The 55565-nt window shown below is 71.1% G+C and carries 60 protein-coding genes (1 of these 60 running past the window's edge); 35 read left to right on the top strand and 25 right to left on the bottom strand.

Going from position 1 to position 55565, the window contains the following annotated elements; all coding sequences use genetic code 11:
- Positions 1 to 398 carry the 3' portion of a glycoside hydrolase family 76 protein gene (locus GEV28_RS06105; protein WP_291409515.1) on the top strand. Its footprint begins 700 nt before the window's first position, so only the last 398 of its 1098 coding nucleotides appear in the window; the start codon falls outside the window, past its left edge; its stop codon occupies positions 396 to 398.
- 70 nt (positions 399 to 468) lie between these two features.
- On the top strand, positions 469 to 1212 hold the full coding sequence (locus tag GEV28_RS06100) for an SDR family oxidoreductase (RefSeq protein WP_291409463.1): 744 nt from the start codon (positions 469 to 471) through the stop codon (positions 1210 to 1212).
- Between the two features lie 75 nt (positions 1213 to 1287).
- On the opposite strand, the gene GEV28_RS06095 is transcribed toward GEV28_RS06100, so the two are convergent.
- The 3 genes from GEV28_RS06095 to GEV28_RS06085 form a co-directional block, all read right to left on the bottom strand.
- Positions 1288 to 1695 carry a VOC family protein gene (locus tag GEV28_RS06095; RefSeq protein WP_291409461.1) on the bottom strand — a complete coding sequence of 136 codons (408 nt, stop codon included), beginning with the start codon at positions 1693 to 1695 and terminating at the stop codon, positions 1288 to 1290.
- 107 nt (positions 1696 to 1802) lie between these two features.
- Positions 1803 to 2480, bottom strand: a complete 678-nt coding sequence (locus GEV28_RS06090) for a DedA family protein (protein WP_291409459.1) — start codon at positions 2478 to 2480, stop codon at positions 1803 to 1805.
- Between the two features lie 192 nt (positions 2481 to 2672).
- Entirely contained in the window at positions 2673 to 3701 is a 1029-nt protein-coding gene (locus GEV28_RS06085) for an alpha/beta hydrolase (protein ID WP_291409457.1), read from the bottom strand.
- A 187-nt stretch (positions 3702 to 3888) separates the two neighbouring features.
- Between GEV28_RS06085 and GEV28_RS06080 the strand changes: the two genes are divergently transcribed.
- The gene (locus tag GEV28_RS06080) at positions 3889 to 5283 is read left to right on the top strand and encodes an FAD-linked oxidase C-terminal domain-containing protein (RefSeq protein WP_291409455.1); all 1395 of its coding nucleotides are present in this window, start codon (positions 3889 to 3891) and stop codon (positions 5281 to 5283) included.
- A gap of 4 nt (positions 5284 to 5287) precedes the next feature.
- On the opposite strand, the gene GEV28_RS06075 is transcribed toward GEV28_RS06080, so the two are convergent.
- From GEV28_RS06075 to GEV28_RS06055, 5 genes are all read right to left on the bottom strand, one after another.
- Positions 5288 to 5962: a VTT domain-containing protein gene (locus tag GEV28_RS06075; protein ID WP_291409454.1), complete on the bottom strand. Its 675-nt coding sequence runs from the start codon at positions 5960 to 5962 to the stop codon at positions 5288 to 5290.
- Positions 5963 to 5994: 32 nt separating this feature from the next.
- A complete protein-coding gene (locus GEV28_RS06070) occupies positions 5995 to 6297 on the bottom strand; it encodes a hypothetical protein (RefSeq protein WP_291409452.1) in 303 nt (100 codons plus the stop codon).
- Positions 6298 to 6307: 10 nt separating this feature from the next.
- Positions 6308 to 7450, bottom strand: a complete 1143-nt coding sequence (nagA, locus tag GEV28_RS06065) for an N-acetylglucosamine-6-phosphate deacetylase (protein WP_291409450.1) — start codon at positions 7448 to 7450, stop codon at positions 6308 to 6310.
- A gap of 115 nt (positions 7451 to 7565) precedes the next feature.
- A complete protein-coding gene (locus GEV28_RS06060; RefSeq protein WP_291409448.1) occupies positions 7566 to 7760 on the bottom strand; it encodes a hypothetical protein in 195 nt (64 codons plus the stop codon).
- A gap of 264 nt (positions 7761 to 8024) precedes the next feature.
- A complete protein-coding gene (locus GEV28_RS06055; protein WP_291409513.1) occupies positions 8025 to 8618 on the bottom strand; it encodes a SigE family RNA polymerase sigma factor in 594 nt (197 codons plus the stop codon).
- 82 nt (positions 8619 to 8700) lie between these two features.
- Between GEV28_RS06055 and GEV28_RS06050 the strand changes: the two genes are divergently transcribed.
- A complete protein-coding gene (locus tag GEV28_RS06050; RefSeq protein WP_291409446.1) occupies positions 8701 to 8982 on the top strand; it encodes a muconolactone Delta-isomerase family protein in 282 nt (93 codons plus the stop codon).
- On the opposite strand, the gene GEV28_RS06045 is transcribed toward GEV28_RS06050, so the two are convergent.
- Both GEV28_RS06045 and GEV28_RS06040 read right to left on the bottom strand, forming a co-directional pair.
- Positions 8976 to 9443 carry a pyridoxamine 5'-phosphate oxidase family protein gene (locus GEV28_RS06045; protein WP_291409444.1) on the bottom strand — a complete coding sequence of 156 codons (468 nt, stop codon included), beginning with the start codon at positions 9441 to 9443 and terminating at the stop codon, positions 8976 to 8978. The genes GEV28_RS06050 and GEV28_RS06045 overlap by 7 nt on opposite strands.
- Positions 9444 to 9473: 30 nt before the next feature.
- Complete coding sequence (locus GEV28_RS06040) at positions 9474 to 10379, bottom strand: short-chain dehydrogenase/reductase (RefSeq protein ID WP_291409442.1); 906 nt, start codon at positions 10377 to 10379, stop codon at positions 9474 to 9476.
- A gap of 216 nt (positions 10380 to 10595) precedes the next feature.
- Between GEV28_RS06040 and GEV28_RS06035 the strand changes: the two genes are divergently transcribed.
- The 5 genes from GEV28_RS06035 to GEV28_RS06015 all read left to right on the top strand — a co-directional run bounded on the left by GEV28_RS06035 (position 10596) and on the right by GEV28_RS06015 (position 15840).
- Entirely contained in the window at positions 10596 to 12137 is a 1542-nt protein-coding gene (locus GEV28_RS06035) for an alkaline phosphatase (protein WP_367115038.1), read from the top strand.
- A complete protein-coding gene (locus GEV28_RS06030) occupies positions 12137 to 13402 on the top strand; it encodes an alkaline phosphatase family protein (RefSeq protein ID WP_291409438.1) in 1266 nt (421 codons plus the stop codon). The genes GEV28_RS06035 and GEV28_RS06030 overlap by 1 nt, the downstream gene beginning before the upstream one ends.
- 57 nt (positions 13403 to 13459) lie before the next feature.
- The gene (locus tag GEV28_RS06025; protein ID WP_291409436.1) at positions 13460 to 14284 is read left to right on the top strand and encodes an LLM class F420-dependent oxidoreductase; all 825 of its coding nucleotides are present in this window, start codon (positions 13460 to 13462) and stop codon (positions 14282 to 14284) included.
- A gap of 66 nt (positions 14285 to 14350) precedes the next feature.
- Positions 14351 to 15385, top strand: coding sequence for a class II fructose-bisphosphate aldolase (gene fbaA / locus GEV28_RS06020; protein ID WP_291409434.1), 1035 nt, complete (start codon positions 14351 to 14353; stop codon positions 15383 to 15385).
- 35 nt (positions 15386 to 15420) lie between these two features.
- Complete coding sequence (locus tag GEV28_RS06015) at positions 15421 to 15840, top strand: DUF3151 domain-containing protein (protein ID WP_291409432.1); 420 nt, start codon at positions 15421 to 15423, stop codon at positions 15838 to 15840.
- Positions 15841 to 16001: 161 nt separating this feature from the next.
- On the opposite strand, the gene GEV28_RS06010 is transcribed toward GEV28_RS06015, so the two are convergent.
- From GEV28_RS06010 to GEV28_RS05990, 5 genes are all read right to left on the bottom strand, one after another.
- Entirely contained in the window at positions 16002 to 16256 is a 255-nt protein-coding gene (locus GEV28_RS06010) for a hypothetical protein (protein WP_291409430.1), read from the bottom strand.
- Positions 16250 to 16894: a DUF1524 domain-containing protein gene (locus GEV28_RS06005; protein ID WP_291409428.1), complete on the bottom strand. Its 645-nt coding sequence runs from the start codon at positions 16892 to 16894 to the stop codon at positions 16250 to 16252. The genes GEV28_RS06010 and GEV28_RS06005 overlap by 7 nt, the downstream gene beginning before the upstream one ends.
- A gap of 191 nt (positions 16895 to 17085) precedes the next feature.
- A complete protein-coding gene (locus tag GEV28_RS06000; protein ID WP_291409426.1) occupies positions 17086 to 17715 on the bottom strand; it encodes an HNH endonuclease family protein in 630 nt (209 codons plus the stop codon).
- 143 nt (positions 17716 to 17858) lie between these two features.
- Positions 17859 to 18713, bottom strand: coding sequence for a hypothetical protein (locus GEV28_RS05995; protein ID WP_291409423.1), 855 nt, complete (start codon positions 18711 to 18713; stop codon positions 17859 to 17861).
- 104 nt (positions 18714 to 18817) lie between these two features.
- Positions 18818 to 19345: a hypothetical protein gene (locus GEV28_RS05990; RefSeq protein WP_291409421.1), complete on the bottom strand. Its 528-nt coding sequence runs from the start codon at positions 19343 to 19345 to the stop codon at positions 18818 to 18820.
- Between the two features lie 208 nt (positions 19346 to 19553).
- Between GEV28_RS05990 and GEV28_RS05985 the strand changes: the two genes are divergently transcribed.
- A complete protein-coding gene (locus GEV28_RS05985; RefSeq protein WP_291409419.1) occupies positions 19554 to 20843 on the top strand; it encodes an adenylosuccinate synthase in 1290 nt (429 codons plus the stop codon).
- A gap of 213 nt (positions 20844 to 21056) precedes the next feature.
- Here the strand turns inward: GEV28_RS05985 and GEV28_RS05980 are convergent, their stop codons facing one another.
- The gene (locus GEV28_RS05980; RefSeq protein ID WP_291409511.1) at positions 21057 to 22163 is read right to left on the bottom strand and encodes a glycerophosphodiester phosphodiesterase; all 1107 of its coding nucleotides are present in this window, start codon (positions 22161 to 22163) and stop codon (positions 21057 to 21059) included.
- 243 nt (positions 22164 to 22406) lie between these two features.
- Here GEV28_RS05980 and GEV28_RS05975 point away from each other — a divergent pair, with 243 nt between their 5' ends.
- From GEV28_RS05975 to GEV28_RS05920, 12 genes are all read left to right on the top strand, one after another.
- Positions 22407 to 24470 carry a TRAP transporter fused permease subunit gene (locus tag GEV28_RS05975; RefSeq protein ID WP_291409509.1) on the top strand — a complete coding sequence of 688 codons (2064 nt, stop codon included), beginning with the start codon at positions 22407 to 22409 and terminating at the stop codon, positions 24468 to 24470.
- 3 nt (positions 24471 to 24473) lie between these two features.
- Positions 24474 to 25460 (top strand): TAXI family TRAP transporter solute-binding subunit, encoded by a 987-nt coding sequence (locus GEV28_RS05970; RefSeq protein WP_291409417.1) that lies wholly within the window; start codon positions 24474 to 24476, stop codon positions 25458 to 25460.
- Between the two features lie 48 nt (positions 25461 to 25508).
- Entirely contained in the window at positions 25509 to 26765 is a 1257-nt protein-coding gene (gene purD, locus GEV28_RS05965) for a phosphoribosylamine--glycine ligase (RefSeq protein ID WP_291409415.1), read from the top strand.
- A gap of 125 nt (positions 26766 to 26890) precedes the next feature.
- Complete coding sequence (locus GEV28_RS05960; protein WP_291409413.1) at positions 26891 to 27283, top strand: PE domain-containing protein; 393 nt, start codon at positions 26891 to 26893, stop codon at positions 27281 to 27283.
- A gap of 33 nt (positions 27284 to 27316) precedes the next feature.
- Positions 27317 to 27937, top strand: a complete 621-nt coding sequence (locus GEV28_RS05955; protein WP_291409507.1) for a DUF3558 domain-containing protein — start codon at positions 27317 to 27319, stop codon at positions 27935 to 27937.
- A gap of 7 nt (positions 27938 to 27944) precedes the next feature.
- Positions 27945 to 29165 carry a PPE domain-containing protein gene (locus tag GEV28_RS05950; RefSeq protein ID WP_291409411.1) on the top strand — a complete coding sequence of 407 codons (1221 nt, stop codon included), beginning with the start codon at positions 27945 to 27947 and terminating at the stop codon, positions 29163 to 29165.
- Between the two features lie 3 nt (positions 29166 to 29168).
- Complete coding sequence (locus GEV28_RS05945) at positions 29169 to 29939, top strand: ESX secretion-associated protein EspG (protein ID WP_291409409.1); 771 nt, start codon at positions 29169 to 29171, stop codon at positions 29937 to 29939.
- A gap of 84 nt (positions 29940 to 30023) precedes the next feature.
- A complete protein-coding gene (locus GEV28_RS05940; protein WP_291409407.1) occupies positions 30024 to 30326 on the top strand; it encodes a hypothetical protein in 303 nt (100 codons plus the stop codon).
- Between the two features lie 16 nt (positions 30327 to 30342).
- Positions 30343 to 31500: a transglycosylase SLT domain-containing protein gene (locus GEV28_RS05935; protein WP_291409405.1), complete on the top strand. Its 1158-nt coding sequence runs from the start codon at positions 30343 to 30345 to the stop codon at positions 31498 to 31500.
- A 54-nt stretch (positions 31501 to 31554) separates the two neighbouring features.
- Positions 31555 to 32034 carry a MarR family winged helix-turn-helix transcriptional regulator gene (locus GEV28_RS05930; protein ID WP_291409403.1) on the top strand — a complete coding sequence of 160 codons (480 nt, stop codon included), beginning with the start codon at positions 31555 to 31557 and terminating at the stop codon, positions 32032 to 32034.
- 79 nt (positions 32035 to 32113) lie between these two features.
- The gene (locus GEV28_RS05925; RefSeq protein WP_291409401.1) at positions 32114 to 33580 is read left to right on the top strand and encodes a DHA2 family efflux MFS transporter permease subunit; all 1467 of its coding nucleotides are present in this window, start codon (positions 32114 to 32116) and stop codon (positions 33578 to 33580) included.
- Between the two features lie 243 nt (positions 33581 to 33823).
- Positions 33824 to 33994: a hypothetical protein gene (locus tag GEV28_RS05920; protein WP_291409399.1), complete on the top strand. Its 171-nt coding sequence runs from the start codon at positions 33824 to 33826 to the stop codon at positions 33992 to 33994.
- Between the two features lie 71 nt (positions 33995 to 34065).
- Here the strand turns inward: GEV28_RS05920 and GEV28_RS05915 are convergent, their stop codons facing one another.
- Positions 34066 to 35088, bottom strand: coding sequence for a low specificity L-threonine aldolase (locus GEV28_RS05915; RefSeq protein WP_291409397.1), 1023 nt, complete (start codon positions 35086 to 35088; stop codon positions 34066 to 34068).
- Between the two features lie 150 nt (positions 35089 to 35238).
- Between GEV28_RS05915 and GEV28_RS05910 the strand changes: the two genes are divergently transcribed.
- The 5 genes from GEV28_RS05910 (at position 35239) to GEV28_RS05890 (ending at position 39642) form a co-directional block, all read left to right on the top strand.
- Entirely contained in the window at positions 35239 to 35769 is a 531-nt protein-coding gene (locus GEV28_RS05910) for a SigE family RNA polymerase sigma factor (protein WP_291409395.1), read from the top strand.
- A 42-nt stretch (positions 35770 to 35811) separates the two neighbouring features.
- Positions 35812 to 36576 (top strand): hypothetical protein, encoded by a 765-nt coding sequence (locus GEV28_RS05905; protein ID WP_291409393.1) that lies wholly within the window; start codon positions 35812 to 35814, stop codon positions 36574 to 36576.
- A gap of 36 nt (positions 36577 to 36612) precedes the next feature.
- On the top strand, positions 36613 to 37200 hold the full coding sequence (locus GEV28_RS05900) for a TetR/AcrR family transcriptional regulator (protein WP_291409391.1): 588 nt from the start codon (positions 36613 to 36615) through the stop codon (positions 37198 to 37200).
- A gap of 191 nt (positions 37201 to 37391) precedes the next feature.
- Positions 37392 to 38825 (top strand): adenylosuccinate lyase, encoded by a 1434-nt coding sequence (gene purB, locus GEV28_RS05895; protein ID WP_291409389.1) that lies wholly within the window; start codon positions 37392 to 37394, stop codon positions 38823 to 38825.
- A gap of 19 nt (positions 38826 to 38844) precedes the next feature.
- Positions 38845 to 39642 carry an MOSC N-terminal beta barrel domain-containing protein gene (locus tag GEV28_RS05890; protein WP_291409387.1) on the top strand — a complete coding sequence of 266 codons (798 nt, stop codon included), beginning with the start codon at positions 38845 to 38847 and terminating at the stop codon, positions 39640 to 39642.
- Positions 39643 to 39794: 152 nt separating this feature from the next.
- Here GEV28_RS05890 and GEV28_RS05885 read toward each other — a convergent pair whose 3' ends face one another.
- A complete protein-coding gene (locus GEV28_RS05885; protein WP_291409386.1) occupies positions 39795 to 40313 on the bottom strand; it encodes a hypothetical protein in 519 nt (172 codons plus the stop codon).
- Positions 40314 to 40354: 41 nt separating this feature from the next.
- Between GEV28_RS05885 and GEV28_RS05880 the strand changes: the two genes are divergently transcribed.
- Positions 40355 to 41167, top strand: coding sequence for an SAM-dependent chlorinase/fluorinase (locus GEV28_RS05880; protein ID WP_291409384.1), 813 nt, complete (start codon positions 40355 to 40357; stop codon positions 41165 to 41167).
- A 66-nt stretch (positions 41168 to 41233) separates the two neighbouring features.
- Positions 41234 to 41959 carry a DUF2334 domain-containing protein gene (locus tag GEV28_RS05875; RefSeq protein WP_291409382.1) on the top strand — a complete coding sequence of 242 codons (726 nt, stop codon included), beginning with the start codon at positions 41234 to 41236 and terminating at the stop codon, positions 41957 to 41959.
- On the opposite strand, the gene GEV28_RS05870 is transcribed toward GEV28_RS05875, so the two are convergent.
- Complete coding sequence (locus GEV28_RS05870; RefSeq protein ID WP_291409379.1) at positions 41931 to 42575, bottom strand: MBL fold metallo-hydrolase; 645 nt, start codon at positions 42573 to 42575, stop codon at positions 41931 to 41933. The genes GEV28_RS05875 and GEV28_RS05870 overlap by 29 nt on opposite strands.
- 84 nt (positions 42576 to 42659) lie before the next feature.
- Here GEV28_RS05870 and GEV28_RS05865 point away from each other — a divergent pair, with 84 nt between their 5' ends.
- Positions 42660 to 44174, top strand: coding sequence for an aldehyde dehydrogenase family protein (locus GEV28_RS05865; protein ID WP_291409378.1), 1515 nt, complete (start codon positions 42660 to 42662; stop codon positions 44172 to 44174).
- Positions 44175 to 44195: 21 nt separating this feature from the next.
- Here GEV28_RS05865 and GEV28_RS05860 read toward each other — a convergent pair whose 3' ends face one another.
- On the bottom strand, positions 44196 to 44996 hold the full coding sequence (locus GEV28_RS05860; RefSeq protein WP_291409375.1) for a DUF2690 domain-containing protein: 801 nt from the start codon (positions 44994 to 44996) through the stop codon (positions 44196 to 44198).
- Between the two features lie 158 nt (positions 44997 to 45154).
- Between GEV28_RS05860 and GEV28_RS05855 the strand changes: the two genes are divergently transcribed.
- Positions 45155 to 45571, top strand: a complete 417-nt coding sequence (locus GEV28_RS05855; protein WP_291409373.1) for a hypothetical protein — start codon at positions 45155 to 45157, stop codon at positions 45569 to 45571.
- Here GEV28_RS05855 and GEV28_RS05850 read toward each other — a convergent pair.
- The 3 genes from GEV28_RS05850 to GEV28_RS05840 form a co-directional block, all read right to left on the bottom strand.
- The gene (locus tag GEV28_RS05850; RefSeq protein ID WP_291409371.1) at positions 45510 to 47096 is read right to left on the bottom strand and encodes a GMC family oxidoreductase; all 1587 of its coding nucleotides are present in this window, start codon (positions 47094 to 47096) and stop codon (positions 45510 to 45512) included. The two genes, GEV28_RS05855 and GEV28_RS05850, sit on opposite strands and share 62 nt — an antisense overlap.
- 58 nt (positions 47097 to 47154) lie before the next feature.
- A complete protein-coding gene (locus GEV28_RS05845; RefSeq protein ID WP_291409369.1) occupies positions 47155 to 48168 on the bottom strand; it encodes an NAD-dependent epimerase/dehydratase family protein in 1014 nt (337 codons plus the stop codon).
- A 62-nt stretch (positions 48169 to 48230) separates the two neighbouring features.
- Entirely contained in the window at positions 48231 to 49166 is a 936-nt protein-coding gene (locus GEV28_RS05840) for an SMP-30/gluconolactonase/LRE family protein (protein ID WP_291409367.1), read from the bottom strand.
- Between the two features lie 147 nt (positions 49167 to 49313).
- Between GEV28_RS05840 and GEV28_RS05835 the strand changes: the two genes are divergently transcribed.
- The 4 genes from GEV28_RS05835 to purL are packed head-to-tail and all read left to right on the top strand — an operon-like array spanning position 49314 to position 53440.
- Positions 49314 to 50177, top strand: coding sequence for a helix-turn-helix transcriptional regulator (locus GEV28_RS05835; RefSeq protein ID WP_291409365.1), 864 nt, complete (start codon positions 49314 to 49316; stop codon positions 50175 to 50177).
- A 49-nt stretch (positions 50178 to 50226) separates the two neighbouring features.
- Positions 50227 to 50466, top strand: a complete 240-nt coding sequence (gene purS, locus GEV28_RS05830) for a phosphoribosylformylglycinamidine synthase subunit PurS (RefSeq protein ID WP_291409363.1) — start codon at positions 50227 to 50229, stop codon at positions 50464 to 50466.
- On the top strand, positions 50463 to 51137 hold the full coding sequence (gene purQ, locus GEV28_RS05825; protein ID WP_291409361.1) for a phosphoribosylformylglycinamidine synthase subunit PurQ: 675 nt from the start codon (positions 50463 to 50465) through the stop codon (positions 51135 to 51137). The genes purS and purQ overlap by 4 nt, the downstream gene beginning before the upstream one ends.
- Positions 51138 to 51145: 8 nt before the next feature.
- Positions 51146 to 53440 carry a phosphoribosylformylglycinamidine synthase subunit PurL gene (gene purL / locus GEV28_RS05820; protein ID WP_291409505.1) on the top strand — a complete coding sequence of 765 codons (2295 nt, stop codon included), beginning with the start codon at positions 51146 to 51148 and terminating at the stop codon, positions 53438 to 53440.
- Positions 53441 to 53455: 15 nt separating this feature from the next.
- Here purL and GEV28_RS05815 read toward each other — a convergent pair whose 3' ends face one another.
- Entirely contained in the window at positions 53456 to 53794 is a 339-nt protein-coding gene (locus GEV28_RS05815; RefSeq protein WP_291409359.1) for a hypothetical protein, read from the bottom strand.
- A gap of 326 nt (positions 53795 to 54120) precedes the next feature.
- The gene (locus tag GEV28_RS05810) at positions 54121 to 55179 is read right to left on the bottom strand and encodes a hypothetical protein (protein WP_291409357.1); all 1059 of its coding nucleotides are present in this window, start codon (positions 55177 to 55179) and stop codon (positions 54121 to 54123) included.
- Between the last annotated feature and the right edge of the window lie 386 nt (positions 55180 to 55565).

Here is a 55565-nt window from a genome sequence, read left to right as displayed (position 1 = left end):
CCGGCGTGTGGGTGTCCCGGGCCGAGCGGACGGTCACCGCGGTGGCCACCCACCTCGTCGACGACCGCGTGGTGCGTGGCCGCGGCGGCGGGGACGGCGGGCTGTTCGCCGGGATCCTGGCTCGCTACCTGGCGCTGGCCGCGGTCCGGCTGCGTTCCTTCGGCTCGCCGGCGGGTGACCCGGCGGCGCGGATCGTGGTGGCCTCGGCGGAGGCGGCCTGGCGCAACCGGGCGCTGGCCAGGGGCGGGCCGGTGTTCGGGCCGGAGTGGTCGCAGCCGGCGCAGGCGCCGCGGTCGTCGGGACACCGGCGGGTGGAGCGGGACCTGTCCGTGCAGCTGTCCGGCTGGATGGCACTCGAGGCGGCGGCGATGTTGGAACGGCTAGATTTCCTCGGGTGAGCGAGCTTGCGCGCGAACAAGTGTCACAGGGCGGCCGTGAGCGGCAGCGCCGAGCCTGCGGGGCGGTGTCGTGAGGGTGCTGGTTGTGACCGGGGGCGGCCGGGGGATCGGGGCCGCGGTGTGCCGGCTGGCCGCAGGGCAGGGCTACCGCGTGGTGATCAACTACGCGTCGGACGACGCCGCGGCCGAGGGTGTGCGGGCCGGCATCGAGGCGGCCGGCGGCGCGGCGGTCACCGTGGCTGGTGACGTGGCCGACGAGGCCGACGTGCGGCGGCTGTTCGACGTGGCGTCCGGGCTGGGCGAGCTCGCCGGCCTGGTCAGCAACGCGGGCATCACCGGCAACACACCTGGCCGGCTCGACGAGCAGGACGCCGCGGTGGTGCGCCGGGTGCTCGACGTCAACGTGCTCGGCGTGTTCCTGTGCAACCGCGAGGCGGTGCGCCGGATGTCCACCCGGTACGGCGGGCGCGGCGGGGCGATCGTCAACGTGTCGTCGACCGCGGCCGGTCGCGGCTCACCGGGTGAGTGGGTGCACTACGCGGCCAGCAAGGCGGCGGTCGACTCGCTGACCCACGGGCTCGCGATCGAGGTGGGGGCCGAGGGCATCCGGGTCAACGCGGTCGCGCCCGGTCTGGTCGAGACGGGCCTGCACGCCGCCGCCGGCATGCCGGACCGGCTGGCGAAACGGGCGCCGCTCATCCCGATGTTGCGGGCCGGTCGGCCGGAGGAGGTCGCCGAGGGCATCGTGTGGCTGCTCTCCCCGGCCGCGTCCTTCGTGACCGGCGCGGTGCTGCCGATCAGCGGCGGGCATTAGGCCATGTCTCGTGGATCTTGGATCGTGGTACGAATCCCATCGACCAAGATCCACGAGACACGACCGTCTAGGCCGCTAGACCTCGCGTGCCCACAGGACGAGCTGGATGCCGTCCGGGTCGCGCAGCGCGATCACCTTGGTTCCTGGCGCGGACTGCTCCTCCGTTATCGGCGAGAACGTCACGCCGTGCTCGGTGAGCCGGTCGGTCCATTCCCGCAGGCACGCGTTGTTGGGCACGCTGAACGACAGGTGGTCGAGCCCCGGGCGCCGCTCGTCGAACAGTGACCGGTCCGCGTCGGGGTGCTGGACCAGGGTCAACGTGATCCCGAAGCCGGGACCGCGCAGGAAGACCTTGCGCCGGCCGGTCTCCGCGTCGTCCCGGCCGATCGTCTCGAACCCCAGCACGCGCTCGTACCACGGGACGCTCCGGTCCACGTCGGTCACGGTGAGCGCGACATGGTGAACACCGGTCAACGTGGGCATCAGAGTCCTTTCCGGCTCGTTCGGGGGCGAGCCGACTCAGCCATACTGCCCGAGCGAGATGACGAAACGGCGGCCGTTACTGGATCTTTTGCAGGCCGAGACCGGACTCAGTCGCCGGACTTGGCGCCGACCGGCTCGGTCTCCACCGGCCGGTGCATCTCCTGTCGGTAGCGGAGGATCCCCCACACCGTGCCGACGACGAAGAACGCGATGCTCGCCCAGAGCGCGACCGCCTTGAGCCACGGGAGATCGTCGATCAGCCCGGCGGCGTAGTAGCCGACGAGGACGAGCGTGGGCACCCAGGCGAGACCGCCGAGCGAGGTGGCGAACAGGAACCGGCGCCGGTCCATGTTGGCGGCGCCCGCGATGAGCGGGGCGAACGTGCGGATCCACGGCAGCCAGCGGGCCAGCACGATCGCCCAGAAGCCGCGCCGGTCGAGGAAGTCCCGGGCGCGGGCGAGGTTGTCGAAGTTGAGCACCTTGCCGCCGCGTCGCGCGATCAGCGCGTTGCCGGTCTTGTGCCCGATGTAGTAGCCGAGCATGTTGCCGATGACGGCGGTGGCCGTCGCGGTGATCGACAGCGCCCAGGCGTGCACCTCGTTGTCGTGCTGCGCGAGTACCACGCCGGCGGCGAAGAGCAGTGAGTCGCCCGGCAGGAAGAGGCCCACGATGAAGGCACACTCGGTGAACACGAAGCCGAGCACGATGACCCAGACCATGACCGGTCCGGCGGATGCGAGCACGCCGGAGGCCAGCACGCTCGCATCGGCCAGGACAGAGGACACGACAGGTAGCGTACGTGTCTTCGCTGAGGGGCATCGCGGGAACCGAGGCTTGTTCGCCCACCCTCAACGTGGCTGTCAACTCGATGACGGTAGGGCAACGGACTGACCGCGGCGCAACATCGCAAATCGCCCACTCGGGCATTACTTGCCGCCACGTATGGCACAGGTCACACTTTGGGTCACTGTGGACGGTCAGGCGGCGGCGGTGACCGCCGAGGTGCCGCGGAGGAACTCGCCGACGTAGCGGATGGCCGCGCGGCCCTCGGGGAGCACCGGGTAGAACGCCGGGAACACGTGCACCTGGCCCGGCCAAACCTGAAGCTCGCAGTGTCCCCCTGCGGCACGGATGCTCTCCGCCATCCGCTCGGAGTCGCCGAGCAGGCATTCGGTGTCGCCGACCTGGATGAGTACCGGCGGCCAGCGGCGCTTGGGCGCCCGGAGCACGTTCAGCCGCCGACCGTCGAGCGCGTGCTCGCCCGCGTAGGTCCGGCCGCACTCCCGGGCCCGCCGCGGCGGCACGAACGGGTCGCGCCGCACCGCGTCCCGGTCGTCGAGCTCCGCGCAGGTGAGGTCGAGGAACGGGGGGAACAAGACCGCCGCGGCGGGCATCGGCAGCCGGCGCCGGGACAGGTCGGCGAGCAGGCCCGCGGTGAGGTGCCCACCGGCCGAGTCGCCGAGGACGGTGATCTGGTCGGCGCGGTAGCCGGACGCGAGCAGCCAGCGGTAGGCCGCGACGGCGTCGTCCGCGGCGGCCGGGAACGGGTGCTCGGGCGCGCGTCGGTAGTCGACCAGGAACGCCGGCCGGCCGCTGGCGGCCGAGAGCGCGGCGACGAAGTGCCGATGGGTCCGCCGCGAGCCGAACACGAAGCCGCCGCCGTGCAGGTACAGCAGGACGCCGTTGCCGTCGTCGCGCGTTGCCCGCGCGGCGCCGCGGCCGGTGATCCACACGCCCCGAACGTCACCGTCGGTGACCGAGCGAAGCTCCGTGCCGCGCGGGAGCGGGGTGAAGCCGACCGCGTCGAAGGCATCTCGGACCATCTGCAGCGCGGGGTTGCGGGTGATGTGCAGCCGGTCGCCGATCGGTCGAAGCCCGGTCATGAGCAGTTGCGCCAGCGCGCGGCTCTGGACGCTCGGGGTGGTCGGCACCGGGCTCGCCGGTGCGTTGACCAGGAGCTCGGCGGGCGCGGCGATGCTGGCGGCGATGCTGGCGGGATGGGCCACGGCGCACCACCTCCAGCCCGTCATCGTTGATCAGACACCTTTGACTGTAAATCATCGACATGTCAGGACGAGCCCCCGAAAGTCGTGGACACGATTTCGGTTCGGCACCGGTTCCCGCACGTACTCGTGACTCAAGTGTCGGTACAGGGACTCGAAATACACTCGAAGAGGCGGTTACGGTTCAACTGTGACCACGCGCAACGATCTGCTGCACACCCTGACCGCAGCGCTGGGGAAGGGCACGGTGCTCGTCGATCCGGACGTCACCGACAGCTACCGGCGCGACATGATGCCGCTCGCCCCGCACGGCAACCCACTGGCCGTCGTGCTCCCGGGCGACGCGGGTCAGGTGCGGGCGGTGGTGCGGGCCTGCGCGGCGGCCGGCGTGCCGATCGTGCCGCGTGGTGCGGGCAGCGGGCTCTCCGGAGCGGCCAACGCGATCGACGGCTGTGTCGTGTTGGTGACCACCCGGATGAACGAGATCATCGAGGTCGACCCGGACAACCGGCTCGCCGTCGTGCAGCCGGGGGTGGTGAACCTCGACCTCCGCGGCGCGGTCGAGAAGCACGGCCTCTTCTATCCGCCGGACCCGTCGAGCTATGACTGGTGCACGATCGGCGGCAACCTGTCCACCAACGCGGGCGGGCTGTGCTGCGTGAAGTACGGCGTCACCACCGACTCCGTGCTGGGCCTGGAGGTCGTGCTCGCGGACGGCGAGCTGCTGAGGACCGGCCGGCGCACGGTCAAGGGCGTGGCCGGCTACGACCTCACGAAGCTGTTCATCGGCAGCGAGGGCACCCTCGGCGTGATCACCCAGGCGACGCTCGCGCTGCGGCCGCTGCCCCAGGCGCCGGGCACGATGGTCGCCGCGTTCTCGACGGTCGCCGCCGCCGGTGCCGCGGTGAGCCGGATCGTTCGCGAGGGCATCGTCCCGTCGCTCATGGAGATCATGGACTCGACCTCGATCGAGGCCGTCGAGACGCACCTGAAGACCGAGCTCGGCGCCGGCAAGGGCTGCGCGGCGCTGCTGCTGTGCCAGTCCGACTCCGGCGGCGAGGCGGCGCGGCAGGAGCTGCGCGCGATCGAGCAGGTCTGCCATGACGTGGGCGCGGACCTGGTGCACTCGACGTTCGACCCGGCCGAGGGACAGCTGCTCCTCGCCGCCCGGCGTGCGGTGCTGATGGCGCTGGAGGTCTACGGCGCCTGGATGACCGACGACGTGTGCGTGCCGCGGACCAAGATCGCGGACCTCATCTCGGCGTGCGAGCGGATCAGCGCCGAGGTCGACCTGCGGGTCCCGGTCGTCGGCCACGCGGGCGACGGCAACATGCATCCGACGATCGTCTACGACCCGACGTCGGAGTCGGAGTTCGAGCGGGCGAACCAGGCGTTCAACGACATCCTCGCCGTGGGCCTCTCGCTCGGCGGCACTGTCACCGGCGAGCACGGCATCGGCAAGATCAAGCGCGAGTGGCTGGAGCGCGAGATCGGCCCGGTCGGCCTGCGCGTGCACCGGTCCATCAAGGCCGCACTCGACCCGGGCAACCTGTTCAACCCGGGGTCGATGTTCGCGATGTCCTGAGGGCTCAGGGGCTTTCGGTCGCCACGTGCTTCTTCTGCCGGCGCGCCCGGATGACCTCGATGACGATCGGGATGAGCGAGACCAGCACGATCAGGACCAGCATGGCCTCGATGTTCTCGTGCACGAACGAGATCTGGCCGAGGAAGTAGCCGAGCACGGTGACGCCGGTGGCCCACCCGACGCCCCCGATGGCCGAGTAGACGAAGTAGCGCTTCGGGTCCATCCGACCGACACCCGCCATCGCCGTGATGAACGTGCGCACGATCGGCACGAACCGCGCCATGACGATGGCCCGCGTGCCGTACTTCTCGAAGAACTCGTGCGTCTTGTCGACGTACTCCTTCTTGAACAGCTTCGAGTCCGGCTTGCTGAACATGGCCGGTCCGGCCTTGGCGCCGATCCAGTAGCCGCAGACGTTGCCGACGAACGCGCACACCGTGACCAGCACGCACACCAGCCACAGCGGGTGGTCGACGGCGCCGCTCGCCACGAACAACCCGGCGGTGAACAGAAGCGAGTCGCCCGGCAGGAAGAACCCGACCAGCAGCCCGCACTCCGCGAAGATGATCAGGCACAGCACCGCGAGTGCCCAGCCGCCCATCCCGCGGAGGATGACCTCGGGGTCCAGCCATGACGGCAGGATCGACATCGAGTGCACGGTGGCGCTGGCAAGGGTCACGCGGACCAAGGTACCCAAAGCCCTATATATGCCTATAGAAGGGTGAGCAGCCCGACGACCGCACCCGTGGCCAGGCCCAGGAGCAGCGCCAGCAGGATGACCCAGCCGACCGCGACCCGGCTCTCGGGCTCCAGCCGGGTGGTCCGGTCGGCCACGGGGAGCCTGCGCACGGTGGGCGGGTCGGCCGCCGGCAGGGTCACGCCACTGCCGGACAGCAGGCCGTAGCTGCCGAGGACCGGGCTGGTCAGGTCGACGTGCGCGGGTTCCGGTAGCGGCGTGCGTGCCGCGTGCGCCCGCAGCGCCTCGGCGACCAGCCGTTCCGGATCGTCGGTCACACCGCTGACGCTATACCCAGCCGCCGCGGTGCATGACCGCACTCGGGTGCAGGGTCTCGTCGAGCAGGACCAGGTCGGCGGCGTACTCGGCGGCGATCCGGCCGGTGACGGTACCGAGGCCCAGCAGCTCGGCGGGCCGGGTCGACGCGGCGGCGACGGCCTCCAGCACACCTAGCCCACAGCCCTGCACGAGGTTGCGGAACGCGGCGTCCATCGTGAGCGTGCTGCCGGCGAGCGACCCGCCGCCGGCGAGCGTCGGGATGCCGTCGGTGACCGTGACCTCGAGCCCGCCGATGTCGTACACGCCGTCGCCCGCGGCCGCGGCCGAGATCGCGTCGGTGATCAGCACCGTTCGCCCGGCACCCGCGTGCCGGGCGGCCAGCCGCACGACGGTCGGGTGCAGGTGGACGAGGTCGCAGATCAGCTCGACGGTGACCCGCTCGTCGTCGAGGAGCGTGCCGATCGGGCCGGGCTCGCGGTGGTGGAGCGGGCGCATGCCGTTGAAGAGGTGGGTGGCGACGCTGGCGCCGGCGTCGACCGCGGGGACCACGTCCTCGGCCAGGGCGTCGGTGTGACCCACCGCGGCGAGCACCCCGGCGTCGACTAATCGCTTCACCGCGGGCACCGCGCCGTCGAGCTCGGGCGCGATGGTGACCATGCGGATGGCGCCCTTGCCGGCGCTGAGCAGCGTGTCGACGGAGGTGGCGTCCGGCGGCCGGAGGACCGCGGGGTCGTGCGCCCCGCAGCGGGCGGCGGAGAGGAACGGGCCTTCGAGGTGGATGCCGGCGATGAGCCTGTCGGCGACGAGCTCCCGCAGCGAGGCGACCTGCTCGACCAGCTCCGGAACCGGCCGGGAGACGAGGCTGGCGAGCATCGTGGTGGTGCCGTGCCTGCGGTGCGCGTCGACCGCGTGCCGGACCTGCGCGGGATCGGTGCTGGTGAACGCCGCGCCGCCGCCGCCGTGGCAGTGGAGGTCGACGAACCCGGGGACCACCCATGCCCCCTTGGCGTCGGTTGTCCTGGCGTCGGGCCGGTCGGGCGGGTCGCCGGCGCCGACCGCGCTGATCGCGCCGTCCTCGACGAGCACCCATCCGGGATCGACCACGCCGTCCGGCGTAGCCACCCTGGCCCGGGCGATGAGCTGCGCAGCCATGCCACTCCCCTTGAACCGCCGACTCACGACTATTGGTCTATACCATAGCGGTACTTGACCGGGTGGGGACTATTCACAAGATACCAATGAGATTGGTTCGCGGGTAACGGTCAGCTCACGTTCTGCGCCGTGCCACCGTGCCGAACACCAAACCGCAGAGCACGCCACCGGGACCGATGAGCCCGGTCACCCACGGTGAGGCCCAGTCGAAGAGCAACGCCACCACGACGACGACCACGTAAGCGGCCGCCATCTCGGCGACCAGCAGCCCGGCTTCCCGAACCCACCGGGGCCTCGCACCACTGTCCACAACCCACCCACTTATCCACAGTCGAGATCGACAACGCTGGCCCGGTCACCCCCACCGATAGAATGGAGCCATCGGGGTGCCCCGGAGAGGGCGGGGGCTGCATCGCGCACGCGCGCGAGGTCGCCTTTGGGGGTCCACGTCGGGAGTTTGCGCCGTTCGTGCGCCGCTCACATCATCCGCCTGCCGGGACGGCTGGCGAGGCGGCGTATCGCGACGCCGCGGGCATGGGTGAGTTGCCGCCGAGTGCTCGTGGGTCCGAGCCGGTCAGCTCGGCGAGCCCATGATCTTCTGCAGGGCGTCCAACGCGCGGCTCGCCGTGGACTTCACGGTGCCCTTCGAGATGCCGGCCGCGTCGGCGATCTCCGCTTCCGAGAGGTCGCCGTAGTAACGCAGCACCAGCACCTCCCGCTGCCGCGGCGGCAGCTGCGACAGCGCCCGCACCACCGACTGGTGCTCCGCCGTCAGCATCGCCAGGCTCTCCGCCGACCTCGCGTTCACCTGGTGCGGCGGGGTGTACTCGCGCGCGGTCTTGCGGCGCCGCAGGACGCTCCGGGAGCCGTTGACCACCGCCGTGCGCAGGTAGCCCAGGGCCGCGGCCGCGTCGCGGAGGTTGCCCCAGTTGCGGTGCAGGCCGGTGAAGGCCTCCTGCACCACGTCCTCGGCGGTCGCCGGCTCGTCGACCAGCAGCACCGCGAGGCGGACCAGGCGCATGCGATGCGTCCGGTACAGGTCCTCGAGGGTGAGCGGTGGCGGCTCCTTGCCGGGCACCGCGAAACTTCCGGTGTCGATGGCCCGCAGATGCCCGAGCGTGCGCTCGACAGTCCGCTCGGTGCTGCCGCCCTGACCGTCCCCTGCCACGCGGAAACCGTACCGGTCCACGTCAGCCGCGGACAGCGCCAGTAGCGTGCGGTCAGCGCCACCGACCCCGGGGAGCCCGCCGATGGTCTGGTTCACCGTCGAGACCACCTACGTGGCGGACCGCGACAAGCTCGCCGCCGCGCGACCGCGGCACCGCGAGTACCTGCGGCGGCTCGCCGACGAGGGCCGGGTCACCGCCGCCGGGCCGTGGTCCGACGACTCCGCCGGGTTCGCGATCTACCGGGTCGAGGACCGCACCGAGCTCGACACGCTCCTCGACGAGGACCCGTACTCCACCGAAGCCGTCGCTGCGGCGCGAACCGTGCACGAGTGGAAGCTCGTGCTCGGGAAGTGGGCTCAGTAGGTCCCACCCAGCTTGCGGTGGTCCCAGCTGACCACCTTCGTCGGCGTCAGGACCAGGCCGACCCGCTTCACCGCCTGCACCCGCACGAACTGGGTCGCCGCCGTGGCCACCTCGGGTTCCCCGCTGTTGTACCGGCGCATCAGCTCGGTGCCGATCAGCGCGACCTTCTCGGTGTCGCCGACCAGCTCGACGTCGCACTCCATCGACACGCCGCGCAGCTGGTCGTAGGTGTCCCCGGTCTCGACCAGCACCGTCGCCTGCGCGAGCCTGCGCAGGTTCGCCGCCTTCTGCGAGCTGGCGTAGGTCCACGTCGCGATGCCGTCGCCGCGCGGGACGTACCACAGGGCCACCAGGTGCGGCCGCCCGTTCGGGCCGATCGTCGCGATGTTCGCGACCTTCCCGTCGGCGAGGAAGTCCTTGATCTCCTCCGGGGTCATGACGATCTGTGCCCGTCGCGACATCCGCGCCTCCAGCCTGCCGGTGAGCCTCGGTTATAGCGCACCGTGGCTACGGGCCGCAGCTCTCGCTCCCGGGCCGACCAGGCTCGACTCCTCGGCGCCGCGCTCCGCGATGTCCGCCAGCGCCGCCTTGTCCGCGGCCGGCACGATCTTGCGGGCGGCCAGCTCGACGACCCGCGGCACCAGGGCGCGGACCAGCTTGACCACGCCGACCCAGCCCTGCACGTGCACCACCCGCGCCCGCGCGGCGATGCCCGCGCTGATCAGGTCGACGGCCACCGACAGCGGGTAGATCTTGCTCGCGAACCCCTTGTTGGCCGCGCGCAGCGGGCCGAACACCGGGTGCTGGTCGGCGTTGTCGACCATGTCGGTCGCGATCCAGGTCGGATGCGCCACGCCGATGCCCACGCCGAGATGCCGGACCTCCGCGCGCAGCGAGTTCGCGAACGCCTCGACACCCGCCTTCGCCGCCGAGTACGCCGCGTTGCCCGGGATGTGCACGATCGCCGCGGCCGAGGACACCAGCAGCGCGTACCCGCGGCTCTCGATCAGGTGCGGCAGCGTCACCCGAACCGTGCGCCACACGCCGAGCAGGTCCACGTCGATCACCCGCTCGAACGCCTTGCGGTCGATGGACCGGGTGAACCCGGTGGCCGCGATGCCCGCGTTCGCCAGCACCACGTCGATCCGCCCGTACCGCTCGACCACCGCGGCGACCGCGCGCTCGAGGTCCTCCCACCTGGTCACGTCGGCCTCCCACGAGCCGGCGTCCGGTCCGCAGTCCGCGGCGACCTTCGCGAGCTCGTCCGCCTCCAGGCCGACCAGAGCCAGCTTGGCGCCGCGGGAGGCGAGCTCCCTGGCCACGCCGGCGCCGATGCCCCGCGCCGCCCCGGTGATCAGCACGACCTTTCCGCGCACGCTGCGTTCCCTGCCGAACATGTCGCCTCCTCGCGGGTTGCCTGCGCTCGAACTTACCATCAGTAACCTACTTCGAGTAGATGGCAACTGTGTACCAAATGTTTACGCAAGACGGCTGTATGTCACAGGGGGTGGTTTCCGCCAGGATCCGAAGACATGGATCACCTCCTCGACCGTCGGTCGGTCTTACGGGCATCTGGCGCGGCAACCGTCGGGGTGGTGATCGGCGGGGCGGCAGTGACCGCCGGTGCCACAGCCGCGAACGCCGCCGAGCCGGCGTTCGCGCACGGGGTGGCCTCCGGCGACCCGCTGCCCGACGCGGTCCTGCTGTGGACCCGTGTCACCCCGACCCCCGAGTCCACGCCCGGCTCCGGACGGGGCCCGACGGTCGACGTGCGCTGGGAGATCGCCACCGACCCGGCGTTCGGTGCGGTCGTCGGCTCCGGCACCGCGAGCACCGGCCCGGACCGGGACCACACGGTGAAGGTCGACGCGACCGGTCTCGCCCCGGCGACCACCTACCACTACCGCTTCCACCTCGGCGGCGCGGTCTCCGCCGTCGGCACCACCCGCACGGCGCCCGCCGCGACCGCGGCCGTAGCCCGGCTGCGGTTCGGCGTGGTGTCCTGCTCGAACCTGCCGCAGGGCCACTTCGCCGCCTACCGCTACCTCGCCGAGCGCGGCGACCTCGACGCCGTGCTGCACCTCGGTGACTACATCTACGAGGGCGGCGGCGGGGGCGTGCGCGCCCACGAGCCCGCGCACGAGATCCTCACGCTCGCCGACTACCGGCAGCGGCACGCGCAGTACAAGACCGACGAGCACCTGTCCCGCCTGCACGCGACCATCCCGGTCATCGCGACCTGGGACGACCACGAGGTCGCCAACGACGCGTGGTCCGGCGGCGCCGAGAACCACCAGCCGGACACCGAGGGCGACTACGCGGCGCGCAAGGCCGCGGCGCACCAGGCGTACTTCGAGTGGATGCCGGTGCGCAACGAGGCCGGCCGGCTCTACCGGCGGCTGCGGTTCGGCCTGCTCGCCGAGGTCTCGATGCTCGACCTGCGCAGCTACCGCTCCCAGCAGGTCCCGCCGTTCGACGACGGCACCGACGACCCGAACCGGTCGATCACCGGGGCCGAGCAGATGGCGTGGCTGCAGGACGGCCTGGTCACCAGCGGCGCGCAGTGGAAGCTCGTCGGCAACTCGGTGATGGTCGCGCCGGTGCTCGTGCCGCCGCTGCCGGGCGACCTGCTCGGCCCGCTGCTCGAGTTGCTCGGCCTGCCGCGCGACGGCGGCGTGATCAACCCCGACCAGTGGGACGGCTACGCCGCGGACCGCCGCCGGCTGCTCGACACGCTCGCCGACAACGGCGTGCGGGACACCGTGTTCCTCACCGGCGACATCCACTCCTCGTGGGCCAGCGACGTGCCGCGCAGTGCCGCGCTGTACCCGCTGTCGCCGTCGGTGGCGGTCGAGTTCGTCGCCACCTCGGTCACCTCGGACAATATCGACGACATCGCCGGCGTGCCGCCGCGGACCGTCGGCCCGGTCATCGAGGGCGCGCTGACCACGCTGAACCGGCACATCAAGTGGGTCGAGGTCGACTCGCACGGCGCCTCGGTGCTCGAGGTGACCCCGGCCGGCGCGCAGATGGACTGGTACTTCCTCGCCACCAAGGCCGACCCGGCGAGCGCGCTGTCCTACGCGAGGTCCTACCGGGTCCGGGCCGGCACCCAGAAGGTGCAGCGGGTCGGCTCGCCGATCGGCGGCGCCTGATGACGGGCACGCTGTCGCGCCGGACCCTGCTGGGCGGCGCGGCGGGAGCGGTCGCGCTGACCGCGTTCGCGTCCTCCGCCGCCCGCGCCGCCACCGGCCTGCGGGTCTACGTCCTGGTCGTGGACGGCTGCCGGCCGGACGAGGCGGCCGGCGCATACCTGCCGACGCTGCGCTCGCTCGCCGCGCAGGGCACGTCGTTCGCCGCGGCGAGGTCGATCACCGTGGCCGAGACGATCCCGAACCACGTGGCGATGATGACCGGCGTCTACCCGAACCGGTCCGGCGTGCCGGCCAACTCCGTGTGGGACCCGGCGCTCGGCGAGGTGCGTGACCTCGGCCTGCCGACCGACCTGCGGACGTCGACGTTGCTCGAGCGGCTGCCCGCCGAGCTGGGCCTCGCCACCGCAGGCGTGCTGTCGAAGGACTACCTGTACGGCGTGTTCGGCGAGCGGGCCTCGCACCGGTGGACGCCCGAGCCGATGCTCCCGATCACCAACCACGCGCCGGACGTGTTCACGATGGGCGCGGTGCTCGACGCGATCGACGACCACGACCCGGCCCTGCTGTTCGCCAACCTCGGCGACGTCGACCGGTTCGGCCACGCGGACCTCACCGGCTGGTCGATCCGGCTGCTGCGCACGCTCGCGCTGATCGACACCGACGCGCAGCTGGCCCGCTTCGTCGCGCACCTGCGGCGCAGCGGCCTGTGGGAGAGCTCGGTCGTGATCGTGCTGGCCGACCACTCGATGGACTGGTCGCTGCCGCTCTCGCTGGTCAACCTGGCCGGCCGGCTCGACGACGACCCGCTGCTCGACGGCAACGTCCAGGTCGCCCAGAACGGCGGCGCGGACCTCCTCTACTGGACCGGTCCGCCGGACACCCGCGCCGAGGCGGTCGCCCGCATGCGGCAGGTCGCGCTGGCCGCGCCCGGCGTGCTGTCCGCGCACGACCCGGCCGAGCTGCGGCTGGGTACGAACGCCGGTGACCTGGTCGTCTACTGCAAGGCGGGCTGGCGGTTCACCGACCCGACGGTCATCTCGAACCCGATCCCGGGCAACCACGGGCACCCCGCCACCGAGCAGATCCCGTTCGTGGTCTCCGGCGGCCACCCGACGGTGCGGCGTGGTCAGGTGTCCTCGGTGCCGGTCCGGACCCTGGACGTGGCGCCGACCGTGGCATCGCTGTTCGGACTGCCCGCGCCGGCCGGCGGCTGGGACGGGCAGGCCCGCACGGAGGCGTTCACGGGAGCGCTCGTCGGGAATTGACGCCGGCCGCCTCCTGTTGTCTTCGATGACCGTCGAAGACAACCGGAGGTAGCGCGCATGGACATCGGCAGGCTTGGACTGTGGCAAGGCGGCACCTGGGCGGAGTTCCGGAAGCCGGAGGTGCTGGCCGAGCTGGAGGAGCTGGGCATCGGCGCGGTGTGGCTCGGCGGCTCGCCGCCGGCCGACCTGAAGATCCCTGAGCGCCTGCTGAGCACGTCGTCGAAGCTGGTCGTGGCCACCGGCATCGTGAACGTCTGGGACGCGCCACCCGAGGTCGCCGCGGCGTCCTACGCGCGGCTCTCCGCGTACTCCGACCGGCTGATCCTCGGCATCGGCGCAGGTCACCGCTCGATGGTTGGCGACGCCTACACCAAGCCCTACGAGAAGCTCGTGAGCTACCTCGACGGCCTGGACGCGGGTGGCGTCCCGGTGGCCGGCCGGGCCCTCGCCGCGCTCGGCCCGAAGGTGCTCAGGCTCGCCGCCGACCGGACCGCCGGTGCGCACCCGTACCTCGTCACGCCCGAGCACACCGCCCAGGCGCGCGAGATCCTCGGCTCCGACACGCTGCTGATGCCGGAGCAGAAGGTGGTGCTGAGCACCGACCCGGACACCGCGCGGGCGCTCGCCCGCAAGCGCTTGCACACCTACCTGACGCTGCCGAACTACACGAACAACTGGCTGCGCCTCGGTTTCACCGACGACGACCTGGCCGGTGGGGGCAGCGACCGGCTCGTCGACAGCATGGTGGCCTGGGGCGACGAGGACGCGATCCGCACCCGGATCGAGGCGCATCGCGCGGCCGGCGCCGACCACGTCGCCCTGCAGGTACTGAATCGTGACAAGCTGGGGGCACTGCGGAAATTGGCGCCCGCCCTGACCTGACGCGACGGGGGGTGGGACTCGTAGGATCACCCCGACGGCCCAGCCCAGCCTGAGGAGGACGTTCCGATGCCCATCGCCACACCCGAGGTCTACGCCGAGATGCTGGACCGGGCGAAGGCGAACGAGTTCGCATTTCCCGCCATCAACGTGACCTCTTCCGAGACGCTGAACGCCGCGCTGCGGGGCTTCGCCGAGGCCGAGAGCGACGGCATCGTCCAGGTCTCGACCGGGGGTTCGGAGTTCGCCTCCGGCACCAAGGTCAAGGACATGGTCACCGGGTCGGTCGCGCTCGCCGAGTTCGCCCACGTCGTCGCCGCCAAGTACCCGGTCAACATCGCCCTGCACACCGACCACTGCCCCAAGGACAAGCTCGACGGCTTCGTCCGGCCGCTGATCGCGATCAGCCAGGAGCGGGTGGCCGTCGGCAAGGAGCCGCTCTTCCAGTCGCACATGTGGGACGGCTCGGCCATCGACCTCGACGAGAACCTCGAGATCGCCGCGGGGCTGCTCGACGGCGCGGCCAAGGCCAAGATCATCCTCGAGGTCGAGATCGGCGTCGTCGGCGGCGAGGAGGACGGCGTCGCCCAGGAGATCAACGAGAAGCTCTACACCACCGACGGCGACTTCCTGAAGACCGTCGACGCGCTCGGCTCCGGTGAGAAGGGCCGATACCTGCTGGCCGCGACCTTCGGCAACGTGCACGGCGTGTACAAGCCGGGCAACGTGAAGCTCCGCCCGGAGGTGCTCAAGCGGGGCCAGGAGGTGGCCGGCGAGAAGCTCGGCCTGCCGGCCGGGTCCAAGCCGTTCGAGCTCGTGTTCCACGGCGGGTCCGGCTCGCTGCTGGAGGAGATCCACGAGGCGCTGTCCTACGGCGTCGTGAAGATGAACATCGACACCGACACCCAGTACGCGTTCACCCGCCCGGTGGTCGCGCACATGTTCTCGAACTACGACGGCGTGCTGAAGGTCGACGGCGAGGTCGGCAACAAGAAGGCCTACGACCCGCGCAGCTACCTCAAGGCCGCGGAGCAGGGCATGGCCGCCCGGGTCACCCAGGCCTGCGAGCACCTGAAGTCGACCGGCCGGATGCTGGCCGGCTGAGCGGTCCCGGTGGGGCCGTCGGGCAGGATGGCGGCATGACGCTGCAAGAGAACCTGTTCGGCGGCCCGCCCGCGACGCAGCTGCCGGACCGCCCCGAGGCGCAGGCCGCGCTCGAGTCGGGCACCGAGCCGGCCAAGGTGGTCACGAGGTGGCCCGACTTCAGCGAGGGCTGGGCGGCGCTCGCCGAGCTGGCCCTGACCGAGAACAACCCGGTCGCCGCGTACGCCTACGCCCGCACCGGCTACCACCGCGGCCTCGACCAGCTGCGCCGCGCCGGCTGGAAGGGCCACGGCCCGATCCCGTGGTCGCACCGCCCGAACCGCGGTTTCCTGCGCGCGCTCGCGGCGCTCGCCCGCGCCGCGGAGGCCATCGGCGAGACCGAGGAGTACGAGCGCTGCTCCCAGTTCCTGGCCGACTCCGACCCGAAGGCACCGGCCCAGCTCGGGCTCGGCTAGGCCATGTCTCGTGGATCTTGGATCGTGGTATTCGCGCCCAGCTGTCCCCTGGCCGCGTTGTCGGAAGGCCCGAATACAACCCGGTATGCGCGACCTACCTCCGCCTTGCCAGGAGACATCTGGATCACGAATCCCATCGACCAAGATCCACGAGGCACGACCTAACCGCTGGGCCGGTTCAGGACGCCCAGCAGCAAGGAGTGCACGGCGGCGTGGTCGCGCTCGTCCGCGAGCTTGCACATGCCGCCGCGCACCCGGTACCACTCCTCGGCCCCGGCGTAGCGCACCTTCGCGGTGACCACGCCGTCCTCGCCCATGGCGGTGCGCAGCTCCAGGTCGCCGGTCACGACGCCGACCTCTTCGGTCATCACGCCGCCCTGACCGGCGACCAGCGGGGAGTTGTAGGTGTTCAGCACGTCCCCAGCATGGACGACAACGCGCTCTGCTCCGCGGCGTTCACCGTCAGGTCGTACAGGTACTTCACGTGCGTGAACGCCCGCGCGTACTCACACCAGTGCGACTCCAGCGGCGGCTTCCACGCGTCCGGCGTCTGGTCGCCCTTCGACTGGTTGACGTTGTCGGTCACCGCCCACAGCTGCGGCGAGTCGAGGTCGTTCGCGAACGCCTCGCGCTGGTCGGTCGTCCAGTCGGCCGCGCCACCGCGCCACGCGGCGGCCAGCGGCACCATGTGGTCGATGTCCACGTCGCCCGTGGCGGTCCAGGTCTCGCCGTCGTAGGGGCTGTACCAGCTGCCGGACGTCGGCGCGCAGTCCGAGCCGACCTCCACGCCGTCGCCGTCGCGCCGCAGGACCATCTCCCGGGTGTTGCAGCTGCCCTCGACCGTGTGCCAGTGCGGGAACTTGTCCCGGTCGTACCCGTCCATCGAACCGTCCGGCGCCACGGTCAGCGACGCCAGCTCCGACCGCGCCGTCGCGGCGTCCGGGATGCCCGGTGGTGTGGCACTCGCCGAACCGCCGCCGAGCCCGACCACGGCACCCGCGGCGAGAAGTAAGGAAGCTCCGAATACCCGCACTTTCCCCGACTTGGTGAACATGTGTCGCCTTCCGTGTGACTGATCACGAGGGAACGTCACTGACTGTCCGACACGAAGATGACCCGATCAATACCGCCCGGTAACCGAGGGTGGAATGCCTGGTGGGTAAGGGAAAGTCCAGACGATCGGCGGGGGCCGAACGGGCGAACGCCCCGGCCGGCGAGCGGTCCCGGGGCGTTCGCGACTGGCGGTCAGCAGTAGCTGAGCATCCGGTACAGCTGGTCCTCCTCGGTCGAGTTGATCGTGAGGGAGTACCGGTACTTCACGTGGATCCACATCTTCGCGTAGGTGCACCAGTACGCGGTCCGCGGCGGCTTCCAGGTCGCCGGGCTCTGGTCGCCCTTCGACTGGTTGACGTTGTCGGTGACCGCGATCAGCTGCGGGTTGGACAGGTCGTTGGCGAACTGCTGGCGCTTGGTCGTGGTCCAGCCCGACGCACCGGTGCGCCACGCGTTGGCCAGCGGCACGACGTGGTCGATGTCCACGTCCGACGCCGCGTACCAGGTGGCCCCGTCGTACGGGCTGTACCACCTGCCCGAGGTCGGATAGCACGACGAGTCGGTCACCACGCTCGTTCCGTCGCGCTTGAGCACGGTCTCCCGCGTGTTGCACGAGCCGGAGATCGTGATCCAGTGCGGGAACTTGTCGCGGGAGTACCCGGACGACGAACCGTCCGGGGCGACCCGGAGGTTGTAGAGCTCATAGCGGGCGGTCGACTCGCTGGGGATGTTGGGTGGTGTGGCGCTCGCGGTTGTGGAGACGGCGACGATGCCGGCTAACGCCAGCACCACCGTGACGAGCAGGATGCCGATCTTGCGCATGACAAACCTCCGTGGCAGGGATCACGGTTGCGAGTCCACTGTCGCGCACGGAGGTGTCGGACAGAAGGTGCGATGGCGAATTCCTGGCGCCCCGCAAAGGAATGCGGCGGCGGAGCCCCCGCACGGCTCCGCCTTCTCGCCCGCTACACCGGGCAGGGCGGCCGGTTGCCCGGCTGCGGGTCGGGCCAGTAGCCGAACCGCGGGTGGCTCGGGCTGAGCAGTGCGGCCGAGCAGCCGCGGGACCGGATCGTCGCGTCGGAGTAGCCGACGCCGCCCTGCAACCCGGAGAGGTTCTCCAGCTGCACCACCGGTTCGTCGAAGTACACGTGCTGCCGGCTGCCCTTCGGTTGCACGCAGGAGGATGGCACGAAGCCCCACACGCCGTAGCCCGCCCCCGGCCGCGGCGCGCTGACCAGTGCGATCGCGCCGTCGGTGGTCACGTACCGGAAGCTCACCCTGGTCATGTCCAGGCCGGGCACCCGCTGCGCGGGGTCGACCACGTCCGGCGTCGTGGGGTTGCGCGTGTAGTTGAGCGACGGCACGCACTCGGGTGTCTGCGCGAGGTTCACGCCGGTGCCGAAGGTGACTCGCCGCCAGCGGCCGTCGACCTGGCGCAGCGAGCGGAACGGCGCGTTGACCGCGCCGACCCAGTCGCGCCAGCGGGCCTCGTCCTCGCCGCACCGTTTCGGCACGCCGTCCAGGCCGCCGGGCTTGCTGGCGTCGGTCAGGTGGCCGCGCAGCACCCAGCCGACCGGGGTCGACATGACGTGCCGCGGGGTGACGCGGACCCGGACCCAGTCGCCGCAGTAGGCGGTGACGTCGGCCGGATCGCCGGCCCGTGCGTTGGCGAGGACCAGCCGGGCCGGCGCGTCGCGGACGGTGGCGCGGTCGCCGGAGATCGTGTCGTTCGCGGCGGCGGCGGCGGCGGGGACGGTGGCCGTGGCGAGCGCGGCGGCGAGGATCAGCGGGACGGCGCGCAGGGTGCGAGATCGTCGCACGGGTACCTCCCGGTCGTGGGTTGCCTGTGCGCTCATTCAGGCAGACCGGGCCGGTGCGGGCACCGGTCGCTGCGCGGACGGGCAAGACCGTTGCACGGCAGGGCTCAGCGGACCACCCGGAGGTCGTCGGTGTGCCGGTACCAGGTCCACCGGCGCAGCGGCCGCTGGTGGGTGACGCCGTCGCGGACGGGGCTGACCGGGTCGCCGCCGTACTGCATGGCGCGGCCGGTCAGCGTGCTGGTCTTGTTGCGCAGCAACCCTTTCCGGACGACCCGGACCTCGAGGCCGAGCACGGGATCGGGCCGGACCTCGACCCGCTCGGCCGGACCGCGCAACGGGACGTCGTCGTCGCAGTAGACCGTGCCGCGGACCGGGGCCAGCACGCCGAGCCCGAGCAGCACCCCGCCCGCGTCGTCGCGAACAAGCGGCACGCGCGATTCCGAGCCGTCCAGCGCGGCGTCCACAGTGTCCTTCGCGAGCCGCCACAGCTTCGCGGCCGGCGAGCCGGGATCGACCGGAACGTAGCCGATCGCGACATCGAGCCGCTCGATGCGCAACAGCCGCAACACGATCGCGGAAAGGTCTGCATCACCGCCGTGGACGACGACATGACCGTCGGTTACGCTTTTCACAAGCGGGTCCACGTCGGATTTGCCCGGTGTGGCGGGGATCTCGTGCACCGAGGATCCCGAGCGTGCGACCAGTTTTCGCCAGTCACCGCTGGTGACGGCGGTGCCGCAACCCAGTATCAACGCAGCCACAAGCTGTCTCCTGGTCTACGCTCCATCACCGGCATTTCGCCAGTCAGAACTCGTCCTGCGGAACCCCGGGGAGTCTCACATGCCGGCCATCGTGCTCATCGGCGCCCAGTGGGGCGACGAGGGGAAGGGTAAGGCCACCGACCTGCTCGGCGAGCGGGTCCAGTGGGTCGTGCGGTACCAGGGCGGCAACAATGCCGGCCACACCGTGGTCCTGCCCGACGGCCAGGACTTCGCGCTGCACCTGATCCCGTCCGGGATCCTCACTCCCGGGGTCACCAACGTGATCGGGAACGGTGTCGTGATCGACCCGGGTGTGCTGCTCACGGAGCTCGCCGGGCTGGAGGCGCGCGGGGTGGACACCTCGCGGCTGCTGCTGTCCGCCGACGCGCATCTGATCATGCCGTACCACGTGGCCATCGACAAGGTCACCGAGCGCTATCTCGGCAAGGCGAAGATCGGCACCACCGGGCGCGGCATCGGACCCGCCTACCAGGACAAGGTCTCCCGCGTCGGCGTGCGGGTGCAGGACCTGCTGGACGAGAAGATCCTGCGGCAGAAGGTCGAAGCCGCGCTGGACGTGAAGAACCAGATCCTCGTCAAGGTCTACAACCGCAAGGCGCTCGACCCCGAACAGGTCGTCGACTCGGTGCTGGAGTCCGGCGAGAAGTTCTGCCACCGGATCGCGGACACCCGGCTGCTGCTCAACGAGGCCCTCGAGCGCGGCGAGTCCGTGCTCCTGGAGGGTTCCCAGGGCACGCTGCTCGACGTCGACCACGGCACGTACCCGTTCGTGACGTCCTCCAACCCGACCGCGGGCGGCGCGTCGGCGGGGTCCGGCATCGGCCCGACCCGCATCACGACAGTGATCGGGATCCTCAAGGCCTACACCACGCGCGTCGGTTCGGGCCCCTTCCCGAGCGAGCTGCACGACGAGATGGGCGAGCGCCTGCGCAAGACCGGCGGCGAGTTCGGCGTGACCACGGGGAGGTCCCGCCGCACGGGCTGGTTCGACGCGGTGATCGCCCGGTACGCCGCGCGGGTCAACGGGATCACCGACTACTTCCTGACCAAGCTCGACGTCCTGTCCGGTTTGGACACGGTGCCGATCTGCGTCGGCTACAAGGTGAACGGCTCGACGGTGTCCGAGATGCCGATGACCCAGACCGACGTGCACCACGCGGTGCCGGTGTACGAGGAGATGCCGGGCTGGTGGGAGGACATCTCCGAGTGCCGGGCGTTCGACGACCTGCCGACGAAGGCGCGGGACTACGTGCGCCGGCTCGAGGAGCTGTCGGGTGCCCGCATCTCGGCCGTGGGCGTGGGCCCGGGCCGCGACCAGACGATCGTCCGCCACTCGATGACCGGCTGACAGTCGCTCGGCACGACCGGCTGTGGCCTCCGGCCCCCGGGTTCAATTCTACCGGCGGGCACCGACGGTTCCGGCCTCTGTGGACAGCCGCCTGTGGACAGCCACGGATTGTCGGTGCCCGCCCGTACGCTGGATCCCGGGGCCGGAGGCCACGCCCGGCAACAACACGAAAGCCGCCCCCGAAACGCGACGAGGGCGGCCTTCGCCAGCCGACTAGCGTCGGGCCAAGCGGTCGTCCCGCTGGGCGATCGCCACGTCCGAGTTGTCCGTGAACAACCCGTCGATGCCCGCTGCCCGGAACGTCGCGATCTCCGCGAACAGGTCGCCGTACTCGGCGGCCACGGTGGAGGACCGGAAGTCCGCCGGCAGGAACGAGTTCTCCGCGCGGAAGGTGTACGGGTGCACGGTCAGCCCGGCCCGGTGCGCGTCCCGCACCAGCGACGTCGGCGACAGCAGGAAGCCTGCCGAGTCCCGCGGGATGACCTGGTTCTTGTCCGGGCCCAGCCCGTCGGCGTAGCGGGCCACGTCACGCAGGCCGGACGCGGTCGTCATGTCGGCGTAGGTGCGCGGGTCACCGGAGTCCACGAAGTCGAACGGCGCCCCGGTCGCCCCGGTCAGCTGCACCAGCGGCACGGTCAGCTTCGGGTCGAGCTCCTTGAGGTTCGACACCTCGAACGACTGCACGTACACCTTCGCGCCGCGCCGGTTCAACCCGTTCTTGTCGAGGATGGACACCAGCGTCGGCTCCAGCGCCTTGCCCTGCTTGCGGAAGAAGGTGGGGTGCTTGGTCTCCGGGTAGATGCCGATCTCCCGGTGCAGCTCACGGGACAGCCGCTTCGACAGGTCGATCACCTCCTGGAAGGTCGGGACCTCGTACCGGCCGTCGTAGATCGTGTTGTGCTGGCGGACATCGGGGATCCGCTCGGCCGCGCGCAGCGTCTTCAGCTCGGCCAGCGTGAAGTCCTCGGTGAACCAGCCGGTCACCTCGACGCCGTCCAGCGACTTGGTCGTCTTGCGGCTCGCGAACTCCGGGTGCCGCGCCACGTCGGTGGTGCCGCCGATCTCCGGCTCGTGCCGGGCGACCAGCACACCGTCCTTCGTGGTCACCAGGTCTGGCTCGACGTAGTCGGCGCCCATCCGCGCCGCCAGCTCGTAGGAGGCCAGCGTGTGCTCCGGCCGGTAGCCGGCCGCACCCCGATGGCCGACCACGGTGAAGTCGTCGCCGTGATGGTGTGCGGTCGTCTGGGCCGCCACCGGCCGGTCCGCGGTCGCCGGTGCGGCGCCCACCAGGGTCAGCACGGCCGCCGCTGCCACGGTCATGCGCAGGAACTTCGGACTCACGGGTTCCTCCTCGCTCGAAAGGCCAGCGCATCCTGTCCGATATGAGCAAACACCACAGGACACCGAAGGCAACGGTGGGATAACGCGGCTGATCATTTCTTCTGTGTGGCAGCAGTCACCGGTAAGTTGCGGTTGGTGACGAGCTCAACGGAGCGCACCGACGCGTCGGAAAGCCCCGTCCGCGTCGGCACCCAGGAGCAGCGACCCGACCTGAGCGACACGGTGGGGGAGCACGACGAGGAGCGCCCGGCGCGGCGGCTGTCCGGCCGGGTGGAGCTGTTCGTGTGGGCCGTCGCGATCGCGATAGCCCTGCTCGTCCTCAAACAGGTCTTCCTGCCCTTCGCCACGGGCAACCAGTACTACCTGGTGGTCTTCCTCGGCCTCACGCTGCCGCTGGTGTTCCTCTGCTACCGCCCACGCGGCCGGCGCGTCGAGCCCACCGAGCCCACCGAGTCCGCAGAGTCCGCAGAGTCCGATGACGACACCCCCACGCTCGCCAGGAACGACAACCCGGGTCCGCTCGACTGGGGGTTCGCCGCGATCGCGCTGCTGGTCGGGCTCTACCCGGTGATCCCGCTCGCGATCGGCGACTTCGGCGGCGGCTACGACGCGTTCCTGAACCGCCAGGGCATCCTGTCCACTTCGGACATCGTGGCCGGCACGCTGCTGCTGATCCTGGTCCTGGAGGCCACCCGGCGCACGACCGGCCTGGTGCTTCCCGTGGTGTGCGTGGTGTTCCTCGCCTACTCCTACTACGGCGGCTACCTGCCGCAGAGCTGGGACGTCGCGCACGCCGGTGTCGACTTCAGCCAGATCATCAACGCGCTGTACAACGACCAGAGCGGGTTCTACGGCATCCCGCTGGACGTGGCCGCCACCTACATCGTGCTGTTCACGATCTACGGCGCGGTGCTCGCGTCGTCGGGTGCCGGCACGTTCTTCGTCGACCTGAGCTTCGCGGTGTTCCGCCGCTCGCGCACCGCGCCCGGCCGGACCGCGGCGCTGTCCGGGTTCCTGCTCGGCACCGTGTCCGGCTCGGGCACCGCGACCACGGTCAGCCTGGGCGCGATCACCTGGCCGGTGCTGCGGAAGGCCGGCTATCCCAGGGAGAACGCGGGCGGGCTGCTCGCGGCGTCCGGCATCGGCGCGATCCTGTCGCCGCCGACCCTGGGTGCGGCGGCGTTCATCATCGCCGAGTACCTCGAGACCTCGTACCTGACCGTGCTGGTCTGGGCGATCGTGCCGACACTGCTGTACTACCTGGGCATCGTGTTCGCGGTGGAGGCCGACGCGCGACGGTTCGGCGCGAAGCGGGTGGACATCGAGACGCCGCCGGTGCGCACGCTGCTGCTGCGCGGCGGCTACCACTTCCTGTCGCTCGCGATCATCGTGGTCTTCCTGGCGCTGGACATCCCGCCGTTCACCGCGGTCGTCTACGCCACCGGGGTCGCCGCGCTGTTCGCGCTGGTGTCCCGGCTGGTCACCGCCGGAGCCGACGGCCCGGTCGCGGCCTTCCTCGGCTGGCTGCGCGCGCTCGCCGACTCGCTCGCCGAGGGCATCCGCGGCGCGCTGCCGGTGATCGCGGTCTGCGCGGCGGCCGGCGTGATCACCTCGACGATCACCAAGACCGGCCTGGGCCAGGTGTTGGCCGCGGCCCTCGTGGACGCGGCGCAGGCCCTCGCGACGAACCCGACCGTCGTGCTGACGCTGACCGTGGTGTTCGCCGCGGTCGCGGTCGGGGTGCTCGGCCTCGCGGTGCCGGTGACCGCGTCGTTCATCATCGCCTGGGTGGTGCTCGGCCCCGCGCTCGCCGACCTGGGCGTCGCGCCGCCCGAGGTCGCGATGTTCATCTTCTACTACGCGGTGCTGTCCGAGGTGACCCCGCCGACCGCGCTCGCGTCGGTGGCCGCGGCCGCGATCACCGGCGGGTCGGTGATGAAGACGATGTGGCAGACCTGGAAGTACACGCTGCCCGCGTTCCTCGTGCCGATCGCGTTCGTGCTCACCGACAACGGCTCGGCACTGCTGCTGCAACAGCCCGCCGGCACCGTGCTGTGGGTCGCCGTGGTCTCCGCGCTGGGCGTGGCGGCCCTCGCGGTGCTCACCGGCGGCTGGCTGTTCGGGCCGGCGCGCTGGCCGGAGCGGGCCCTGTGCGCGGTCGCCGCCCTGCTCCTGCTCTACCTGCAACCGCTGTCGATCGCGATCGGCGTCGGGTTCTTCGTCGTCGCGATCGTCGTGCATCTCCTCATGCGTTCCCGGGAAACCGTTCGAGGACAAGGAGCTTGAACCATGCGAGCAACGCGGATCGTCGCCGGCGTCGTGGCCGTCGGGCTGGTCGTGGCCGGCTGTGGCGGCAAGCGTCCGGCGGACTCGGCCCAGGACTCCGGTTCGGGTGGGTGTGAGGCCGCCGAGGGCCGGGTCACCATCGCGACCGGCAACACCGGCGGCGTGTACTACACGCTCGGAGGCGGGCTGGCGCAGCTGATCAGCGACAACACGCCGATCAAGGCGAGCGCGGCGGAGACCGGCGCGTCGGTGCAGAACATCCAGCAGCTGGCGGCAGGCGACTACGACATCGCGTTCTCGCTGGCCGACACGGCCGCGGACGCCGTCGAGGGCACCGGCAGCTTCGACGGCAAGAAGCAGGACATCTCGGCGCTGGCCCGGATCTACTCGAACTACACGCAGGTCGTGGTGCGTGCGGACAGCGGGATCAACAGCGTCGAGGACATGCGCGGCAAGAAGATCTCGACGGGCTCGCCGAAGTCGGGCACCGAGGTGATCGCGAACCGCCTGCTGGAGTCGGCGGGCCTGGATCCGGCCTCGGACGTGTCGGCGCAGCGGCTGGCCCTGCGGCAGACCGTGGACCAGATGAAGTCGGGCCAGATCGACGGCTTCGTCTGGTCGGGTGGGCTGCCGACGCCCGAGGTCACGGACCTGACGACGTCACTGAAGGACGACGTGAGGTTCGTCGACATCACCCCGCTGCTGCCGAAGATGCAGGAGATCAACCCGGTGTACGAGGAGGGCAGCCTGCCGGCCGACACCTACCAGCTGGCGGCCGACGTGCCGACGATCGTGGTGCCGAACATGCTGTTGGTGCGCAACGACTTCCCCGAGGGCGACGCGTGCGCGATCACGAACCTGATCTTCGACAAGAAGGACGACCTGGCGAAGGTCCACAAGGCCGCGAACGACCTCGACCGCAAGCTCGCCGTGGAGACCGACCCGGTGCCGCTGCACCCCGGCGCGCAGCGGGCTCTCGGCACCGACTGACCGTGCCGATTTAGCAGGTCGGCGCTTCGGCATCTACGCTCTCTGATCGTGCGTGTCCTGGTGATCGGGTCGGGCGCGCGTGAGCACGCGCTGGTGCTCGCGCTGTCCCACGACCCAGCGGTGACCGCGCTGGCGTGTGCGCCGGGCAATGCCGGCACCGCGGCTCTTGCCGAGTCCTATGGTGTCGACGTCACCGAGCCGTCGGCGTTGGCCGACCTCGCCGTGGAGTGGCGGGCCGACCTGGTCGTGGTCGGCCCGGAGATGCCACTCGTCGCGGGCGCGGCCGACGCGGTGCGTGAGGTGGGCATCGCCTGCTTCGGCCCGTCCGCCGAGGCGTCACGCATCGAGGGGTCGAAGGCGTTCGCGAAGGACGTGATGGCGGCGGCGGGTGTGCCGACCGCGCACGCCGAGATCGTGGACAACCCGGCCAAGCTCGACGCCGCGCTGCGTCGCTTCGGCCCGACCTGGGTCGTGAAGGACGACGGCCTGGCGGCCGGCAAGGGCGTCGCCGTCACCGATGACCTGGCCGCGGCCCGCGCGCACGCGATGACACTGCTCGAGGACGGCCACCCGGTCCTGCTGGAGACGTTCCTGGACGGTTCGGAGGCGTCGCTGTTCTGCCTGGTCGACAACACGACGGTCGTGCCGCTGCTGCCCGCGCAGGACTTCAAGCGCGTCGGCGACGGCGACGCGGGCCCGAACACCGGCGGGATGGGCGCGTACGCCCCGCTGCCGTGGGCACCCGCCGGCCTGGTCGACGAGGTGGTCGCGAAGATCGTCCAGCCGGTGGTCAACGAGCTGGCGGCGCGTGGTCGCCCGTTCTCGGGTCTGCTGTACGCGGGCCTGGCGCTGACGTCGTCCGGCCCGCAGGTGATCGAGTTCAACTGCCGCTTCGGCGACCCGGAGACCCAGGCCGTGCTGGCGTTGCTGCGCACCCCGCTCACGGGGCTGCTGCTCGCGACCGCGACCGGCACGTTGGCCGCCCACCCCGCCCCGGAGTGGTCCGACGGCGCCGCGGTGACAGTCGTGATCGCGGCCGAGGGCTACCCGGGCTTCGCCCGCTCGGGCGACGTGATCACCGGCTCGGAGTCCGACGGCATCCTGCACGCCGGCACCCGCCGCCGCGAAGACGGCGCGATCGTGTCGTCGGGCGGTCGCGTCCTGTCGGTGGTCGGCTCCGGGGACACCCTGCCGGCCGCGCGCGAGGAGGCGTACCGGAAGGTGGCGCTGGTGCACCTGGCCGGCTCCCATCACCGCACCGACATCGCGCTGAGGGCCACGAAGGGCGAGGTCACCCCGCTCTGACGGGTTCCCCCTTTCAGCGGAACCGTGCCCGGCTTTTCTTCGTCAAAGTTCAGGTCGGCCTTACTGTGGCCTTGGTAGCCTGCGGAGCGGGATCGGTCAGTCACAACGAGTGGGGAGCGTCGGGGATGCAGATCATCGGTGACTTCGGCCGCGGCATCAGCGAGGCGTTCTCGCAGGTGGAGAAAGCCACCCGCGGCGTCACGTCCGGCACCTTCACGGTTGACCAACACAACGTCCTGGCCGCCGCCAAGATCATCGAGGGTCAGGCGGACGCCCTTCGGGAAACCTGGCGGAACGCGCGCCGCGACATGCGCATCGACCCGCCCGGCTCGGACGATGTGAGCACCCGTATCGCGTCCGCGTGGAACGATCGGCTCCTCGCCGCCGACGACTCGTACGCCAATCGCGTCCTGGAGTACATCACCGGCCTCAAGAAGCTCGCCGTGCAGCTGGGCGACACCGCGAAGGCCTACGGGTACACCGAGGACCAGATCGAAGCCGCGTTCAAGGGGCGTTAGGTAGTGCCGATTCGAGGTTCAGAGCGGGTGATCATGGGCGTGTTGCTGCTCGCGCTCGCCAGTGGATGTACTGACTCCACCGGTGGCACCGCGACCCCGGGGGACACCACCGAGACGAACGAGGCACCGCCGAATTCGTCTGACGCGCCGAGCGAATCGGGCGATGCCGATCCGACGGTCGAGATCCCGCCACGGCCGGCGGACCTGCCGCTCGACGGGGTCAAGCCGTGCACGCTGTTCACCCAGGCCCAGCTCACTCAGTTGGGGATCACCGACCCTCCAAGCCCGAAGACCGCGGAGGGTGAGTTCGCCGGGCCGGCGTGTGATCTCGACATCGCGACCGTCGAGACCTTCTACGGCTACGAGGTCGTGGCCATCACGGACGAGGGAATCGGCCCCTGGTTGACGGGCAAGCGGAACGTGGAAGCGCGGCTTGCCGAAGTAGCGGGATATCCGGCAGCCACGTACTGGTTCCGCGGTGCCGGGGGAAGTAAGACCGTCGACTGTGCCACGTCGGTCGACGTGGCAGATGGTCAGCAGCTCATGGTGACTGCGGACAACGACTCCGACCATAAGTTCACGCTCGACCAGTTGTGTCAGATGGCGGAGACGGCGGCCGGTATGGCGATTCAGACTTTGCAGACGTTGAGGTGAGGGAGTTATGGACGGGGACTACGGACTCAGCAATCTGCGCTTCAATGGTTATTCGAACGAGGAGCTCGCTCAGCAGGTCGACGGGCTTCGGGACGGGGCCGGGTCCGAGACGCTGCACAATGCCGTAGCCGCGCTCGTCAGCCTCGCCGACGGGCTCGCCGAGACCGACAAGACGCTCCGCAAGGGGCTCGAGAAGGTCGGGGTCACCTGGCAGGGCGAGGCGTCGGAGGGTGGCGCTGGCGCCACGGAGAACGCCTCCATCTACGCCGACGACGCTCAGGAGCCCGTGACCGACTCCGCCAAGGGGGTCGACACCCAGGGCGCCAGCTTCTCCACCACCCGCAACTCCGCGCCCGAATCCTCCGTCCTGCGCGGCCCCTCCCAGGAGAACTTCGGCGACCGGGTCGCCGGGGTGTTCGGCTACACCACTGACCACGCCGAGGACGTTCGCGCCACCAACGAGGCGCGGGACCAGGCCGTCGACGGCATGAACGGCTACCAGTCCAGCAGCTCCGACGCGCTCGGCCGGTCGCAGGCCCTCCCGGTGCCGCCCGGCATGAACCTCGTCGCGCAGCCCGTCGAGCAGAACATCGGCACGACCACCATCTCCGGGTACTCGCCGAACGGCGGGCTCAACCCTTCGGCCGCCGGGACCGGCGGTGGTGGTGGCGGGAACAACGTGCCTCTCGCGACCGGTGGCGGTGGTGGCGGCGGGCTCCCGCCGACGGCCGGTGGCCCGCCGAACGTCGGGCTGCCCGGCAACACCACCGGCGTCGGGCCGGTCAGCCAGCCGGGCCTGCCGACCGCGCCCGGAGCGGGGCCCGGCGGCCTGCGACCGCCGCTCAACCCGATGGTCATGGGCGAAGCCGCGGCCATGATGGGCGCAGGCGGTGCGGGCGGGGCCGGCGCGGGCGCGCAGGGCGACCGCACGCTGCGCGGCGGCGGTGCGGGCGGAGCCGGAAAGACACCGGTCAAGGGGGCCACCCCGCTGGGTGCGGCACCCGAGGAAGAGACCCGGGCCGCCCGCAACGCCGAGCGGTTCGGCGCCAAGACCGGGCGGCCGGGATCCTCGATCATGCAGCCGGCCGCGGGCGGCCGGCGTGGTGAAGGTGAGGACGACCAGGAGCACGTGCGCCGCTTCGGTATCGACTCCGGGGACGTGTTCGACGACGACCGGGTGGTGGCGCCCGAGTCGATCGGCGACGACCCGGATGAAGACCGCGTCTGACGCATGGCCGCAAGCGGGACCGTGGTGCTCTCCGCACTCGAGTTCGACGTGCTCTGGGAGCGCGAGCGACTGCCACGCAAGCACGAGGCGCTCGGTGTGCCGAGCCCGGGGAAGACGCACACCGAGCGCGCCCAGCTGGTGGCCCAGGCGCTCGCCGGTCTCCAGCAGCGTGGCCTCGCCGACGGTGAGCGCGCCAAGCCGGAGCTCGCCGACCTCCTGAGCCTCCTCGCCCACCCCCAGGTCTGCCTCGACAGCTGGGTGTGGACCGACCGCCAGATCTCCTCTCTCGCGGTGGTCTCCGGCCACTCCGCGCTGCTCGCCGCCGTCGACGGTGGCGAGGTGTGGCTGATCCCCGCCCGGGACACCGCCATCGCCGAGGCGGCCGTGTCCGTCGCGGGCGACGTGCTCGCCGGGCCCGGCTACTCGGTCAGCGTGCCCACCGACGTGCTCAAGGCCGCCGACAAGGAGTCGGGCGGCGACCGGCGCGAGTTCGCCGCCGCCCTGATGCGTGGCGGCGTCGCCAACTCCGACGCCAAGACGATGTCGGACATGGTCGCCGGCATGGGTATCCGCGGTCAGTTCTGCGCCTCGCGTATGCAGCGTGACCAGCGGATGGTCCGCGCCGACCGGATCGTCGCGTTCCATGACACGGCGCAGGGCCGGTACGTCTACCTGGCCAGGCCCAACAACCACGGCCGGCTGTGGAGCACGGTCACCCCGGCCGACAACCAGCGGTTGGCCATGTGCCTGCGCGAGCTGCTCGACGAGGTCTGAGTCCCTAGAGTGCACGGCGGAACCACAGGGCGGGCGGCGCCGTCAGAGGCGCAGGCCGCACCGGGGGTGGGCGAAGGGGTGAACATGGCGTCCTACAACATCGAGGCGATCAACGCCTGCATACAGAAGGCGCAGGACTACACGTCCAAGTACGGCGAGATCGCCGACACCTTCCCGCAGGTCTGCTCGGTCCCCGCGGCATACGGCGAGCTGCCCAGCTCGGCGGCTGTCTCCACCGCGGTCGACGACCTCAACAGCCTGCTGAACACCGAGTTCGGTGCCGCCGAGGGCAGGCTCGACGGGGTGGCTCGCGCGCTGGACGCGGTGTCTCGGACGGTGGATGACACCGACCAGGCCCACGCCGACGCGATGACGCAGCGGGTGTGAACGGGAGGACGACACCGTGACAGCGGCTGAGACCCTGGCCGGCTACGCGGGCGGCGACGCGGTCGCCACCGCGGCCGCGAAGGTCGCCAACGCGAACAGCGGCACCATCACCGAGGCCGCCACCCGGCTCACCGACGCGGCGAGCAACGTCGGCACCTACGGTGGCGAGGTCGCCGGCGGCGTCACCCAGCTGGACGCGGCCTGGGAGGGCACCTCGGCCGACGCGTTCGTCGCCTACATGGGCAAGTTCGCCAAGGCCGGCACCGACATCGGCACCGCGATGTCCGACGCGGCCGGCGCACTGGAGGACGTCGCGGGCGCCATCGACGACGCCAAGCACTTCGTCTCCACCCGCTGCGACCAGGCGCTCCGCGAGATAAGGGGCTGGCTCGACGACCACCCGCAGGCCACCCAGCAACAGCTCGACGACCACACCGAGGGCATCTGCTCCGAGGTCGCCGGCGACATCGACACCCACCTGCAGAGCACCGAGCAGACGTTGGCCGGTGCGCTCGGCACGATCAACGGCGCCAAGACGCCCGCGTCCACGTTTACCGGGCTCAGTGAGCCCAACTCCCAGCCGTTCACCCCGCACCCCGGCCAGGTGGTCGAGTGGACGCCGACCCCGGAGCAGGAGACCACCCCGGCCGGCACCGACGAGCCGGGCCAGTCCACGAACAACTCGCGCACCACCAACGGCTCGGGCGGCGACTCGAGCGGCTCGGGTGGCTCGAGCGGCGGCGGCGGCGGAGGTGGTGGCGGCGGCAGCTACTCCGGCCCGTCCAGCGGTGGCCCGCCCGCGGGCGGGCCACCGCCCGGCAACGTGCAGGAGTGGATCCGCCAGGCCATCGAGGAACTGCGCAAGCAGGGCATCAACGTCTCCGAGGCCGACGCCCAGCGCATCTGGCAGATCATCGAGCACGAGTCCGGCGGCAACCCGCACGCGATCAACGACTGGGACTCCAACGCCGCCAAGGGCACCCCGTCCAAGGGCCTGATGCAGTGCATCGACCCGACCTTCGACAGCTACAAGCTGCCTGGTCACGGCGACATCTGGAACCCGGTCGACAACATCTGCGCCGGCGTGAACTACGCGCTGTCCCGGTACGGCTCACTGGCCGACGTGCCCGGCATCAAGGCCACCGAGGGCGGCGGCGGATACGTGGGCTACTGATAGTTCCGTCACCGGATTATCTGTTAGCGAACCTAACGGGCGTACCCTCGGGGTATGACCACGACCCGCGTCGATGCCGCCGCGGACGCCGACCTCGCGTTCCTGCTCGGGCACTCGAGCCACGTGCTCACCACTGAGCTGACCGCGCGGTTGGCCGACCTCGGCATCACCCAGCGCAGCTACTGCGTGCTGTCCAAGGCGGTCCCCGGCGATCGCACCCAGATCCGTCTCGCCGAGCTGTGCCAGATGGACAAGACCACGATGGTCGTCACCGTCGACGAGCTCGAGAAGGCCGGCCTGGTCGAGCGGCAGCTGTCCCCGACCGACCGGCGCGCCCGCATCATCGTCGTCACCGACGAGGGCACGCGGGTCGTCGAGGAGGCCGAGCGGATCGTCGCCGACGTCTATCGCGACGTGCTGAGCGTGCTGCCCGAGGGCGAGCGGGAGATCTTCGTACGGAGTCTGGCCAGGCTGGTCGAGGAACGCCTGTGCACCCCCGTCCCGTGCGAGCGCGCGCCCAGGCGGCGCATGTAGTTAATCCCACAGCAGATCGTCTGTTACTAGACTATCTGTTACGGTCGTTCCTGGAGCTCATAGTCCAGGAGGCGACCCCATGTCCCAGTTCGTTGGCACCCGACGCGACGCACGCTGGTCAGCGCTCGTCGTGCTGTGCGCGGGGATGCTGATGATCATCCTCGACGGCACCATCGTGAACGTGGCGTTGCCGGTCATCCAGGCCGATCTGGCGTTCACCCAGTCGGGCCTGGCGTGGGTGGTGAACGCCTACCTGATCCCGTTCGGCGGCCTGCTGCTGCTCGCCGGCCGCGCGGGTGACCTGATCGGGCGCAAGAAGATGTTCCTGTCCGGGCTCGTCGTCTTCACCCTGGCCTCGCTGCTGTGCGGGTTCGCCGGCAGCCAGGCGATGCTCATCGCCGCCCGGTTCGTCCAGGGCGTCGGCGGCGCGATGGCCGCCGCGGTGATCCTCGGCATGATCGTGACGATGTTCCCCGAGAAGGGCGAGCGGTCCCGCGCGATCGGCGTGTTCAGCTTCGTCGCCGCGGCGGGCGGCTCGATCGGTCTGCTCGCGGGCGGTGTGCTCACCCAGGCGATCAGCTGGCACTGGATCTTCTTCGTCAACGTCCCGATCGGCGTCGCGGCGTTCCTGTTCGCGGTCCGGCTGGTGCCGGGCGAGCGCGGCATCGGCGTGCGGCACGGTGCGGATGTGATCGGCGCGCTGCTCGGCACGTCCGGCCTGATGCTCGGCGTGTACACGATCGTCAAGGCGGCCGACTACGGCTGGGGCTCGGCGCGCACGCTGATCGCCGGCACGGTGGCCGTGGCGCTGATCGCGGCGTTCGTGGTCCGGCAGGCCCGGGTGGCGAACCCGTTGCTGCCGCTGCGGATCTTCGCCTCGCGCAACGTCACCGGCGCGAACCTCATCCAGGTGCTCATGGTGGCCGGGATGTTCAGCATGTTCTTCCTCGGCGCGCTGTACCTGGAGAAGGTGCTGGGCTACGACCCGCTGCGGATCGGGCTGGGCTTCCTGCCGGTCGCGGTCGGCATCGGGACGCTGTCGCTCGGCGCGTCGGCCCGGGTCAACGCCCGGTTCGGTGAGCGGAACGTGCTGATCGGCGCGTTGCTGCTGGTGCTGGCCGGGCTGCTGCTGTTCACCCGTGCGCCCGTCGACGGCAGCTACCTCACCGACATCCTGCCCTCGACCGTGCTCATGGGCGTCGGCGCCGGCCTCGGCTTCCCGGCCCTGATGACGCTGGCCATGTCCGGTGCCACCGAGGACGACTCGGGGCTCGCGTCGGGTCTGGTGAACACCACGCAGCAGGTCGGCGGCGCGCTGGGCCTCGCCGTACTGGCGACGCTGTCGACGTCACGCACCAACGGTCTGCTTGCGGCCGGCGAGTCGCCGGTGGAGGCGTTGACCAGCGGGTACCGGCTGGCGTTCGGGGTCGGCGCGGCGCTGGTCGCGGTCGGCGTGGTGCTCGCGGTGGTTGTGCTGCGCCGCCCGGAGCCGGAAGAGGCGGAGGAGGTCGAGGTGCCGGCGCGGGTCGGACTCGAGGTCTCGTGATGCCCGCGGGACCTCGACTTTCCCCGGCCGAGGGCCACCACCTTCATCCGCATGAGCGTCGCCGGTCCACCCGACGACATCCCGAAGGCGCTGCGCCGGCCGGGTTCCTGGCTCGGCGGACGCCGAGGGTTTTCCCCGATGTGCGCGGGTGGCCGCTCTGGTTGACTGGAGTGGAACCGCCGATGAGCGCCATTCGTTCAACCGGCAAGGCCACCTTGGCCGGTTTCGGGGAGGTTGACCCACATGCTGCTGAAGATCGTCGGCGCGATCGTCGTCATCTGGTTGGCGTTCGCGGTGCTCGGGGTGGTGTTCAAGGTGCTCGGCACCCTGCTCATCGTCGGTGCCGTGATCACCGTTGGTGCCATCGGCTACGCGGCCATCAAGGGAAGCTCCAACCGCAAGCAGATCCGCTGACCGTCGCGCCCGCGCGGGCGCACACACCGTCGCCGACCGTGTCACGGCCGGCCGACGATGTGTGGGCCGGGCTAGGACTGGAGTCGCGCGATGCGGTCGAGCACCTCCGCGATGTCCGCCGGGGACAGGTCGCGGTGGGTGATGAACCGGATCCGGCCGCCCATCGGGCCGGCCAGCACGCCCGCCCGCGCCAGGGCGTTCAGCATGTGTCCGATGTCCGGCGCGGACGCCATCACGATGTTGGTCTCCGGGCGGTTGACCTCCCAGCCGAGGCCTGCCAACCCGGACGCCAACGTCGTCGCGTTCGCATGATCCATGGCCAGCGACGGGATCCGCTCCAGCGCGACCAAGCCCGCCGCGGCCAGGATGCCGCCTTGGCGGACGCCGCCGCCCAGCATCTTGCGGACCCTGCGGGCCTCCTTGGCGAACGACGCCGAACCGGCCACCACCGACCCGACCGGCGCGCCCAAGCCCTTCGACAGGCACACCTGGACCGTGTCCACCCCGACCGTGAGCGCGGCCGGCGGCACCTCGAGTGCCACCGACGCGTGCCACAGCCGGGCACCGTCCAGGTGTACGCGTAAGCCCACGTCGCGTGCGGTGGCCACCAGCTTGGCGTGCTCGTCCGGCGGCGTGACGGCCCCGCCGCCGGCGTTGTGCGTGTTCTCCAAGCACAGCAACGTGGTCCGCAGCGCGTAGTAGGGGGTCGCGGCGCTCCCGGCGTTGCGTACCGCCTCCACCGGGATCCGGCCGGGGCGGTCACCCCACTCCACCGGCTCCGGCACACCGCCGGAGAGCCAGGAGCCCGCGCCGAGCTCGTTGTCCAGCACGTGCGATCCGCGGGCCGCCAGGAAGCGGTCACCTCGGCGCAGGTGCACGGTCAGTGCGATCAGGTTGCCCATCGACCCGCTCGGCACCCACAGCGCGGCCTCGACACCTAACAACTCGGCGACACGTTCTTCGAGTCGCCGCATCGTCGGGTCGTGGTCGAGCACGTCATCGCCCACCTCGGCGGCGGACATGGCGAGCCGCATCGCCTCGTCCGGCTGGGTGACCGTGTCCGAGCGGAGATCGATCTGCCTCGTGTATGTCACGATCCGATCACACCACATCCGCGTGAAGGCATCCCTGGGGGCACCTCACGCGTCTAAGGGGGTGGCGTAGATCTCAGGTGACGGTCCATGCAACCGTGGACACCCAACGTTCCGTCCCCGGTGTGCAGACGACGAGCGGAGAGAGTCCGCGTGGAAGAGCGCGACGAGCAGGACTTCGCGGAGTACTTCGTGGCGCGGCGTGACGCCGTGCGGCGTTCCGCGTACCTGCTCTGCGGTGACTGGCACCGCGCGGACGACCTCGCGCAGACCGCGTTCGTCGCGTTGCACCGGAAATGGCGCAAGATCCGGGACCGCCGGGCCCTGGACGCCTACGTCCGCAGGACGCTGGTGCGCGCGGTGATCGACGAGTCCCGCCGCCCGTGGCGGCGGGAGCGGTTCGTCGACGAGCTGCCCGAGGTGGCGCAGCCCGGCGGCGACGGTGCTGGCGAGATCGGCAACGCGGTCGCCACGCGAGCCGCGCTGCTCGACGGTCTGCGGCGGGTGCCACCCCGGCAACGGGCGGTGCTCGTGCTGCGGTTCCTCGAGGGACTGGACGTCGCGGGCACGGCCGAGGCGCTCAAGTGCTCCGAGGGCACCGTGAAGAGCCAGACGGCCCGAGGGCTGACCGCGCTGCGGGAGGCGCTCGGGGACACGGTCGACGACCTCAAGTCGGCGATGTGACGAGCGATGTGACGAGCGATGCGATGAGGGAGGTGGACGTCGATGGATGAGCGCAAGCTGGCTGAGCTGCTGCACGACGCGGTCGCCGACGCGCCGCCGCCTTCGTTCGACCAGCGCGACGTGGCCGCCGGGTCGGAGCGGCAGCGCATCCGCAGGCGGAACGGGGTTCTCACAGGTTCCGCCTTTGGTGTGGTCCTCCTGGCGAGCGCAACGGCGCTCGGCGTGGCATTGTGGACAGGGCCCCACTCGGCCGATCAGACGAACGCTGCAGAAGCCGCGGCAGCAGGAGGTAACGGAAGCGCTGCTCCGAACGAGTTACCTCAAGAGGACAGCGCTGGCGCTCCAAAAGCAGAGCGTGAGCTTGTCCCCCAAGACGCCCCCTCGGAGACGCGTAAGCAGGGACGCCCTCCGAGTGGGGACGCCGGGCCTGCGGGGCCTGGCAGCACCCCTAGTGGGTGCAAACAGGCGGACCGGGAGCTCGCTGCTGCCCTCGCGGGCGAGCTCCCGGCCGCCGCAAAAATTCGCGCCGAAGACGCCATCCCGGTTGAGCTGTGGTGTCCCGAAGGCGCCAAGGGCGCGGCGTTCCGAGTCTCGGACCAGGGTCATGGCGGGACCATCTCGGTCATCCGCGTGCAGCCCGACACCACGCCGCCCGAATGGGCCACCCCGGCCGGTACCCGGAGCGGTTTGTGGACCGCCAGCGACGACAGCACCTACATGGTGCTCAGCGAGCCACTGTCGGCCGGTGGCGTCGCGCCGTTCGGTTCGGCCGTGCAACACCTGGCCACCGAGGTCGGCCGGGCGTAACGACTGCGGCACTGACCTGGCACGATCTGTCCGGAGATGACGGCTGCCAGCACACCCAAGGGCGAGCGCCGCCGCCAGGCACTCGTCGAGGCCGCGGCGGAGCTCCTGGTCGAGCGCGGCTTCGACGCGGTCCGCCACCGCGCGGTCGCCGAGCGCGCCGACCTGCCGCTGTCCTCGACCACGTACTACTTCGACTCGCTCGACGAGCTGGTCGTGGCCGCCGTCGAGCACCACGGCCGCACCGAGCTGGTCCGCGGCGCCGAGCTCCTCGCCGCGTTGCCGACCCAGCCGCGCGCCATCGACTCGCTCATCGACCTCGTGCTCGACCAGCTGCTCGGCCCCCACTCGGGCGACCGGGACGCCGAGCTCGTCCTGCTGCGCTACGAGCGTCTGGTCGCCACGTTCCGCAGGCCCTACCTGCGCCCGCTGATGCGCACGCTCGGCGCCGAGCTGCGCGGCCTGCTGCTCGAGGTGTTCACCCGGTCCGGCATCGAGCTCGACCCGCGCCGGGTCGAGCAGCTCATCGCACTGGTCGACGGCGCCGTGGTCAACGCGCTCATCGAGATCGACCCGGACCCCCGCGCGGTCGCGCGGCGGATGCTCCACGAGTTCCTCGCGCCTTGATTGCAACCCCGATCGCCGTCGCGTCGTGAGCTACAGGCGGAAGGGAGCCACATGCGACAGACCGACGAGGACAGCGTTCGACGGTTCGCCACCCGCTACGCCGCGCCGTTGCGCTGCGCCGCAGCGCATACCTGCTGTGCGGCGACTGGCACCTGGCTGAGGTTCTGAGCACGCCGGTAAGCTGGGCAGACGTGACGTCCAAGCCCCGCATCGTCAACGTGCTCGCCGACCGCTACGCCTCCGCGGAGCTGGCCACCCTGTGGTCTGCCGAGCACAAGATCAAGCTCGAGCGGCGGCTGTGGATCGCCGTGCTGCGTGCCCAGGCCGAGCTCGGCGTCGCGGTCGACGATTCGGTCATCGCCGACTACGAGCGGGTCGTCGACCAGGTGGACCTCGCCTCGATCGCGGCGCGCGAGCGGGTCACGCTGCACGACGTCAAGGCGCGGATCGAGGAGTTCAGCGCGCTCGCCGGGCACGAGCAGGTGCACAAGGGCATGACCTCCCGCGACCTCACCGAGAACGTCGAGCAGCTGCAGGTCCGCGAGTCGCTCGTGCTGGTGCGCAACCGGGTCGTCGCGGTGCTGTCCCGGCTGGCCGCGCTCGCCGCCGAGCACACTGACCTGGTGCTCGCCGGCCGCTCGCACAACGTGGCCGCGCAGGCCACCACGCTGGGCAAGCGGTTCGCGTCGGCGGCCGAGGAGCTTCTCGTGGCGTTCGAGCGGCTGGACGGGCTCATCGAGCGCTACCCGCTGCGGGGCATCCATGGCCCGGTCGGCACCGCGCAGGACATGCTCGACCTGTTCGACGGCGACGTGTCGAAACTGGACCGGTTCCAGGCCCGGATCGCCGAGTACCTGGGATTCTCGCGCCGGTTCGACTCGGTCGGCCAGGTCTACCCGCGCTCGCTGGACTTCGACGTGGTGTCCACCTTGGTCCAGGTGGCCGCGGCGCCGTCGTCGCTCGCCAAGACGATCCGGCTGATGGTCGGCCACGAGCTCGCCACCGAGGGGTTCCGCGCCGGCCAGGTGGGTTCGTCGGCCATGCCGCACAAGATGAACACCCGATCGAGTGAGCGGGTCAACGGGTTCGCGGTGATCCTCCGCGGCTACGCGTCGATGGCCGGCGAGCTGGCCGGCGACCAGTGGAACGAGGGCGACGTGTCGTGCTCGGTGGTGCGCCGGGTCGCGCTGCCGGACGCGTTCTTCGCGCTCGACGGGCTGATCGAGACGTTCCTGACCGTGCTCGACGGCTTCGGCGCGTATCCGGCGGTGATCGCCCGCGAGCTGGACCGCTACCTGCCGTTCCTCGCCACCACCAAGGTGCTGATCGCGCTGGTGCGCACGGACGTCGGCCGGGAGACCGCGCACGAGGCGATCAAGGAGCACGCGGTGGCCGTCGCGCTCGCCATGCGTGAGCAGGGCCAGGAGCGCAACGACCTCCTCGACCGGCTGGCCGCCGACCCGCGGATCCCGCTGGACCGGGCGCGGCTCGACGAGCTGCTCGCGGACCGGCTGTCGTTCACCGGTGTGGCCGGCGCCCAGGTGGCCGCGGTGGTCAAGCGGGTGGGTGAGGTGATCGGCCGGTTCGGCGACGCCGCCGGATATTCACCGGCGGCGATCCTGTAGCGGCGGCTACCGTGTCCAGGTGGCCACTGTCTCCGCGCTGATCCACTACCCGGTCAAGGGTTGCGCCGGCCTGTCCGTGCCGCGCCTGGACATCACGCCGACCGGGCCGGTGCACGACCGCACGTTCATGTTCGTCACACCGGAGGGTCTGTTCCGCAGCCAGCGCACCACCTCGCGACTGGCGGTCGTGCGGCCCGACCTGGTGCACGACGGCGCCAAGCTGACCCTGTCCGCGCCCGGTCATCCGGACGTGGCGGTGGCGGTGCGCCCGGACGGCGAGCGGGTGCCGGTCACCGTGCACGTCTGGACCGGCCGGGGCATCGACCAGGGCGACGACGCGGCCGAGTGGGGCTCGGCGGTGCTGGGTGAGCCGGTGCGGCTGATGCGCGTTCCGCCCGACCACGAGCGCCAGGTCGACGCGACCCACGGCACGATCACCTACACGGACTCGACGCCGCTGCACCTCACCTCACTGTCCTCTTTGGACGATCTGAACGCGCGGATCCTGGCGCGCGGCGCGGAGCCCGTGCCGATGGCCCGCTTCCGGCCGAACATCGTCGTGTCCGGCTGGGACCCGTTCGCCGAGGACGACGCTCGCGAGATCCGGGTGGGCGGTGCGGAGCTTCGGTACGTCAAGCCGGACGTGCGCTGCAAGGTCACGATGGTCGACCAGGACGCGGGAACGCCGGCCGGTCCGGAGCCGATCCGCACGCTGGGCGACTTCCGGCGCGAACCGGACGGCGGCGTGAGCTTCGGCATCAAGCTGGCCGTCCGCACCCCCGGCGCCGTCTCGGTGGGCGACACCCTCGACCCGTAGTTGTCCACAACCCGCCGGGTTGTCCACATGTCGATCATGCAACCCCCGCGCGCCAACGTGAGCCGATAGGCTGGCATCGAGGGTGGCCCCCGGAGTGGGTGGGGCTTTACGTTTCTTGCGTTCTGCACGCACGCGCGTGCGACCGTTGGTGGTCATGGGCGGGTCAGCAGGGCCGGGATCCACAGGAACACCTTCGGGTCTCCCCGGCCCGACTCGGTCAGCCATGTCGCCGCTCGGCGAGCGGCGGGTTCCGACTCGATGAGGCCGTCCCGACCCGGTCGTACGCCGGTCGCCGCGAAGGTGTCCTCCACCAGGCCGCCCAGGCACAGCCAGGTGTGCCAGCCGCCCGGGTCGTAGCCGACCAGCTCGTAGCCGAGCCGCTCACCCGGGCCCAGCGGCAACCGGCGGGCCAGCCGGTCGGCCACCGCGTCCGCGGCCTGCAGGTCCGCCATCAGCGGTTCGACGTCGGACACATGCACGCCCACCTCCAACACCGGTTCGCCGGCCGAGCGGGCACCAGTGAGCGAGTCGAACCACGGCGACCACGGCACGGCCGGCGTCACGTCGGCCACGCACTCGCTCATGCTCGTCAGCATCTCGGGCAGCAGCGTGGCCGACATGTAGACGGGTCGGCTCGTCCGGTCGGCGACCAGGAACCCCATGGACAGCATGCCCCGCACACTAGGCGGGACGATTCGGCCAGACTGGACCGATGAGCTACGACTGGATCTCGTTCACCACCGACTACGGCATGGATGACGGGTTCGTCGCGGCCTGCGAGGGGGTCATCGCCCGGATCGCGCCCGGGCCACGTGTCCTGCACGTGAGCCACACCGTCCCGGCGCAGGACGTGCGCCGCGGCGGCGCCATCCTCGCCCAGGCGGTGCCCTACCTGCCGCCCGCCGTCCACCTCGCGGTCGTCGACCCCGGCGTCGGCACCGACCGGCGCGGCATGGTGCTCGTCGCCGCCGAGGGGATCCTCGTCGGGCCGGACAACGGGCTGCTGATCCCGGCCGCGGAGATGCTCGGCGGTGTTCGCGCCGCCCATCTCCTCAGCGAGCCCGCCTACCAACTCTCCCGCGTCTCGGCCACGTTCCACGGTCGCGACGTGTTCTCCCCGGCTGCCGCGCATCTGGCCGCGGGCATCGCGCCGGAGAACTTCGGCGCGGCCATCGACGTCGCAACGCTCGTCCGGCTGCCCGACCCGGAAACCCTTGCCGAGCAAGGAAAGCTGACCACCGAGATCTTGTCCGTGGACAGCTTCGGCAACATCCAGCTCGCCGCCACCGGGGCCGACCTCGACGCCTCCGGCGCGCTCCCGGGCACCTCGGCGCACGTCAACCTCGGCGGCCGGTCGGTCACCGCGGCCGTCGGCCACACGTTCGGCGACGCCGCGCAGGAGCGCCTGCTGGTCTACGTCGACTCGGCGGGCAGGGTCGCGCTCGCGCTCAACGGCGGCTCGGCGGCCGCCGACTTCAGCGCCAACCCGGGTGACCAGGTACTCCTCCTGTTCGCCCGCCCTTGAGTATTCGCCCGACTGGTGCCGGCGTGTCACCTCGGTGTCAGGTGGGTGTCATCCCAGCATGGCGTCATGGGGAGCGTGACCGCTCGACTGCTGGTTTCCCTGTCCGGGATCAACGCCTGGACGCTGGACCGCGGAGCCGACCTGAGCGACGAGCTCGCCGCCCGCGGCGTGCCGCTGTCGCTGCTGTTCGCGCCTCGCGTGGCCGGCGCCGGCCAACCGAGACCGGTCCTGTCCTGGGTCCGGGAACGCCGCGCCGCGGGCGACGCGTTGCTGCAGCACGGCTACGACCACGCCGCCGCGCCCCGCGAGCGCACGATCGTCATCCGCAAGCGGGCCGAGTTCGCCACGCTGCCCACGCACGAGGCGGGGCTGCGGCTCATCGCGGCCGGCGCCGCGATGGAGCGCCTCGGTCTCGAGACCGACGGTTTCGTGCCGCCGCGCTGGCTCGCCTCGCCCGGCACGCTGGTGGCGCTGCGGCGCACGGGCTTCTCGATGTGCGCGGACCTGGTCGGCGTGCGCGACCTGCGGACCGGTGCCGTCCACAGAGGACGTGTGCAGGGCTTCGGGTTCGGCGAGCGGACCGAGCCGTGGTGGTGCTTCGCGCTGGTCATGGGCGCGGCCAGGAGCGCCCGCCGGGGTGGCATGGTGCGCCTGGCGGTGGACACCGCCGACCTGGCCCGGTCCGGGCCACGGCAGGCGCTGCTGGACGCCGTGGACATCGCGCTGCACCACGGCGCCCGGGCCGTCACCTATCCGGAGCTGGTCAGACCTCGGTCGGCTCGCGTGGCGTGAGCACGCGCACCTCGGTGCCTTCCGGGGCGAGACCGCGGAACCAGTTGTCGTAGGTGAGCTTCTTGCCGATGTCGCTGAGCAGCTCCTGGTGGATCGGCACCGCCACCCGCGGTGCGACCGCGCGCAGGAAGTCGACCGCCTCGCCGGTCTTCAGCCATGGCGCGGCGCTCGGCAGGCCCAGCACGTCGATCTTCTGCTCGGGCACGAACAGCGCGTCGCCGGGGTGGTAGAACGCGCCGCCGCCCACGACGTAGCCGGCGTTGGGCGGGACCGGGATGTCGGCGTGGATCACCGCGTGCTCGCCACCGACGACAGCCACCTCCGCACCGGCCAGCGTCAGGTTGTCGCCGGGGCGGACCTGCTCGGCGGCGAGGCCGAGCTTCGTCGTGACCTCGATCGAGCCCGAGTCGACGATCAGCGCGGCCGTCGGGTTGGCCTCGACCAGCGCGGGCAGCCGCGCCTCGTCGAGGTGGTCGAAGTGCTGGTGGGTGATCAGGATCGCGTCCAGGTCGCGGACACCCTCGAATCCCGCGGAGAACACCCCGGGATCGAAGAGCAGCCGCGCCGAGCCCGTGTCCAGCAGCACACATGAATGTCCGAAGTGAACGATCTGCACACCGCCAGGTTAGTCCCGAGGCCGTCGCGCTGGTCGCTACCGACGAGTAGCGTGTGGATGGGTAGCCGACCAGGGAGGGCCAGCATGACCACCGTCCAGGCCGAGTCCGCGACCACCGGTGAGCCGACCACGCGCGAGACGTTCGAGTCGCTCGACCCGGCCACCGACGAGGTGGTGGGGACCTATCCGGTGCACACCGCCGCGGACGTCGAGGAGGCGGTCGCCGAGGCTCGGGAGGCGGCGTCCTGGTGGGCGGGCCTGGGCTTCGCCGGCCGGACCGAGCGGCTGCAGCGCTGGAAGGGCGTGCTGACCAGGCGGTCGGCGCAGCTGGCCGAGCTCGTGCACGCGGAGACCGGCAAGCCGCACGGCGACGCGATGCTGGAGATCGTGCTGGCCATCGACCACACGGCATGGGCGGCGAAGCACGCGCGCAAGGTACTCGGCTCGCGGCGGCGGTCGGCCGGCCTGCTGATGGCCAACCAGGCGGCGACGGTCGAGTACCAACCGCTCGGCGTCGTCGGCGTCATCGGGCCGTGGAACTACCCGGTGTTCACGCCGATGGGCTCGATCGCCTACGCGCTCGCGGCCGGCAACGCGGTGGTGTTCAAGCCGTCGGAGTACACGCCCGGAGTGGGCAAGTGGCTGGCGGACGCGTTCGCCGAGGTGGTGCCCGAGCACCCGGTGTTCCGGGTCGTCACCGGCTTCGGCAAGACGGGTGCCGCGCTGTGCCGGTCGGGCGTGGACAAGCTGGCGTTCACCGGCTCGCCCGGCACCGGCAAGAAGATCATGGCGGCGTGCGCCGAGACGCTGACGCCGGTGCTGATCGAGGCGGGCGGCAAGGACGCCCTGCTGGTCGACGCCGATGCCGATGTCGCGGCCGCCGCCGACGCCGCGGTGTGGGGCGGCATGTCCAACGCCGGCCAGACGTGCGTCGGGGTCGAGCGGGTGTACGTGCACGAGAAGGTCTACGACGACTTCGTCGCCAAGGTCGTCGAGGTCACCAAGGACGTGCGGGCCGGCTCGGACGCCGAGGCGAAGATCGGCCCGATCACGATGCCGGGGCAGCTGAAGATCATCAAGCGGCACATCGCGGACGCCCTGTCCCGCGGCGGGAAGGCTCTCGTGGGCGGCGAGGACGCGGTGGGCGAGCGCTACGTGCAGCCGACCGTGCTGGTCGACGTCCCGGAGGACTCGTCGGCGGTCCGCGAGGAGACCTTCGGCCCGACCCTGACGATCGCGAAGGTCCGCGACATGGACGAGGCGGTCGAGAAGGCCAACGACTCCCGCTACGGCCTGGCGTCCACGGTGTTCTCGAAGGCCCGCGGCGTGGAGCTGGCCCGCCGGCTGCGCTCCGGCATGACCGCGGTCAACGGCGTGATCAGCTTCGCCGGCATCCCGTCGCTGCCCTTCGGCGGCATCGGCGACTCGGGCTTCGGCCGCATCCACGGCCCGGAGGGGCTGCGGGAGTTCGCCCGCTCCAAGGCGATCGCCCGCCAGCGCTTCCGCCCGCCGCTGTCCCTCACGACGTTCAGCCGCACCGCGAAGACCGACGCGACGGTGGCCAAGCTGATCACCTTGTTGCACGGCAAGCGCCGCTGACCCCGCCGACCCCGCCGACCCTCAGCTCGGGACCTCGATCTCGTCGGTGCACGCGGACTCGCCGCCTGCCGTCACGCAGCCGCGCAGCCGCGTCCCCGGCGCCGCGGGCAGCATCCGCGTCGGCACCGGCGACGCCTCGCCGTCGACCTTCCCCAACCGCGCCTGCTGCGAGCCGCCGTCGCCGTCGGTCAGCTCGACCACCGCGCCCGGCCGCGAGCTGACGGTTCGGGCCCACGCGGCCGCACAGGTCGCGCTGTAGAGGATCTTCACGACGGTTCCGTCGGTCAGCCGCGGCCCGGTGGCGAGAACCTGGGGACGGTCGTCGCAGCCCTGCTCGTGATGGTTCTTCCCGTGGCATGACCGAGCGGTGCACCCTGCCGCCCGTGGGCCACCGATGACGAGCATGCCGCCGACCGCGAGAGCCACGACGAGAGCGGCACCCGCTGCGATGGCGACCCGGCGCCGGGTCACCCGCCGGCCGGCAGCCGGCTCGAGCGCCGCGTCCGGCGGCTCGGTCTCGCCGTCGCGAGCGTCCGGTCTCCTCCTGGCGGGCGCGCTCGCCACCGCGTGCGCGTGGAGCACCACCCGCTCGTCGACGGGCTCGCCGTTGTCCCGAGCCATCCCGATCAGCGTCTCCACCAGGCGCTTCTCCGGCACGCGTTCCCCGGTCAGGTAGCGGTTCAGCGTCGACCGGCCGAGGTGTAGCGCCTTCGCGAGCTCGGTCTGCGCCCGGTATCCGGTGGCTGTCACCACCGCGTGGAACTGCTCGACCCAGTGCCGAAGAGGCTCGGAGAGCTCGGGGCGCGGCTCGGGCACCTTCACCGCTGTGTCTCCGATCTGTCTCCGGGAACAGGTGGTTTCGCAGGTGAGAGGCGGGGACAGGAGCAGGTCGTCCCCGATCAGCGGCCCAGGCTAGCGGCCGAGCGCCCCCTTCCCGAGGCTGATCGCGTCGAGCTACACAATCGGGAAGGACGGTGTGCATGCACGCGCAACGAGTGGTGGTCGCGGTGGCGGCCGCGGCTGGGGCGATCGGCGTCTTCCTGCCGTGGACGAGCTTGTCGTTCTTCGGCATCGTGAGCGGCATCGCGGCGCCTGGCTGGGGCGCGGGAATGCTCACGGCGTGCCTGCTGGGGCTGGGGAGCGCGCTCGCGGGCCACCTGAACGAGTCGCTCGGAGTCTGGGCGCGTGGCGTCGGCATCCTGGCCGGGCTCGCCATGGGCGGAGTGCCCGCGTGGCTGATCATCCGGTTCTACAGCGAGGGTGTCGGTGGCCTGGTCGGTGTCGGCCTCTACGTGCTCCTCCTCGCGGGCGCCACCATGGTGTTCGTGCCCGATCTCATCGCGGAGCGCTCGCGGAACGACCGCGGATCAGGTCGGCCGCCTTCTCCGCGATCATGATCGTCGGGGCGTTCGTGTTGCCTCGGGGGACCACCGGCATCACGGACGCGTCCACCACGCGTAGGCCCTCGACGCCCTGGACTCGGAGGGTCGGGTCCACGACCGTGCCTATCGCGCACGTGCCGACCGGGTGGTACAGCGTCTGGGTCACCTCGCGGGCGTGTGCGCGCAGCTCCTCGTCCGTGACGTCGGCCAGGCGCGCCGGCATGAAGGGGCCGTCCAGGTATCGGGCCAGTGGTGCCCGCGCGCCGATCTCGATCATGTTGCGCAGGGCCGAGACCATCACGTCCATGTCGACCGGCTCGCTGTAGTAGGCCGGGTCGATCTCCGGGCGCCAGCGCGGGTCCGCCGACCGCAGCCGCAGCCGGCCGCGGCTCGCCACGTCCACCAGGGTCGCGCCGGCCGTGAAGCCGGGGACCGTCGGCTCGCGCATCCCGTTGTCGTAGAACAGTGTCGGGGCCACGTGGACCTGCAGGTCCGGCGCCGCCAGGTCGTCGCGGGTCGGGTAGAACGCACCGGCCTCGCCCACGTTCGACGCGAACGGGCCCCGGCCGGTCACCTTCCAGCGCAGCAACGCGCCGGTACCGGCCAGGTTCACCAGGTCGGTCGTCCCCTTGGTGCGCCACAGGATCGCCGCCGCCGGGTGGTCGTGAAGGTTCTCGCCCACCTCCGGCACGTTCGCCACCACCTCGATGCCGTGCGACTGGAGGTGCTCGGCCGGGCCGACCCCGGACAGCATGAGCACCTGCGGCGAGTTCACCGCCCCGCCGGACAGCAGCACCTCGCCGTCCACGTGGACGTCCGACTCCACCCCGTGCCGCGAGTACCGCACGCCGACGGCGCGGGTGCCGGCGAACAGGACCCGCGTCACGAGCGCGTCCGTCCGCACGGTCAGGTTCGACCGCTCCAGTGCCGGCCGCAGGTAGCCGTCCGCGGTCGACCAGCGGTGCCCGTTGTGGCACGTGACCTGGTAGAGCCCCGCGCCCTCCTGCGCGACGCCGTTGAAGTCGTCCGTCGGCTTCAGGCCCCACGACACCGCCGCGTCGACCCATGCGTGGGACAGCTCGTGGGTGTACCTGCGGTCCTCCACGTGCAAGGGGCCGTCGGTGCCGTGCAGGGGACCGGACAGCCGCGCGTTCCGCTCGGCCTTCACGAAGTACGGCAGCACCTCCTCGTAGCCCCAGCCGTCCGCGCCGTGCGCGTCCCGCCAGCCGTCGTAGTCGGCCCGGTTGCCGCGGATGTAGATCATCGCGTTCATCGACGAGCAACCGCCGAGCACCTTGGCCCGCGGCCAGTACGCCGGCCGGCCGCCCAGGTGTTTCTGCTCGACGGTCTCGTAGTTCCAGTCGTAGCGGGTCTTGAACAGGGTCGAGAAGGCCGCCGGGATGTGGATCTCGTCGGCGTCGTCCTCGCCGCCCGCCTCGAGCAGCAGCACGCGTACCGCCGGGTCCTCGGTCAGCCGGTTGGCGAGCACGCAGCCCGCGCTGCCCGCGCCTACCACCACGTGGTCAAAGGTCTCCGTCATGGCAGCCTCCCTGGAAGGGCGTCAACCCTTGGAGACTGCCACGACGGCCACCCCGCGGCTACAGCGTCGCGAGGATCTCCCGTTCCTCGTCCAGTGACAGCCCCGCCTTGCGCTCCCGGTCCAGCCCGAGCTCGCGCTCCCTGGCCAGCGCGTCGGCGACCGCGTCGGCCAGCGGCCGCACCGGCATGCCGGCCGCGATCGACGGCGCCGTGTCGTGCGACTTCATCCCGTCGTACTCCGGCGGGAGCCACAGCGGCAGCGACCGCGGCCCGCCCCACGGGTTGACCTTCGCCTCGGTGAGCTGCGTCGGCGACGCCTTGACGAACTCGACGTCGACCCCGACCGCGGCCGCGATCTCCTCCAGCACCGTGGCCAGCGGGCGGTGCGGACCGACGCCGTCGAAGTCGCCGGCGAGGTTCTTCTCCCCGGCGTCCACGATCCACTCCGCGAAGTCACGCACGTCGATGTACTGGATCGGCTGCTTCGGCGCGTCCGGCACGAGCACGCGTCCGCCTTGGGCGAACCGTCCCGGCCAGTAGCCGAACCGGTCGCTGCGGTCCCACGATCCGGTGATGAGCCCTGGTCGCACGATGAACGCACGGTCGACGCCCATCACCTCGCGCACCAGGTTCTCGCTCGCCATCTTGATCCCGCCGTACAACAGGACGCCGTCATCGCCGGCCGCGGCCATCTCCTCGCGGGTGGCGTGCCGGGTCAGCGGCGGGACCAGCGGGCCGGTGGCCGGGGTCTGCCCGGGCGTCGCGTTGTCCGAGTAGACGTTGATCGTCGACACGAACGTCCAGTGCCGCACCCGGTCCGCGAACGCCCGCAACGCCCGGTCCACCCACGGGTGGGACAGGGGGGCCACGTCGACCACCGCGTCGAAGCTCTCGCCGGCCAGCGGCGCGAGCCCGTCCTCGGCGTCCCGGTCCACCGTCACCAGCGTCGCGCCGTCCGGGACCGCGCCGGACTCACCACGCGCCGCGCACACCACCTCGTGCCCCCGGCGCACGGCCTCGGCCGCCACCGCGTGTCCGACGAAGATCGTTCCACCGAGTACCAGAAGTCGCATGCGCCCACCATGTCCCCATCACCGGACCCGCCGCCACCGATCTCGCGGACGGCGAACGGCCGTCAGATCCGTCGCAGCACGAAGTCCCGCGCCGAGCCACCGGCCAGGAACACGTCCAGCCGACCGTCCAGGACGTAGCTGCCGAACGGCGTCACCGCGACCGTGGTCGGCGCGGGGTCCGGCCACGACCGGGTCCGCAGCGGGATCGCGACCCGCCCGGCCAGCCACAGCTCGTGCAAGGCGGCCACACTTCCGGGCAGGTTGTCCAGCCGGTTGGTGACCACGACCAGCGTGCCGTCGGGACGCAGCGCCATCCCGTCCCCGCCGACGAGCGGCTTCGGCGTCCACACCTCGGTGAGCCGGTGGCCGTCGATCCGGAACAGCTTGCCGGTCGTGTAGTTGACCACCACCAGGTAGCCGCCCGGGTGCCACACGATGCCGTTCGCGCCGATCGCCGGCGCCAGCCGCGGGTCGCTGACCAGCGTCGACACGTGGCCGGCCGGGTCCACCCGGTAGACGGCGCCCGCGCCGGCGTCGGTCGCGTAGGCGACGCCGGCCGGGTCGAGCGCGACGTCGTTGAGCGACCGGGCGCCGCCGGCGAGGCTCACCAACCGGAGGCGGGCACCGGTGGCCAGGTCGTAGTAGCCGAGCCCGGTCGGGCCGGGAGCCGTCGGGTTGCCGTAGACGGCCACGATCCGGTGCCGCGCGGCGTCGACCTTCAGGCCGGCGAAGCCGGGGACGTCCGGGTCGGACACCACGGTCCGCGCCACGCCGTCCCGGCCGACGGCCGAGATCCGCGCGGGACCGGCGAACGACCCGACCAGCAGCGCCTGCCGGCTCGGGTCCCACGCCACACCTTCGGGGAACTGGTCGGTCGCCGCGGGCGTGAGCACCGCTGGCAGGCCGTGTTGTGCCTGCGCCGGCGCTGCCGCGCCGACGAGGCCCGTCGCGAGCGCCAGGGCAACCGGCGCGGCGACGAGCAGCGAACGAAGTCGCATCGTCTCTCCTCCTGAGTCGAATCCAACGCGACCGATGCTGCGCGGGCGGCGGCGCTGCACCCAGACGTCCGTTCTGCCGTGGGGTCGCGCGACGGTGGGTCCGACAGACCCACCTTCGGGGCCACCCGATCGGGGATACTCGGGCGCATGGACCGCCGCAGCGAGCTGACCGAGTTCCTGCGCTCGTGCCGGGCCCGCCGGAGGCCGGAGGACCTCGGCCTGACGCCCGTCGCCGGCCGGCGACGGGTGCCCGGCCTGCGCCGCGAGGAGCTCGCCCAGGCCGCCGCGCTGAGCGTCGACTACTACGTCCGCCTCGAGCAGGGCCGGCTGCGCAACCCGTCCGAGTCGGTGCTCGACTCCGTGGCCGCCGCGCTCGCGCTCGACGACGCCGAGCGCCGCCACCTGCACAACCTCGCCCGGCCGCGGCGCACCCGCGAGCCGGCCGCCGGGCCGGTCGTCCGGCCGACCCTCCAGGCGTTGCTCGACGTCGCGGCCGTGCCGGCCGCGATCTACGGCCATCGCGGCGAGGTCATGGCGTGGAACGACCTGGCCGCCGCGCTGCTGATCGACTTCGGCACAGTGCCGGTCGAGCGGCGGAACATGGCGTGGCTGCTGTTCACCGACGACGAGGTCGCCTCCCGGTACGCCGACTGGGAGGGCAAGGCCCGGGACCTGGTCGCCCAGCTGCGGATGGCGGCCGGCGCGGACCCGGACGACGCCGTGCTCACCGCGCTGATCGGCGAGCTGTCGGTGAAGAGCCCGGACTTCGTGCGGATCTGGGCGGGGCATCGGGTGCGGGAGAAGTGCCGGGGCTACCACCGCTACCGGCATCCGGTTGTGGGCGAGTTCACCCTGCGCTACGAGTCCTTCCGGCTGCCGGACGCGCCGAACCAGTCGTTCGTCTGCCAGTTCGCCGAGCCGGGAACCCCTGATGAGGATGCGTTGGCGCTCCTCGCGTCCTGGACGGCTGGCGCCGGGCGCCTCGAACGGGTGAACCCGCAGCTCAGGTAGGCTTTTGGCAGTCACCGCCCGACCCACTCGAGTTCAGGAGCTGCCTGTCGTGGCCCGAGTCGTCGTCGACGTCATGCCCAAGCCCGAGATCCTCGACCCGCAAGGGCAGGCCGTCGCCAAGGCCCTGCCCCGGCTGGGCTTCGCCGGGATCTCCGATGTCCGTCAGGGCAAGCACTTCGAGCTGGAGGTGGACGACTCCGTCGACGACGAGACGCTCGCCAAGATCGCCGAAGGCTTCCTGTCCAACCCGGTGATCGAGGACTTCACCGTCCGGCGGGTGCGGTCGTGACCAAGGTCGGTGTGATCACCTTCCCCGGCACGCTGGACGACACCGACGCCGCCCGCGCCGTGCGCTACGCCGGCGCCGAGCCGGTCTCGCTGTGGCACGGCGACGCCCACCTGCGCGGCGTGGCCGCGGTCATCGTGCCCGGCGGCTTCTCCTACGGCGACTACCTGCGGGCCGGCGCGATCGCCCGGTTCGCGCCGGTGATGGGCGAGGTCGTGACCGCGGCCCGCGGTGGCATGCCGGTGCTGGGCATCTGCAACGGCTTCCAGATCCTGTGCGAGGCGGGCCTGCTGCCCGGCGCGCTGCTGCGCAACGGCGGCCTGCACTTCGTGTGCCGGGACCAGACGCTGCGGGTCGAGCGCACCTCGACCGCGTGGACCAGCCGGTACGCCGAGGGTGCCGAGATCGTCGTCCCGGTCAAGAACATGGACGGCCGGTTCACCGCGCCCAGGTCCACCGTGGACGAGCTGGAGGGCGAGGGCCGGGTGGTCTTCCGCTACACCGGGTCGAACCCGAACGGCTCGGTGTCCGACATCGCCGGGGTCAGCTCGACGGACGGCCGGATCGTCGGCCTGATGCCGCACCCGGAGCACGCCGTCGACCCGCTCACCGGACCGAGCGCCGACGGCCTCGACATGTTCCGTTCGGCGCTCGAGGCGGTGGTGTCGGCGTGACCGCGACGATGCACGTCGACACGGTGTCCGCCGCGGCGTCCACCCCGGACGTCGAGCAGCCGTTCCGCGAGCTCGGCCTCGAGGACGACGAGTACACGCGGATCCGCGAGATCCTCGGCCGCAGGCCCACCGACGCCGAGCTGGCGATGTACTCGGTGATGTGGAGTGAGCACTGCTCCTACAAGTCCTCCAAGGTGCACCTGCGCTACTTCGGCGAGACCACCACCGACGAGATGCGGGCGTCGATGCTCGCGGGCATCGGCGAGAACGCGGGCGTGGTCGACATCGGCGACGGCTGGGCGGTCACGTTCAAGGTCGAGTCACACAACCATCCGTCCTATGTGGAGCCTTACCAGGGGGCGGCCACCGGCGTCGGCGGCATCGTGCGCGACATCCTGGCGATGGGCGCCCGCCCGCTGGCGGTGATGGACCCGCTGCGGTTCGGCGCCGCGGACGCGGCCGACACCCGCCGGGTGCTGTCGGGCGTCGTGGCCGGCGTCGGCGGCTACGGCAACTGCCTCGGCCTGCCCAACATCGGCGGCGAGGTCGTGTTCGACGAGTCCTACCAGGGGAACCCGCTGGTCAACGCGCTGTGCGTGGGTGCGATGCGGGTCGGGGACCTGCACCTGGCGCACGCGTCGGGCACGGGCAACAAGGTCATCCTCTTCGGCGCGCGGACCGGCCTCGACGGCATCGGCGGTGTGTCGGTGCTGGCGTCGGACACGTTCGCCGCCAGCGACTCGGCCGAGGGCGGTGCGGAGCAGACACTCGACCCTGCGAGCAGGTCTTCGGCACGCAAGAAGCTGCCGAGTGTCCAGGTCGGCGACCCGTTCACCGAGAAGGTGCTCATCGAGTGCTGCCTGGAGCTGTTCCAGGCGGGGCTCGTGGTCGGCATCCAGGACCTCGGCGGCGCCGGCCTGTCGTGCGCGACCAGCGAGCTGGCGTCGGCCGGGGACGGCGGCATGCACGTGTGGCTCGACCGGGTTCCGTTGCGCGCCAAGGGGATGACGCCCGCGGAGATCCTGTCCTCGGAGTCCCAGGAGCGGATGTGCGCGGTCGTCCGCCCGTCCGATGTGGACGCCTTCTTGCGGGTGTGCGCGAATTGGGACGTCTCGGCGACGGAGATCGGCGAGGTCACCGACGGCGACCGGCTGGTGATCACCTGGCACGGCGAGACCGTCGTGGACGTGCCGCCGCGCACGGTGGCGCACGAGGGCCCGGTGTACCAGCGCCCCATCGTGCGTCCGGCCGACCAGGACCGGCTGGTGGCGGCGTCCTCGTCCGGGTTGCCCCGGCCGTCCACTCCGGACGCTCTGCGTGCGGAGATCCTCCGGATGGCCGCGTCGCCCAACCTGGCCTCGCGGCGCTGGGTCACCGAGCAGTACGACCGCTACGTGCGGGGCGGCACCGTGCTCGCGCAACCGTCGGACGCCGGCATGATCCGGATCGACGAGGCCACCGGGCGTGGCGTCGCGATGTCGTGCGACTGCAACGCCCGGTTCGTGCGGCTCGACCCGTACGCGGGGGCGCAGCTGGCGTTGGCGGAGTCGTACCGCAACGTCGCGGTGTCCGGCGCGCGGCCGGTGGCGGTGACCAACTGCCTCAACTTCGGCTCGCCGGAGGACCCGGGTGTGATGTGGCAGTTCGAGCAGGCCGTGCGTGGCCTGGCGGACGGCTGTGCGGCCCTGGGCATCCCGGTCACCGGCGGGAACGTGAGCTTCTACAACCAGACCGGCGCGACGCCGATCCTGCCGACCCCGGTGGTCGGCGTCCTCGGCGTGATCGACGACGTCCGGTCGCGGATCCCGACGGGCATCGGCGCACCGGGCGACACGCTGGTGCTGCTGGGCGAGACCCGCGACGAGCTGGGCGGTTCCGAGTGGGCGCACGTGGTGCACGGCCACCTCGGCGGCCGCCCGCCCGCGGTCGACCTGGAGCGCGAGCGGCTGATCGGCGAGGTCCTGCGGGCCGGCGGCGTGTCCGCCGCGCACGACCTGTCCGAGGGCGGGTTGGCCCAGACCCTGGTCGAGGCCTGCCTGCACACCGGCACCGGCTGCCGGGTGACGCTCGACGGCGACCCGTTCGTGGCCCTGTTCAGCGAGTCGTCCGGCCGGGTGCTGGTCGCGCTCCCGCCGGCCTCGGTGGAGGAGCTCACCGCGCGGTGCGGCTCGGCGGGCCTGCCGTGGCAGCGCCTGGGCGTGGTGGAGCCGAGTCAGGACCTGGTCATCGAGGGCTTGGCCGCGCTGCCGCTGGCCGAGCTGCGCGAGGCATGGGAGGCGACGCTGCCGGCCCTGTTCGGCTGAGTCAACGGGGTTCGCTCAGGTGAGGTGGTCGGCGGTGCAGTCGTCGATGCCGGGCAGCCGGTTGGTGGGGCAGGTCAGGAACCAGCTGGCCACCCACCCCCGGCTCCCACCGGGTGCGTCGACGTAGACCCACCACGAGTTCTCCCCGACCTGCTGGCCACGCCGCTGGCACAGCGGGTAGACCTTGTTCCCCGGCTCGAGTCCCAGGAGGACGTCGGGACAGTTGCCGGTCCCCGGCTCGTCCCCGCACGCCGAGCCACCGTCGCGAAGCGACACCCCGGACTCACGAACGCTGTAGGACCCGGGGATGTACTCGGACCCGTCGGTCGGCTCACACCCGCTGACAAGCAGCACGGCCCCGACGACAACGAGCCCAACCCCACGCATAGACCGGCCCCTCGCGACACTGCGTAACCCGCGTTAGAGATCGACCAGTCACCCATAAGCGTGACGCCCTGTCAAGATCAGGCTGGTTGGTCACGTCAGCGGCCTGGAGGTACCCCGATCATGCAAGAGCCGCACGTTTCCGCTCACTCACGGATGCGTGCGGCTTGCTGAAGCTTGCAGACTGTCCCGGGTCAGTTACCGGAGTCGGTGCCGCCGCGCATGGGTTTCCTCTCGTGTGCTGGCATGCTATTGCATATATATACCACCGTCAGGTGCTTCTCTCATGCATTGACTCACCACGCTATCGATATTCCGTAGTTCGCCAGGGGTTGGCAAGCGTCCGTGAAGGTGTGCTCGGCTTCGCCGAGCGATGTCACTCTAATCCATCGGTCGTCGCCAGGCTCCGGCCGGTCGTAGCGTTCCCGCTCGGCGACGTCTGCGTAGTACCAAACCGCATCCGGTAGCTCGGCAATGTCGAACCGAATGCGAATCGTCAGGCCGCTCGTCGGCATGGTCTTCGAACGCTGGCCGGGCGCTATGCCGTAGTGATCAATTTCCACGTTGATCGCCCGCCGCTCGGTGTCGACGTCGTTCGCCGTGGCTTCGGAGGAGAAGTAGTGCTGCTCGCCGCGACGAAGCGGTGTGGGAAATACGAGCTTGGTGAGGATGGGTTCGCCGGCGCGTGAAGGAATTCGCTCCGCGCGGCATCCCCAGAGGGCCCGCACAGGAACAGAGAAAGAGGCGTCATCCATTTCTGGTAGCGCCCGCGCGGTGTAGTACTTGACGTTGTCTTCCTGCGCAGTCATGAGCCGCTCAGTGATGCGGCGATGGACGAAGCGGCCCTTCATGAACACTGTAGTGACGAACAGGTTGGCGAACACTGGCTGGGCGCCCTTGGACGGCCGCCGGTAGGTCGGACGAACCGTGTCGTTGAAGTACTCCTGCCATTCGGTTGGGTGATCGCGGAGGTAGTCCAGACGTTCGTCGACAGCGTGGCCGAGTATTCGAACGCCTGCACCCCACCAATGTCGTAGGGCGTCGTAACCGTGTTGCTTTCCCGATGGCTGAGTACCGAAGTCACCCCGGTCACGAGCGAAGGCCAACCGCTTGTCGATGCTCGACCCCCGGTTGGCCGAATCCATGTGCAATGCAGCTGTCAGCGCCGTGCGCTCATCGCTGAACTCGACGCGGCGGACCTCGTCCTGGATCAGTCGCCACAATGCCTTCGCGCGTTGGTCGGTCGTTCCGCCGCGGGGCATCTTGGAGGTCACTCCTTCGACGAGCACGCGCAGCGCGGCGGATTTCTGGGTCGATCCGGCGGGCCGATGGAGTTCCTGGAAGGCATGCTGCAAGGTGGACTCGACTCGGTCCTGCGGGCTGGCTGCCAGCCACCGCAAACCCGCTTCTCGCGGCGACGGGGAACCAACCGGCTTCCGGGTCAACGGTCTGCCTCACTATCGACTCACCAGGTACTTCCCGTACTACCACCAAACAGTGCGGCAAGTCTATGGAACGCATGGTGGCCGGCTATGTCTGACCTGGGATCTCCTCCGCTGGTCAACGACACCGAAAAAAGCGCATCGTGTGACTTGGACACATGGAGGATTATTCAAGTGTGCCACGAACGATGAGGGGAGTTGCCTTAGGGGATCTTTCTGATGCGGTGCTGTGCAGGAGATGAAGGGGTAGTGGCCCTTCGGCATCGCCCTACGGGGGGAGATGTCAAATCACCTCAAGC

The organism is Actinophytocola sp. (genome assembly GCF_009379765.1).
GTDB lineage: Bacteria > Actinomycetota > Actinomycetes > Mycobacteriales > Pseudonocardiaceae > Actinophytocola.
This window is presented reverse-complemented; position numbering and strand designations above follow the sequence as displayed.

Excerpts from the sequence above, each read along its gene's own strand:
- GEV28_RS05960 (WP_291409413.1), top strand. The coding sequence starts at position 26,891 with ATGCAGATCATCGGTGACTTCGGCCGCGGCATCAGCGAGGCGTTCTCG.
- GEV28_RS06030 (WP_291409438.1), top strand. The coding sequence starts at position 12,137 with ATGACGGGCACGCTGTCGCGCCGGACCCTGCTGGGCGGCGCGGCGGGA.
- GEV28_RS05845 (WP_291409369.1), bottom strand. The coding sequence starts at position 48,168 with ATGCGACTTCTGGTACTCGGTGGAACGATCTTCGTCGGACACGCGGTG.
- GEV28_RS05880 (WP_291409384.1), top strand. The coding sequence starts at position 40,355 with ATGAGCTACGACTGGATCTCGTTCACCACCGACTACGGCATGGATGAC.
- fbaA (WP_291409434.1), top strand. The coding sequence starts at position 14,351 with ATGCCCATCGCCACACCCGAGGTCTACGCCGAGATGCTGGACCGGGCG.
- GEV28_RS05985 (WP_291409419.1), top strand. The coding sequence starts at position 19,554 with ATGCCGGCCATCGTGCTCATCGGCGCCCAGTGGGGCGACGAGGGGAAG.
- GEV28_RS05945 (WP_291409409.1), top strand. The coding sequence starts at position 29,169 with ATGGCCGCAAGCGGGACCGTGGTGCTCTCCGCACTCGAGTTCGACGTG.
- purL (WP_291409505.1), top strand. The coding sequence starts at position 51,146 with ATGCACGTCGACACGGTGTCCGCCGCGGCGTCCACCCCGGACGTCGAG.
- GEV28_RS06040 (WP_291409442.1), bottom strand. The coding sequence starts at position 10,379 with ATGTTCGGCAGGGAACGCAGCGTGCGCGGAAAGGTCGTGCTGATCACC.
- GEV28_RS05940 (WP_291409407.1), top strand. The coding sequence starts at position 30,024 with ATGGCGTCCTACAACATCGAGGCGATCAACGCCTGCATACAGAAGGCG.
- GEV28_RS05840 (WP_291409367.1), bottom strand. The coding sequence starts at position 49,166 with ATGCGACTTCGTTCGCTGCTCGTCGCCGCGCCGGTTGCCCTGGCGCTC.
- GEV28_RS05865 (WP_291409378.1), top strand. The coding sequence starts at position 42,660 with ATGACCACCGTCCAGGCCGAGTCCGCGACCACCGGTGAGCCGACCACG.
- GEV28_RS05920 (WP_291409399.1), top strand. The coding sequence starts at position 33,824 with ATGCTGCTGAAGATCGTCGGCGCGATCGTCGTCATCTGGTTGGCGTTC.
- GEV28_RS05970 (WP_291409417.1), top strand. The coding sequence starts at position 24,474 with ATGCGAGCAACGCGGATCGTCGCCGGCGTCGTGGCCGTCGGGCTGGTC.
- GEV28_RS05980 (WP_291409511.1), bottom strand. The coding sequence starts at position 22,163 with ATGACCGTGGCAGCGGCGGCCGTGCTGACCCTGGTGGGCGCCGCACCG.
- nagA (WP_291409450.1), bottom strand. The coding sequence starts at position 7,450 with ATGGCTGCGCAGCTCATCGCCCGGGCCAGGGTGGCTACGCCGGACGGC.
- GEV28_RS06005 (WP_291409428.1), bottom strand. The coding sequence starts at position 16,894 with ATGTTCACCAAGTCGGGGAAAGTGCGGGTATTCGGAGCTTCCTTACTT.
- GEV28_RS05885 (WP_291409386.1), bottom strand. The coding sequence starts at position 40,313 with ATGCTGTCCATGGGGTTCCTGGTCGCCGACCGGACGAGCCGACCCGTC.
- GEV28_RS05900 (WP_291409391.1), top strand. The coding sequence starts at position 36,613 with ATGACGGCTGCCAGCACACCCAAGGGCGAGCGCCGCCGCCAGGCACTC.
- GEV28_RS05835 (WP_291409365.1), top strand. The coding sequence starts at position 49,314 with ATGGACCGCCGCAGCGAGCTGACCGAGTTCCTGCGCTCGTGCCGGGCC.
- GEV28_RS06045 (WP_291409444.1), bottom strand. The coding sequence starts at position 9,443 with ATGTCGCGACGGGCACAGATCGTCATGACCCCGGAGGAGATCAAGGAC.
- GEV28_RS05950 (WP_291409411.1), top strand. The coding sequence starts at position 27,945 with ATGGACGGGGACTACGGACTCAGCAATCTGCGCTTCAATGGTTATTCG.
- GEV28_RS05905 (WP_291409393.1), top strand. The coding sequence starts at position 35,812 with ATGGATGAGCGCAAGCTGGCTGAGCTGCTGCACGACGCGGTCGCCGAC.
- GEV28_RS05875 (WP_291409382.1), top strand. The coding sequence starts at position 41,234 with ATGGGGAGCGTGACCGCTCGACTGCTGGTTTCCCTGTCCGGGATCAAC.
- GEV28_RS06095 (WP_291409461.1), bottom strand. The coding sequence starts at position 1,695 with ATGCCCACGTTGACCGGTGTTCACCATGTCGCGCTCACCGTGACCGAC.
- GEV28_RS06025 (WP_291409436.1), top strand. The coding sequence starts at position 13,460 with ATGGACATCGGCAGGCTTGGACTGTGGCAAGGCGGCACCTGGGCGGAG.
- GEV28_RS06050 (WP_291409446.1), top strand. The coding sequence starts at position 8,701 with ATGGTCTGGTTCACCGTCGAGACCACCTACGTGGCGGACCGCGACAAG.
- GEV28_RS06015 (WP_291409432.1), top strand. The coding sequence starts at position 15,421 with ATGACGCTGCAAGAGAACCTGTTCGGCGGCCCGCCCGCGACGCAGCTG.
- GEV28_RS05855 (WP_291409373.1), top strand. The coding sequence starts at position 45,155 with ATGCACGCGCAACGAGTGGTGGTCGCGGTGGCGGCCGCGGCTGGGGCG.
- GEV28_RS05930 (WP_291409403.1), top strand. The coding sequence starts at position 31,555 with ATGACCACGACCCGCGTCGATGCCGCCGCGGACGCCGACCTCGCGTTC.
- GEV28_RS05925 (WP_291409401.1), top strand. The coding sequence starts at position 32,114 with ATGTCCCAGTTCGTTGGCACCCGACGCGACGCACGCTGGTCAGCGCTC.
- GEV28_RS05955 (WP_291409507.1), top strand. The coding sequence starts at position 27,317 with ATGGGCGTGTTGCTGCTCGCGCTCGCCAGTGGATGTACTGACTCCACC.
- GEV28_RS05850 (WP_291409371.1), bottom strand. The coding sequence starts at position 47,096 with ATGACGGAGACCTTTGACCACGTGGTGGTAGGCGCGGGCAGCGCGGGC.
- GEV28_RS06000 (WP_291409426.1), bottom strand. The coding sequence starts at position 17,715 with ATGCGCAAGATCGGCATCCTGCTCGTCACGGTGGTGCTGGCGTTAGCC.